Source organism: Streptomyces sp. NPDC048192 (assembly GCF_043202415.1).
Lineage (GTDB): Bacteria > Actinomycetota > Actinomycetes > Streptomycetales > Streptomycetaceae > Streptomyces.
The window spans coordinates 21672-75837 of the sequence record NZ_JBIDAL010000013.1 but is presented as its reverse complement, the minus strand read 5'-3'; the positions used below and the strand labels follow the sequence as shown (position 1 = coordinate 75837).

Here is a 54166-nt window from a genome sequence, read left to right as displayed (position 1 = left end):
CTCTACGCCGAGCCGTTCGACGCCGTCGTCCCCGTCGGCCACCGCCTCGCGGACACCGCGGAGGTTCCCCTCGCCGAGCTGGCCAAGGACCCCTGGATCGGCCCGTACCCCGGCAACCCCTGCCACGACGTGGTGGTCCTCGCCTGCGAGACCGCCGGGTTCCAGCCCCGCCTTGAGCACTCCTCCGACGACTTCCGCGCCGTCGTCGCCCTCGCCTCGGCCGACGCGGGCGTGGCCCTCGTACCCCGCTCGGCGCTGAGCGGCATGGACCTCGCCGGCGTCGTCGTACGCCCCGTCGACGGCGTGGCCCCCACCCGCCGCGTCTTCGCCGCCGTACGGCGCGGCGCCGAGGGGCACCCGCTGATCCGCCAAGTCCTGGAGGCGCTGGAACAGGCCGCGCGGGAGGCGTGAGGTCTCCGTAACGCGCTCGTCTCATATCAGGGATACCGTCCCGTAGATGAGAAGCGACGAGGAAGCCCTCGACAGCCGGCTCGGCGCCCGGCTCGCCGAACTGCGCGCCCGGCACGGCTGGTCCCTGGGCGAGCTGGCCGAACGCAGCGGACTGAGCCGGTCGACCCTGTCGCGGGCCGAACGCGCCGAGACCAGCCCCACCGCCGCCCAGCTGAACCGGCTCTGCCAGGTCTACGGGCGCACCATGTCCCAGCTGCTCAGCGAGGTCGAGGCGGCGCCCGCGCCGCTGGTCAGGGCCGCCGACCAGCAGACCTGGCAGGATCCGGGCTCCGGGTTCGTCCGCCGGTCGGTGTCGCCGCCGCACCCCGGACTGCGCGGCGAACTGGTGGAGAGCCGCCTGGCACCGGGCGCCGACATCGCCTACGACCGCCCTCCCGTGGCCGGCCTGGAACAGCACCTGTGGGTGCTCGACGGCGCGCTGGAGGTGACCGACGCCGACCAGGTGCACCACCTGGACACCGGCGACTGCCTGCGGATGCGGGTCTTCGGCCCGACCCGGTTCCGCTGCGCCGGCCCCGTCGAGACCCGCTACGCGCTGGCGGTGGTCCGGCCGTGAGAATCGAACGCTGGAACGGCGCGCGGATACGGCAGCGGGCGGGGGAGCTGGCGGAACTGCTCGCCGACACCGTGGCCGGCGGCGCCTCGGTCGGCTTCCTCGCCCCGCTCGGCCACGAGGAGGCCGCCGCCTGGTGGCGGGAGCGGGCCGAGGCGGCCGCGGCGGGCCGGCTCGCGGTCTGGGCGGCCCTCGACCACACCGAGCGGACGGCCGGCACCGTGAGCCTCGCCCACCCCGGCAAGCCGAACAGCCGCCACCGCGCGGAACTGGTCAAGCTGATGGTGCACCGCTCCGCGCGCGGGCGGGGACTCGGCCGCCGCCTCCTCGCCACCGCCGAGGACGCCGCCGGCATCACCCTGCTCCACCTCGACACCGAGACCGGCAGCCCCGCCGAGCGCCTGTACCGCTCGGCCGGCTGGACCCGGGCCGGTGTCATCCCCGACTACGCGGCGTCCCCCACGGGCGAGCTGCGGCCGACGACGCTGTACTACAAGCGGCTCGGCGGCTGACTGTCAGTGGTGCGGGCTACGGTGCGTGTCATGCCGGACGCAGAAGACGTACGCCGTATCGCCCTGTCCCTGCCGGACACCACGGAGAAGACCGCCTGGAGCATGCCCACGTTCCGGGTGGCCGGGAAGATGTTCGCGACCCTGCCCGAGGACGAGACGTCCATCGCCGTGCGCTGCCCCAAGGAGGAGCGCGACGAACTGGTCCTGGCCGAACCGGAGAAGTTCTGGATCGCCGGCCACGAGGCCCAGTTCGCCTGGGTCAGAGCGAGACTCGCCGCCCTGGACGACGAGGACGAACTACGGGACATCCTCACCGACTCCTGGCGGCAGGCCGCCCCGCCCCGACTCCTGGAGGACCACCCCGAGTTGGGGCTGCCGCCCGGGGAGTGAAAATGCCCCGTGCGCTCGGGCCGGGCGTGGCATGATCCCGCGCGGCGGGGGCCGGGGCACGGCGGCGGGGAGGGAGCATCCGATGACGGGAACGGACGCACGGCACGACATCACCACGCGCGAGGCGCGCGGCGCCGGGTCCGGCGACCGGGCCGTGTGGTCCCGGGACTTCGCCCTGTTCTTCGTCGCCCGTGCCGTCGCCCGCCTCGGCGACACCATGCTGCCCGTGGCCCTCGCCGCAGGCCTGCTGGAACACGGGTACGGCGCGGGCGCGGTCGGCCTCGCCATGGCCTCGACGGCGGCCGCGTTCGCCGGACTCGTCGTCTTCGGCGGGGTCATCGCCGACCGGTTCAGCACCCGCAGGCTGATGATCGGCGCCGATCTCGTCCGGCTCGTCACCCAGTCCCTCGCCGCGGGCCTGTTCTTCGCCGGGCACGTGGTGCTCTGGCAGATCTGCGCGATCGGATTCGTCAACGGCGTGGCGGGCGCGGTGTTCCAGCCGGGCGTGGCCAGTACGGTGCCCCGGCTGGCCGCCGACATCCAGGGCGCGAACGGCGCCATCCGCATCGCCGAGTCCGCCGCCCAGCTGGCCGGCCCGGCCGTCGCCGGTCTGCTCGTCGGTCTCGCCTCGCCCGGCGGGGTGTTCGCCGCGCACGCGGGCACCTACGCGACCAGCGCGCTGTGCCTGCTGCTGCTCCGGCTGCCCCCGCTGCCCGAGGGCGTCCGCGCCGCCACCGGCCGCGGGATGCGGGCCTTCAGGGCCGATCTGGTCCAGGGGTGGCGGGAGTTCCGGGCCCGCACCTGGCTGTGGGGCGTGATCGCCGTCTGGTGTCTCTACATGATCGCCGTCTGGGGTCCGACCGTCCCGCTCGTGGCCACCGAGGTCGTCCAGCGGCACGGCCCCGGCGCCTACGGCCTGGTCAACTCCGCCCTCGGCGCGGGCACCGTCGTCGGCGGCCTGCTGGCCTTGCGGCTGCGGCCCCGCCGCATGCTCCGCGCCGGCGCGCTGTCCCTCTTCGCCTTCTTCGGCTTCCCCGCGGCCGTCGGCGCCGGTCTCGGGGTGCCGGCGATGTCGGCCGGGGCGGCCGTGGCGGGCGCCGGGATGTCGTTCTGGGGCGTGATGTGGGCGACCAGCGTGCAGACCCAGGTCCCGCCCGACGTCCTCAACCGCATCCACGCCTACGACGTGGCCGGCTCCCTCGCCATGATGCCGGCTGGCCAGGCCCTCGCGGGCCCGGCCGCGGGCGCGTTCGGCGCCGGGCACGTGCTGCTGATGTCCGCCGCGGTCAGCGTGGCGGTGGCGGTGGCGCTGCTCGCGGTTCCGGCGATACGGGACCTGGTGCGGGCGGACGCGGGTGCGGGTGCGCCCGCACGGTGAGCGCCGGGTGCGTGTGGGTGCCCTGTGCTGGGTGGGCCCTGCGCTGGTGCCGGCCGGGGGTGGCGTCGCTTGCGCGGCACTGCCCGGGTGCCGCCTGCGCCCACCCGTGCCGCCTGGGGGTCCTCCCAGGCCCTTGAGGCACTGGGGGAGGCACGACTGCCCGCAGGCTGCGGCGCGGAGGCGGATGCGGCGACTGCAACCCCCTAGGGGCGCGGGGCACGGACCCGCAGTCGCGCGCGGCGCTCAATCGGCCCGGTGCGTGGGCGTCGTGAACGCGGCGATCCGCTCGCGCAAGGACTCTGGGTTCAGCCCGTGCGCGGCCACGTGCTCCTCGATCGTGCCGTAGCGGCGCAGCTCGCGGCGGCCCACGCCGAGGCCGAGCACCCGGTGCGGCACATCGGCCAGGGCCTCGCTCACCGCGCGCGTCGACGTGCCCGCGAGATACGGCTCGACCAGGACGACGTCGGTGCCCGCCGCCTCGGTGGCCCGGCGCAGACCGGCCGCGTCGAAGGGCCGTACGGTCGTCGCGTACAGGACGGTCACGTCCAGCCCCTCCGTCGCGGCGAGGACAGCGTCCAGCACCGGGCCCACGGCGACGACGACGCCCCCGCGGCCCTCGCGGACCGCGACCATGTGCTCGCCGTCGACGAGCCGGCCCTGCTGGTTGGCCTGCACGGACAGCCGTACGTAGACCTTGTCGTCGCCCGCGGCGACGGCATGGCGCAGCAGTGTCTCGGCCTCGTCCGGATGCCCCGGCACATGCACGGTCCAGCCGTCCAGCGTGTCGAGGAGCGCCACGTCGCCGGGGGCCATGTGCGTGTAGCCGCCGGCCGGCCAGTCGAAGGAGGCGGCCGCGCTCACCAGCACCGCCCCGGTGCCCTGGTGCCCGAGGTCCAGCTTGACCTGCTCGAACGGCCGCTCCACGAGAAAGCTGGCGAAGGTGTGCACCACGGGCCGCAGCCCGGTCAGCGCCAGCCCCGCCGCCGCGCCGACGAGCAGCTGCTCGCGGATGCCGACGTTGATCACCCGGTCCGGATGCCGGGCCATGGCCTCGTGGAAGGCGTCCTTGCCGATCTCGGCGAGGACCACCGCGACGCGCGGGTCCTCGTCCAGCAGCCGGGAGACGACGGGGGCGAAACGGTCACGCATGGTGTCCATCGGGGTGTGCCTTTCCAGAAGTCGGGATCAGGGAGACGGGACTCAGGCGTTCTTCGGCTCGACGCGGGCCACGACCACGTGCGGGCGCCCGGGATGCGGTGCGGTGAACGCGGCGTACAGCGCCTCGTGATCGCGTCCGTCGACGCTCACCGCCGACCAGCCCGCCGCCTCGAAGCGCGCGGTGATCCCGCCGGGCCGGGCGTGGCTGGCGGAGGAGTTGTCGACCACGACCGTGTGCAGCCGCTCCAGCCCGGCGGGCCCGGCGAAGGCGATCGCCTCGTGGTTGCTGCCCTCGTCCAGCTCGGCGTCCCCGATCAGCACCCAGACCGCCGGCTCGTGCAGTCCCTGTGCCCGCAGCCCCAGCGCGCTGCCCACCGCGATCGGCAGCCCGTGCCCGAGCGAGCCGCTGCCGATCTCGGCGCCGGGCACCAGCACCCGGTCCGGGTGGTGTCCGAGCGGGGAGTCGTACGAGCCGAAGCCGGGCAGCCAGTCCACCGGCACGAAGCCCTTCGCGGCCAGCACCGCGTAGTACGCCATCGGCCCGTGCCCCTTGCTCAGCAGGAACCGGTCCCGGGCCGGATCGTCCTGCCGCTCCGGCGTCACCCGGAGCACCCGGTCGTAGAGCACCCACAGCACGTCGAGGGTGGAGGTGGCCGCCGGCCCGTGCTTCTCGTCGCCGGTCATCAGGCTCATCAGGCCGGGCAGGTCGTCGTAGCCGTAGGCCCGGCTCGTGTTCGCTGCGATCTTCATGTCACGAGCGTGCAACCTCAACCAAACTTGAGGTCAAGCGGGCCGAGCGGGAAAGTGACGCGCGACCACCAAGCCGAGTGCGGTATTGTTTCCCTGCGCGTTTCGACCGGGGAAACCCCAGGTCAAACGGCGCCGGGACGTGGCGCAGCTTGGTAGCGCACTTGACTGGGGGTCAAGGGGTCGCAGGTTCAAATCCTGTCGTCCCGACTTTGCGAAGTCGCAGGTCAGAGGCCATTTCAGAGAGATCTGGAGTGGCCTTTTGATCATTTTCGGGAACCTGTTGGGGACCAGTCCGCTTGAACACGGCCAAAGCCCACCTTGACTCAGTCAGGGTGGGCCATGCAGCCCTGCGCGACAGGGCAAAGGTGCGTGTGTGCTTCCCGCCCTGTCACTGACGCCGGTCGGTCGGCTCGTCGCTATTGGGCGGGCCGCAGGGCGCCCCAGCGCTGGACGCCTGATCGGAGGCTGACGGCTTGGTGGCCGTGGAGTCGATAGACCATTTCGTCGGGACAACGGTCCAGGCGGGCCCGCCGCCAGGCAGCGTCATAGGACAGGGGCGTTGTGCTGCGTCGTTGGACGAATACGGCTCGGACGCTGGTGAGAGGGGCAAGCTCGTCGGACCCGGGTATGTCCAAGTCGCTGTATCCTACGCCCGCACCCTCCGCAGCCGTCGCGTGCTTGTCATGGCAGTAGCCAGGCTGCTCGCAGCGGCCAAGGAGTGTTGCCCACCGCAGGGCACGAGAAGAGCTTGGTCCAACACTCCTCGGCCATCTGAAGACGATGGTCATGGGCGGGGGAATGTCATTGGGCGTCACGCCTGCGGTGACCACGACGAAGTGCGCTCATGTCTGTGGCCGAGCGGGCCGGCCACTTCGTGAGGCTGGTTGGGACTGATCGGCCATGACGCTCGTTTGACGCTCTGGGTTTCGGAGGGCTCGCCCGGTGGGCCGAGAAACGAGGTCTGCCCTGTAGTTTCTCCGCACTGGGCCGACCAGGCATGATTCCTATGACTCATCATGTGGCGTGCGTTGCCACCCCGGCCGGAACGGGGACCGTGCTGCCGGGCTGTGGCTCAGGCGTCGATGATGACGGGGATGATGAGGGGCTTGCGGCGGTGGGTGCGGAACGCCCAGTTCGCCACGGCGCGGGCGAGGAGCTGTTCGAGTTGGCGCGCGTCCCCGACGCCTTCCTCGGCCGCGGTGGCCAGGGTCTTCTCGATGACGGGGATGACCGGCTCGAAGGTGGCGTCGTCGTGCACGAAGCCGCGGGCCAGGAAGTCGGGGGCCTCGGCGAGGGCGCCGGTGTCCGCGTCGACGATCGCCACCACCGTGACCACGCCTTCGGCGGCGAGGGTGAGGCGGTCCTTGAGCGACGCTTCGGTGGCGCCGCCGACTTCCATGCCGTCCACGTAGACGTTGCCGGCGGGGACCTTGCCGGTGATGGACGCGCGCCCGTCGACCAGGTCGATGACGACGCCGTCCTCGGCGATGACGACCCGTTCGGGGTCGACACCGGTACGGATGGCGAGGTCGGCGTTGGCCCTCAGGTGGCGCCATTCGCCGTGCACGGGCATGACGTTGCGAGGTTTGACGATGTTGTAGCAGTAGACGAGTTCGCCGGCGCTGGCGTGCCCGGAGACGTGCACCTTGGCGTTGCCCTTGTGGACCACGTGGGCGCCCCACCGGGTGAGTCCGTTGATCACCCGGTAGATGGCGTTCTCGTTGCCGGGGATGAGGGAGCTGGCGAGCAGGACGGTGTCGTCCTTGCCGATGCGGATCATGTGGTCGCGGTTGGCCATGCGTGACAGCGCGGCCATGGGTTCGCCCTGGGAGCCGGTGCACACCAGAGTGATCTTGTGGTCCGGGAGCTTCTCCAGCTCTTTCGTACTCACGACCAGACCGGAGGGGACCTTCAGATAGCCCAGGTCACGGGCGATGCCCATGTTGCGGACCATCGACCGGCCGACGAAGGCGACCTTGCGGCCGTGCTGGTGGGCGGCGTCCAGGATCTGCTGGATGCGGTGCACGTGGCTGGCGAAGCTGGAGACGATGACCCGGCGCGGCGCGGTGCGCATCACCTGCTCGATCGCCGGGTTCAGCTCTCGCTCGGAGGTGGTGAAGCCGGGTACTTCGGCGTTGGTGGAGTCGGTGAGGAACAGGTCCACGCCCTCCTCGCCGAGGCGGGCGAAGGCGCGCAGATCGGTGATGCGGTCGTCGAGGGGGAACTGGTCCATCTTGAAGTCGCCGGTGTGCAGCACCATTCCGGCCCGGGTGCGGATCGCGACCGCGAGGCTGGCGGGGATGGAGTGGTTGACCGCCACGAACTCGCAGTCGAAGGGCCCGAAGCCGCGCCGGTCGCCCTCCCGCACCCGCACCGTGCGCGGCCGGATGCCGTGTTCCTTGAGCTTGGCCTCCAGGAACGCCAACGTCAGCTTGGAACCGACGACCGGGATGTCGGACCGCTCGCGCAGCAGGTACGGCACGCCGCCGATGTGGTCCTCGTGGCCGTGGGTGAGGACCACGGCCACGACGTCGTCCAGCCGGTCCCGGATCGAGGTGAAGTCCGGCAGGATCACGTCCACCCCGGGCTGAGTTTCCTCGGGAAACAGCACGCCGCAGTCGACGATGAGCAGCTTGCCCGCGTGCTCGAAGACGGTCATGTTGCGGCCGATCTCACCCAGGCCGCCCAGGGCGATGACCCGCAGCCCTCCTTCGGGAAGGGGCGGCGCGGCTTTCAGCTCGGGGTGTGGATGACTCATACCCTGACGGTACCCGGTGAGCGGGACAGGGTGATCCATTGCCTGTGTGATCTCGTCTTTCCGACGGAGCAGGGCACCCGCAGTGGGTGCCTCGGCACCGATCGGAGCATGCCGGCGGCCGGAACAGGGAGTGGTGAAAGCGGCGCCACCTTCCCTGGCCGAACCATTCGGCAGCGCTGGAGACGATCTCGTGCGCCCTGGCGTGTTTTCCGGCGTTCGCTGGCTCCCGGTGGGCCGCGGCACTGGTCCACTCGGAGTAGTCGAGACGCGGGTGCCGTCGGCGCTCAGGAGCAAGTGGGCTGGGAGGGCCCCCGAGGCAGCTTCCTTCGCCGGCAGACAGATGGCGGTGCCCCCGAAGCGCCGCTGCCGGCGGGCGGCCGTTTCGGCGGCAGTGACGTGGCAGATCGGGGCCTGCGACGAGCGGTTCCCGGAAGCGGTGCGGGAACGCCTGCCCGAGCAGCCGACCCGCCGAACGAAGGTACTCCCCAGTGCGAAATACTCTCCCGATGAGTTCACGGACTTCCCCGGTCAGCCAGTCGATCACGATACGGAGGGCCGTCGCGCGGGATGCGAAACGGCTTACGCGGCTCGTGCGTGGTTCAGGCGCCTACGAGGGCAAGTACGCAGCCGCAGTCGCGGGCTACCGGGTCGGTCCTGATTACATCGAAGCCCACCGCGCCTTTGTGGCCGTCGGCGCCGGCGAGCACGGGGGGCGGGTCCTCGGGTTCTACTCGCTCGTCCTCGCTCCACCCGAGCTCGACCTGCTGTTCGTCGCCGACGACGTGCAAGGGCGGGGTATTGGACGGCTACTCGTCGCGCACATGCAGTCCGAGGCCCGTGCCGCCGGGATCGACCGTCTCAAGGTCGTGTCGCACCTTCCCGCCGAGGGCTTCTACCACCGTGTCGGTGCGGTGCGGACCGGAACCGCGTTCGCGAACCCGCCCGCCGTGCCGTGGGACCGTCCCGAATTCGAGTTTCGCATTCCTTCGGGATGACGCGGTGTGCCGGTTGGCGGGGCACCGGCTTCGCCTGCATGGTGGCCGGCTTGCAGAACCGTTCGACGCCGCGCGCTCCGTGTGTGCCGTCTCCTCTGCCCTGGCGTGGCGATCGCCTGCGTCGGCGGCCTGCCCCCTCCCGGTGAATTCCTCACCCCCGGCACTCCCAGAGCCATCGCAATCGGCACGCGTTCCCAGCCCATTTGCCGGGCCATGGTGCTGGTGAACCGTCTTCCGAGCGACTGGAGCCGGTGGGTGAACCTGTGTCTTCAGCGGATACCCCGAAGCTGTCCAAGAGGTGACAGCGTGCTGGGGGAGGTTTGCGGCCATTGGGGAAAACGGGTTGGTCGGCCCCCTGTCGAGCGTTCGTCGGGCAGTCGGCAGGAGCGTCGCCTCAATCGTCGGCGGCGACCGTCAGGCCAACGCCCCCCTGCACCGGATCGTGCTGGCAGGAGATCGTTCTGGGTCCGGCAGATCCGGGGGCGGAGAACCCGGACGTTTGCCGGCCCCGGGTAGCCAGAGAGGGCGGCTGGCGTCCTCGAGCCTCGTCCCCATCTTGGTCGTGGGGACCAGTTGGGGACCACACGGCCTGCGCGATGTCCAACGGCACAGGTCTCAGGGCACGCAAAGTGCCGCCGGGAATTCGTCTTGTAGGCGTAGATAATCCAGGTGCACCACACTTCTGGGAGTCAAGGGGTCGCAGGTTCAAATCCTGTCGTCCAGACCGGCTCCACAGCGGTCGGAGGCCGTCTTCTCACAAGCGAGAAGACGGCCTTTTCGGTATTCGCGGCCGGCTCAGAGGGCGGGCTCGGTGTCCCGCCGCGACATCGCCAGGAACGCCACGAACCCGACGATCGCCACCGTCCAGGACAGGGTCACCGGGCCCAGACCCCAGCCGAGGCCGCCGCGCCCGCCCGGCAGGGCCATCCAGTCGGCCAGGGACGCGCCGAGCGGACGCGTGACGACGTACGCCGTCCAGAACGCGGTCACCGCGCCCAGCAGGCCGGCGCGGTGCGTGACGGCCGGGACGCAGATCGCCACGGCGAACAGGACGACCGAGCCCAGGTAGCCGAGGCCGATCGTCGCGGTGAGGTCGCCCGCGGCGGTGCCCAGCGCGAACGTGGCGAGGACGGCCGCCCAGTAGAAGCACTCCCGGCGCCGGGTGCGGATGGAGTGGATGGACAGGGTGCGCTCGGTGGCGTACCAGAGGGCGAAGACGGCGGCCAGGGCGATCAGGAACAGCGGGGTGGACAGGGTGTACGGGACGCCGAGGCCCACGTGCAGCACGTCAGCGGCCATCGTGCCGAAGACGCTGACCATGACGATCGCCGTCCAGTAGATCCAGGCCACGTACCGGCGTACCGCGAACTGGAGCACGAGCGACGCCGCGAACGCGAGGCCGCCGAGGCCGACCGCGGGGATCGGGCCCAGCAGATGGGCGAGGAAGTCGGAGGCGGTCTCGCCCATGCCGGTGGTGAGGACCTTGATGATCCAGAAGTAGACGGTGACCTCCGGCACCTTGTTCGCGCTCTCGCGTATGCGCGCGCGTGCGCGGCCGCTCGGCCGGTGATCGAGGACGTGCTCTGTGCTCATGGCCCGCACCCTCGCACGCCCGACTGCCCTTTCCCCAGCCCCCTTTGCCAGAGTTTTTGGGGCTTCTGGTGCTGCTGTTGCCATGATCGGCGAGTCGGGCGCCGCTCGCGTCAGTACGCCAGACCCACGTGCGCCAGCGCCTGCTTCAGCAGGACCCCGTGCCCGCCCGGCATCTCGCTCTGGACGGCCGGGGAGGCCGCCTCCTGCGGGCTGAACCAGACGAGGTCCAGCGCGTCCTGCCGGGGGCGGCAGTCGCCGGTGACCGGGACGATGTAGGCGAGGGACACCGCGTGCTGGCGCGGGTCGTGGTACGGCGTGATGCCCGCCGTGGGGAAGTACTCCGCGACGGTGAAGGGCTGCAGCGAGGCGGGGATGCGGGGCAGCGCGACCGGGCCGAGGTCCTTCTCCAGATGGCGCAGCAGGGCGTCGCGGACCCGCTCGTGGTGCAGCACGCGGCCGGAGACCAGGGTCCGGCTGACGGTCCCGTCCGGGCCGATCCGCAGCAGCAGCCCGATGCTGGTGACTTCGCCGCTGTCGTCCACGCGCACGGGCACGGCCTCGACGTACAGGATCGGCATCCGGGCCCTGGCCATCTCCAGCTCGTCCGTGGTCAGCCAGCCGGGCGTCGTCTCGGTCATGTCAGACATTGCTTGATCATACTTTCCGGGTGGGGCGCCCGCTGGGATCGCGGGACGGATCGGATACGGGCGGTCCGTACAGACGCAGCGCGTTGTCGCGGCCGGTCCAGGCCGCGATCCGCAGGGCGTCGGGCAGGCTCAGCTCGTCGGCGTCGACACGGGCCTGGAGCAGACCGGCGAGCCCCTGCCGGAAGCACAGGGCGCCCAGGTGGTGGAACTCGGCCACCCCGTACGCGTCGGAGCTGTACAGCAGCTTCCGGAACGGGGTGATCTCCAGCGCCTCCTCCAGCACCGCGCGGCACCGGGCCGGGCCCGTGTGGTGCAGGGCGAGACCGACGTCCAGGTACACGTGCTCGAACACCGCGGCCAGATAGGCGGCTTGGCGGTGGTACGGCCAGCAGTGCAGCAGCAGCACCGGGACGGTGCCGGAGACCAGGCGCAGCCAGTCGGTCAGCAGGGCCGGGTCGGCGTGGTGCAGCCGCAGGTCGGCGTCCCCGAACCCGGTGTGCAGCTGAAGGGGCAGGCCGAGGCCGACGGCGGTCCACAGCAGGTGCCGCACCAGCACCGGGTCGGCGAGCCGGCCGCCGCCCGCGAGCCAGTGCCGGGCGGCCTCGGTCACCTCGGCGTCCGCCGGGCGCGCCGGGTCCAGGGCGAAGCCGGTGCGGTAGGCGGCCACCGACTTCACCGCCACCACGCCCGGCCGGCGCACGGCCTCCTCGGCGGCCGCGCGGAAGCGGGCGGCGTACTCGCCCGGCTCCACACCCCGCGCGGCCACCGCCTCCGCCACCTGCTCCAGCCGTACGACCTCGTACGCGGCGGCGCCGGCGGCCTCGGCCAGCTCGGCGGGGGAGGTGAGCGGGTGCGGGGCGTAGCCGGTGTCCACGAGGAACGCCCCGGCGTGCGCGGCGCGCAGGAAGCGCCGGTTGACCTCCCGCCAGCCCAGGGCCGCGCGGCGGGCCGCGTAGTCGGCCGGGGGAGCGTGCCGGGGCAGGTCCAGCAGCGGCGCACAGTGCCGGCGTACGGCCACGCCGGCGGGGGTGTCGAAGGGGGACACGCCGGGCCACGCCTCGCCCTCGGTGAGCAGCGCGGCGAACTCCTCGGGCGCGAGGTCGGCCGTCACCGCGCCGTGGCAGTGGTGGTCCACCAACTCCAGCTCGGCGAGGGCCTCGTGGACCGGTCCCGGCGCGGACACGGTCAGTACACCCAGCGGTAGGCCGCCGCCACCCGCGCGTCGTCCAGGTCCTCGACGGCCGCCGCCTCGCCGAGCCGTACGGCGGTCACCGCGTCCGCCAGGACCGGGCCCAGCGCGTCCCGCAGCACCCGGTCCGCCCGGAACTCCTCGACCGCCCCGGTCAGCGACTGCGGCAGCCGCCGCACCCCGAGGGCCGCCGCCTCGTCCGGACCGTACCGGGCGGGGTCGCCGGTGATCTCCTCCGGCAGGGGCAGCGCCGCGCCGATCCCGTCGAGTCCCGCGGCGATGACACAGCCGAGGGCGAGATAGGGGTTGGCGGCCAGGTCGACCGGTTTCACCTCCAGGTTCGCCTCCTGCTCCCGGCGGCCCGCCGAGCCGGTGATCACCCGCAGCGCGGCCTCGCGGGTCTCCCGCCCCCAGGCGGTGAACACCCCCGCCCACCGGGAGGGCCGCAGCCTGAGATAGCTGGCCGGGCTCGGCGCGGTGACCGCCGTCAGCGCCGGCAGGCGGGCCAGGATCCCGGCGGCGAAGGACTCCGCCTCGGCGGTCATGCCGTGGCGGCGCTCGCCGCCCGCGTGCAGGTTCGCGCCGTCGCGCCAGCAGGACAGGTGCAGGTGGCCGCCGTTGCCGACCCCCTCGGCGGACACCGCGGGCGAGAACGACACCCGCAGCCCGTGCCGCTGCGCGACCGCCCGGATCGTCTGCCGCACCAGCACGCTGCGGTCCGCCGCCGCCACCGGGTCCAGCGCGCCCGTGGAGACCTCGAACTGCCCGGCCGCGTACTCGGGATGGAGCTGGTCGACCGGGACGCCCTGGGCGTCGAACGCGGCCAGCAGATCGGCGGTGTAGTCGCTCAGCTCCACCTGCCGGATCGCGCCGTACGCCGGGCCGGTGACCGCGCGCACGAACTCGCCGGGCGGCGCCGAGTCCAGCCCCACCGCCCACTCGACCTCGATCGCCGCCCTGAAGGCGAGGCCGTGCCGCCGGGCCGCGCCGGCGACGGTCCGGCGCAGAAACGTCCGGGCGCAGCCGGGGTGGCTCTCTCCCTCCTGGGTGATCCGGTCCACCGGCGCCCACGCCCAGCCGGGCTGCCCGGCCAGCGCCACCAGCTGGTCCAGGTCGGGGTAGAGCCTGAGGTCGCCGTCCGGGGAGCCGAGGACGTCGGTGGTGACGATCGAGTCGTCGGCGAGGAAGGTGTCGAACACCGGGGACATGCCGACACCCCAGGACACGGCCGCCTCCAGCCGGGCGGTCGGGACCGTCTTCACCCGGCAGACGCCCGCGGTGTCCACATAGGCGAGCACGATCCCGCGCACGCCCCGCGCGGCGAGGTCGGCGGTGATCCCGGCGACCCGGCGCAGATCCTCCGGTCGCCCGCCGGGCACGGGATCGGCAAGGGTGGTCATGCGTCCTCCTTACGCTCACGCCGTCCTCGGGGTCCGCCCGGCGCCGGCGTCAGGGTTTCACGGCCACGGCGCCGTACTGCGGCACCGCGGCGGCGGACTCCGTCCCGGCACGCCACTGGGAGCAGGGCACCAGACCCGGCTCGACCAGCTCCAGGCCGTCGAGGAATCCGGCGATCTCCGCGCGGCTGCGGGCGGTGATCGGCGGGGTCGCGTTGGCGTTCCAGAACTCCATCGCGGCCCGGTTGCCCTCGCCGCCCACCTCCGGGTCGTGGGTCGGGTGGGTGAGCACCAGGTGACTGCCCGGCGGCAGGGGCGCCAGCAGCCGCCGCACGATGTCCCGGGCCTCGTCGGTGTCCAGGACGAAGTTCAGGATGCCGAGCATCATCAGCGCGACCGGCCGGTTCAGGTCCAGGGTCTCGGCGGCGCGCCGCACGATGCCGTCCGGGTCGTGCACGTCGGCGTCGATGTAGTCGGTGACGCCCTCGGGTGAGCTGGTGAGCAGGGAACGGGCGTGCACCAGCACGATCGGGTCGTTGTCGACGTACACGATCCGCGACTCGGGGGCGATGCGCTGCGCGATCTCGTGGGTGTTCTCCACGGTCGGCAGACCGGTGCCCACGTCCAGGAACTGGCGTATTCCGCGTTCGCCGGCCAGGAACCGCACCGCCCGGGACAGGAACTCCCGGTCCGCGCGGGCCACCGTCCGGATCACCGGGAACATCCCGGCGACGTGCTCACCGACCCGCTGGTCGACCTCGTAGTTGTCCTTGCCGCCGATCCAGTAGTTCCACACCCGGGCGTTGTGCGCCACAGAGGTGTTCAGCTGTGCCGGTCCTGCCGTCGGGGAGTGCCCCTCGGTCACGTCGCCGCCCCTTTTCCGCTCGCGGTTCTCCGCCGTCATTGTGCCGTCCGTTGATCGCGCTGTCCCGGGAACAGCGCAGCGCGGGCGGTTCAGGACCGCTTCGGTACGTTCCGGGACGTTCCGGGACAGGAGGAGCGGCGGACCGGTGCGGCCGGAACGCCGTTCTCGCCATGAGGAACACTGGACCGGTACGCCGTCCCCGACCGGAAACAGGACATGCCCGCGCTCCCCACGCCCCTCGTCGACCCCCGGCCCCTGCCCACGGGCCCCGCCGACATCCGGCTGATCGTCACCGACATGGACGGCACCCTGCTCGACGACGCCAAGCGGATCCCCGGCGAGCTGTGGCCGACGCTCGCCGAACTGCGCCGCAGGGGCGTGCTGTTCAGCCCGGCGAGCGGCCGCCAGTACGCGACGCTGGCCCGGCAGTTCGCCCGGGTCGCCGAGGGCATGGTCTTCATCGCGGAGAACGGCACCTACGTGGTCCGCGACGGTGTGGAACTCAGCTCCGACCCGATGGACGGGTCCGTCGCCGCCGACGTGGTGCGCACGGTACGGCGGCTGGCCGCGGACGGCGTGGACGTCGGCGCCGTGGTGTGCGGCAAGCGGGCGGCGTACGTCGAGCGCACCGACGAGGCGTTCCTGGCCGAGGTGCGCAAGTACTACGTGGAGCACCGGATCGTGCCGGACGTCACCGCCGTCGCCGACGACGTGATCAAGATCGCCCTGTTCGACTTCGGGTCCGCCGAGCGTTCCACCGCCCCGGCCCTCGCCGGCTTCACCCGCACCCACCAGGTCGTGGTCTCCGGCGAGCACTGGGTGGACGTCATGAACAGCACCGCCAACAAGGGCGCCGCGCTGCGCGGCCTGCAGCGGGCGCTCGGCATCACCCCCGCGCAGACCATGGTCTTCGGGGACTACCTCAACGACCTGGAGATGCTCGACGCCGCCGACTGGTCCTTCGCGATGGCCAACGCACACCCGGAGGTCGTCCGCCGGGCCCGCCACCTCGCCCCGTCCAACAACGACAACGGCGTGCTGCGCACCATCTCCCGCGTCCTCGGCCTGTAACCGGGCCCCGCCCCGGCACGGGCGCCGGGGCGGGGCCCGGCTCACGCCGCGCGGCGCAGGCAGTCCTCGGCCACCTCCTTGTCGAGGGCGGCGCGCACCAACGCTGCGGCCAGGACGGCCGGTTCGGCGTTCCCGGCCAGCTTCGTCAGCTTCTCCGGGTCCTTCGGCAGGCCGAGCCGCTCCGCCCCGGACAGCGCCTTGCCGTCCAGATACGGCGCGAGCTCCGGCCACACGCGCTGCGCCTCGCGCAGGAAGATGTCCGCACCGGCCGGTCCGACGCCCGGCTCCTCCTGGAGCAGCCGCCTGAGTTCACCGGTGTCGCCGTGCGCCTCCTCGTGCAGCCGGCGCAGGTCCCCGGCCCAGTGGTCCAGCAACAGCTCCGCGCCGTCCCCGAGCTGGGTGGCGGTCCGCTCGTCGTAGCGCCGGTAGCCGCCGCGGCCGAGGGCGTCCACCCGCTGCTGCCAGTCGGCGCCGGCCATCCGGCGCGGGCTGTCGAGGCGCTCCTTGTGCAGCTCCCGCGCGGCGGCCACCGCGACGGAGGCGCGGATCCGGGCGCTGAGCAGCAGGGCCAGCACGAGCAGCCGGTACAGCGGCTGCGGGGTGTCCTTCAACCGGATGCCCGCTTCCTCGGCGTACGTCTGCCCGTACTCCGACAGCAGGGCGCGCAGGACGCGTTCGTCGCGGTTCATGCCGGCGCTCCCGGCTAGGGCTTGAGCGGGTCGTGGCCCATCGACATCAGCTGGTGCCGGCGGCGGGTGTCCTCGGCCTCCGGCTCCTCCTCCATGTCCACCAGGTCGCCGACGGTGTCCACGACCTCCCGCATCACGCGGACGTCGTCGTCGGTGACGTCCATGCGGCGCTTCTGGAGGATGGCGAGCACGTGCTGTCCGAGCGGCGGGCCCGCCTGGTCGGGCAGCGGCTCGGCCGTCTGGCCGGAGTCCCGGACCCGCAGCCAGTCCGCGAGTTCCGCCGAGGTCATGTTCACCACGCGGTGGAAGTCGTCCCACAGCGCGTCGAGTTCGGGGGAGTGGGCCATGGGTTTCCCCTTCCGTGTACGGTTCCGCCGCCGCTGGTCAGCCGGCGTCCCGTGGCTGGTTCTCGGCCTCGAACATCCAGTGCTGCTTCTCCAGGTCGGCGGTGATGGAGATCAGCAGGTCCTGGGTGACCGGGTCGGCCTCGTCGGTGGCGGCGATCCGCTTCCGCAGCCGTCCGATCGCCTCCCGCAGCGCCGAGACCATCAGGTCGACGACCTCCGTGTCGCGCAGCCATCCTTCCTTGGCGCCGGGCAGCGCGAAGGTCGCGGCGACGGTCTCCGGCCGGCCGTCCGGGGGGACGCCCAGCGCGGCGGCGCGCTCGGCGACGGTGTCCGCGTGGGCCCGCGCCGCCGCGACCACCTCGTCCAGCTGAAGGTGGATCGAGCGGAACCGGGGTCCCACGATGTTCCAGTGCGCCTGCTTGCCGATCAGCGACAGCCCGAGCAGATCCACCAGGGTGTCCTGCAGCGCGGTGCCGGTGACCCCGAGTGCGCTCTCCGGCAGGGTGCTCCTCACGACGGTCAAGACCTCGCCCCTTTCGTGGTCCGTCATCTCTTCCTTCGTGTCTCCGGGCGCGGGTATCCACGGGGGCGGTGCGCAAACGTGCCTGATCAGCGCGGTAGCACCCGGTCCAGGAAGCCGGTCACCTCCGCGAAGACCTCCTTCTTGCACGTCTCGTGGAAGACCTCGTGCCGCGCCCCGGGGAAGATCCGCTCGGTCGCGCGGGAACCCGCGAGCCGCTCGACGCCGGTCCGGCTGCCGGGCAGCGGCACCAGCCGGTCGTCGTCCCCGTGCAGCCACAGCAGCGGCAGGCCGCCCACGTCGCCGCCCTGGGCGACGGTCCGCAGGGTCCGCGCGAACGCCTCCACCGTCGGCCGCTTCATCGGCCCGTGCCACACCAGCGGATCGGCTGCGTAGGCGGCGCCCACGGCCGGGTCCCGGGACAGCGCCGCCGGGCTGACCGGGGTGTCCGGGATCTCCGGCAGGGCCAGCAGCCGCCCGGGCAGCTCCCAGTCGCCGATCACCGGCCCGGACAGGATCAGCGCGCTCAGCCCGGCGCCGTACCGCTGGGCGTAGCGGGCCGCGATCAGCCCGCCCATCGAGTGGCCGACGAGCACCAGCGGCACACCGGGGTGCGCGGTCAAGGCAAGCTCCGCGACGCGGTGCAGGTCGGTGACCACGTCCTCGAAGTCCTCGATCAGCACCCGCTCGCCGGCCGACCGGCCGTGGCCGGCGTGGTCCGGGGCGTACACGGCGGCCCCGTGCGCGGTGAGGACGGCGGCGAGCCCGCCGTACCGGCCCGCGTGCTCGCCGTAGCCGTGCGCCGCCAGCGCCAGGTACCTCGGCGCGGGGTGCGGCCACTCGAGGACGGCGAGCGGGCCGTGGGTGCCGTCGAGGGTGTGCTCGCGGGCGTGGCGCATGTCTCCTCCGGTGAGTCGGTGAAGCTCCGGGGGGATCTTCCCAGCGGGCCGGTCGGCGGTCTATAGTCCAAAACTAGCAGTGCTAATTAAGTCCCGTGTGGTCCGCCGGCCGACAGCGACGTCGGCCGGTCGCAGGTCAGGAGTCGTAGCCGTGCGTCCCGTCCACTTCGCGGCCGCCCGCCGCACCCCCATCGGCAAGCTGCGCGGAGCCCTGTCCGCCGTCCGGCCCGACGATCTGGCGGCGGCCGTCATCCGTCACCTGGTGGCCGACGTGCCCGCCCTGGACCCGGCCCGGATCGACGACGTCTACTGGGGCGCGGCCAACCAGGCCGGCGAGGACAACCGCAACGTGGCCCGCATGGCCGCCCTGCTCGCGGGGCTCCCGGAATCCGTGCCCGGCGCCACCGTCAACCGGCTGTGCGCCTCCGGGCTCGAGGCGGTCACCGCCGCCGCCCGCACCATCGCCGCCGGCGAGGCGGACATCGTGATCGCGGGCGGCTCCGAGTCGATGAGCCGCGCCCCCTTCGTGCTGCCCCGCCCCGACGAGGCCCTGCCGCGGCGCATCGAGACCCACGACACCCGCCTCGGCTGGCGCCTGGTCAACCCGGCCATGAAGGAGCTGCACGGCCTGCTGGCCATGGGCGAGACCGCGGAGGAGGTCGCCGCGCGCTACGGCGTCTCCCGCGAGCGCCAGGACGAGTTCGCCCTGCGCAGCCACCGGCTCGCCGCCACCGCCCGCAAGAACGGGCACTTCGACGACGAACTCCTGGCCGTCGAGCGCCCGGACGGCATCGTCGTCGAGCAGGACGAGTGCGTGCGCGAGGACACCTCGCTGGAGAAACTCGCCCGCCTCAAGCCGGTCTTCCGTCAGGGCGGCTCGGTCACCGCGGGCAACTCCTCGCCGATGAACGACGGCGCGGCCGGACTGCTCCTGGTCAGCGAGGAGGCCCTGAACGAACTGGGCCTGGAGTCCCTGGGCCGCTACGTCGCGGGCGCCTCCGCCGGGGTCCACCCCGACGTGATGGGCATCGGCCCGGTCCCCGCCACCCGCAAGGCGCTGGCGCGGGCCGGCTGGGACATCGCCGACCTCGACGAGGCCGAGTTCAACGAGGCGTTCGCCGCGCAGGCCCTCGCCTGCGTCGACCAGCTGGGCATCGACCCGGACCTGGTCAACCCGACCGGCGGCGCCATCGCCCTCGGCCACCCCCTCGGCTGCTCCGGCGCCCGCATCCTGACGACGCTGCTGCACCGCATGCGGCGCACCGGCGCCGGGCGCGGACTCGCGACCATGTGCGTCGGAGTGGGACAGGGCAGCGCGGTGCTGGTCGAGCGGCACTAGCGCACATCCAACGGGGGGAACCGGTCAGTCGAGCCGCAGCAAGTGAAACGGAGCACCACCGCATGGCATCCCTGTCCGTCGCAGCCATCCTCGCCGAGAACGCCCGGCGCCGCCCCGACAAGACGGCCCTGGTCGAAGGCGATCTGCGGCTCACCTTCGCCGACACGTGGCGCAGGGCCCTGGCCGGGGCGGGCGCGCTGACCGGTCTCGGGATACGGCCGGGCGACCGGGTGGCCCTGATGGCCCCCAACACCGCCCAGTTCCCCGTCGCCTACTACGCCGTCCTCGCGGCGGGCGGAGTCGTCGTCCCCGTGCACCTGCTGCTGTCGGCCGGCGAGGTCGAGCACGTGCTGCGGGACAGCGGCGCCGCCCTCCTGCTCGTCCACCCGGCCCAGGCGGCGACCGGCCGGGCCGCCGCCGAGGCCACCGGCGTCCGCGTCGCCGTCCTCGGCGAGGAGTTCGACAGGCTCGCCGCCGAAGCCGAACCGCTGCGCTCGTACGTCACCCGCGCCGCCGACGACCCGGCGGTCGTCTTCTACACGAGCGGCACGACCGGCGTCCCGAAGGGCGCCGTGCTCAGCCACTTCAACATCGTGATGAACGCGACCGTCAACGCCTTCGACGCCAACGACATCCGCCCCGACGACATCGCCCTCGGCGCGCTGCCGCTGTTCCACGCCTTCGGCCAGACGGTGTCCCTCAACTCCACCTGGCGGGCGGGCGCCACGCTCGTGCTGCTGCCCCGCTTCGACGCGGCCCGCGCCATCGAGCTGATGGCCGAGGAGGGCGTGAACACCTTCCACGGCGTGCCGACCATGTTCGTCGCGCTCGCCGCTGCGGCCCAGGACGCGCGTGCGCTGCCCGCCCTGCGCGTGTGCGTCTCCGGCGGGGCCTCGCTCCCGGTCGCCGTCCTGGAGCGGTTCGAGAAGGCCTTCGGGGCGACGGTCTACGAGGGGTACGGACTGTCGGAGACCTCGCCGACGGCCACCGTCAACCAGCCCGTGTTCGGCACCCGCCCCGGCACCATCGGCCACCCGCTGTGGGGCGTCGACGTGGAGATCGCCCGCGCCGAGGCCGAGGGCATCGAACTGCTGCCGCCGGGCGAGCTGGGCGAGGTCGTCATCCGCGGCCACAACGTCTTCTCCGGCTACCTCGGCCGGCCCGAGGCCACTGCCGAGGCCGTGGTCGACGGCTGGTTCCGCACCGGCGACCTCGGCACCAAGGACGAGGACGGCTTCCTCAGGATCGTCGACCGCAAGAAGGACGTCATCATCCGCGGCGGCTACAACGTCTACCCGAGGGAGGTCGAGGAGGTGCTGATGCGCCACCCCGGCATCGCCCAGGTCGCGGTCATCGGACTGCCCGACGAACTGCACGGCGAGGAGGTGTGCGCCGTCGTCGTACCGGCGCCCGGCGCCGCGCCCGACGCCGCCGCCATCACCGAGTGGTCCAAGGAGCACCTGGGCCGGCACAAGTACCCGCGCCGCGTGGAGTTCACCGACGCGATGCCGCTCGGGCCCAGCATGAAGGTGCTGAAGCGGGAACTGCGGGCGCAGTACGCCGAGCAGCCGTAGCGGCGTCCGCGGCGGGCGGCGGGGACCGGAGCAGGGTCGGGGGCAGGGGCCACCTGGCGAGACGGTGCTTACGCCGGAGGCTTGTCCGGACATAGCATCGGTCCCCGCATGAACACGATGACGCTCTGGCACATATCCGGCTGGGGGTTCGCGGCGCTCGCCTTCGCGGCCCTCCTCGTCGGCTTCTCCAAGACCGCCGTGAGCGGGGCCAACACCGTGAGCCTCGCGGTCTTCGCGGCGGTCCTCCCGGCCCGCGCCTCCACCGGCATCCTGCTGCCCGTCCTGATCGCCGGCGACGTGCTCGCCGTCCTGACCTACCGGCGGCACGCCCACTGGCCCACCCTGTGGCGGCTGTTCCCGGCCGTCGCGGCCGGGGTGGTGGCCGGCACCCTGTTCCTGGTGTGGGCCGACGACGGGATCGTCCGGACCTCCATCGGCGCGATCCTGCTGCTGATGGCCGGGGTGACCCTGTGGCGGCGGCGTACGGCGGACGCGGCGCGGGAGCCCGAGGCGGTGACGACGCGCGCCGGCCGCGCCAAGGCCCGCTCGTACGGCATGCTCGGCGGGTTCACCACGATGGTCGCCAACGCGGGCGGCCCGGTGATGTCGCTGTACCTGCTGTCGGCCGGCTTCCGGAAGCTGGGCTTCCTCGGCACCTCGGCGTTCTTCTTCCTGATCGTGAACGTCTCCAAGGTGCCGTTCAGCGCCGGCCTCGGCCTGATCGACGGGCGCTCGCTGCTGCTCGACGCGGCGCTCGCGGTGTTCGTCGTGCCGGGCGCGTTGTTCGGCAAGTGGGCGGTGACCAGGATCAACCAGCGGCTGTTCGAACGACTCGTGATCGCGGCGACCGTCGTGGGCGGGGTGCAGCTCCTACTGCGCTAGCCCCAGCAGCGCCGGAAGGTCCGCGAAGGAGTCCAGCACATGGTGCGGGGCGCCGCTCGCCCGCTCCAGGGTCTCCGGCAGGAACTTGCCCGTGCGCACCAGCACCCCGGTGATGCCCAGGCGCTGTGCCGCCAGCACGTCGTGCTCGACATCGTCCCCGACCATCAACGCCTCGTGCGCGCCCACCCCGAGACGCCCGAGGGCCGCCTCGAAGAAGGCCCGCGCCGGCTTGCCCGTGACCTCCGCCTCGACCCCGGCGGCCGCCTCCAGGCCCGCGAGAAAGGCCCCCGCGTCGAGCTGGAGCCCGTCGTCCGTCCGCCAGTACAGGTTCCGGTGCATGGCGACCAGCCGTGCGCCGCGCTGGAGCCGCCCGAAGGCGCGGTTGAGCGCCTCGTAACCGAACTCCGGCCCGGCGCCGCCCAGCAGGACGACGTCCGGTGTCTCCGCGCCGTCGTCGCCGACCAGGGTGACCCCCTCCAGGTCCTCCGCTACGTTCCCGCTGTTCAGCAGCGCCACACGGGCGCCGGCCAGATGGGCGGCGGTGGCCGCGGGAGCCGTCAGGATGTCCTCGGCGCCCACCGGGAACCCCGCGTCCGCCAGCGATCCCGCGATGGACGCCCGGGACCGGGAGGTGGTGTTGGTCACCAGGACCACCCCCAGCCCCGCGTCCCGGACGGCCCGCAGCGCCTCCACCGCACCCGGCAGCGGCTTCCAGGACACGGTGAGCACACCGTCGACGTCGACCAGCACGGCACGCACGGATGCCACGGTTCCCATGGCTCCGACCGTACCGACCCGGGACCCCGACCGGACCGAACCACCTCGTACGCTCACCCCTATGCCCGCGCACGTCCTCGTCCTCGGCGGCACCACCGAGGCCCGCCGCCTCGCCGCCGACCTCGCCGCCCGGCCCGGCGTCCGGGTCACCACGTCCCTGGCCGGCCGGGTCGCACGGCCGGCAGCGGTGGCGGGCGAGGTACGGACCGGCGGCTTCGGCGGCGCGGAGGGCCTGGCCGGCTGGCTGCGCACGCACCACGTCGACGCCCTGGTCGACGCCACCCACCCCTTCGCCGAGACCATCACGGCGGGCGCGGCCCGCGCGGCGGCGGCCACGGGCGTGCCCCTCGTCGTCCTGCGCCGCCCCGGCTGGCGCCCCGGCCCGGGCGACCGCTGGTACGACGTCCCTTCCCTGGCCGGGGCCGCCGAGGCCCTCCCCGGTCTCGGCCGCCGGGTGTTCCTCAGCACCGGACGGCTGGGCCTCGCCGCCTTCGCCCACCTGACGGACCTGCACTTCGTCGTACGGTCGGTGGAGCCGCCGGAGCCGCCCATGCCGCCGCACACCGAAGTGGTCCTCGCCCGCGGCCCGTTCACGGTGGCCGACGAGACCGGACTGCTGTGCACCCGCCGCATCGAGGTGCTGGTCACCAAGGACAGCGGCGGCGAGGCGACGGCGGCGAAACTGACGGCCGCGCGCGAACTCGCCCTGCCCGTGGTCGTCGTACGCCGCCCGCCGCTGCCGCAGGGCGTGACGGCGGTGCCCGACGTGGCGGGCGTACTGGCGCGGCTGGGGCTCAGCCCGGGCTGAGGACCGACGCGCGGATCCGGTCGGCGGCACGCGGCACCCGGAGGCCCACCCCTCCTGCCCTCCTACTGCTCCCCGGGGTTTCTGCGCAGCAGGTACGTGTCCATGATCCACCCCTTGCGCTCGCGCGCCTCGGCCCGCACCCGCTCGATGCGCGGAGCGGCCTCGGCGATCGGACCGGAGACCAGGATCTCGTCCGCAGTGCCTATGTAGGCCCCCCAGTAGATGTCGATGTCGTCGCCGGCGTACCGCCGGAAGGCCTGATGGGCGTCCAGCATCACCACCACGTCGTCCACGCCTTCGGGGAAACCCTCGGCCAGCCGGCGCCCGGTGGTGATCTGCACCGGGCGGGCCACCCGGTTCAGGCCCGTGCGGTGGCGGGCGACCAGCGCGGAGACGCTGCTGATGCCGGGGATGACGTCGTACTCGAACGCGACCGTGCCGCGCGCCAGCACCTCCTGGAGAATCCCCAGCGTGCTGTCGTACAACGCGGGATCGCCCCACACCAGGAACGCGCCCGTGCCGTCCTCGCCCAGCTCCCCGGCGATCAGCCGCTCGTAGATCCCGGCGCGGGCGCTGCGCCAGTCCTCCACCGCCGGCGAGTACGCCGCCCCGCCCGCCCTGCGGTCCCGCTCCGGGTCACGGGCCTGGACCACCCGGTACGAACCCTCGGGCAGATGCGCGTCCAGCATGTCCCGGCGGAGCTGGGTGAGATCGCTCTTCACCTCGCCCTTGTCGAGCAGGAAGAACACGTCCGTGCTCCGCAGCGCCTTGACCGCCTGCAGGGTCAGCTGGTCGGGGTCGCCCGCGCCGATACCGATGACATGAATCTTTCGCACGCCCCGAGTCTGCCGTACGCCACCGACAGCGGGCGCACCGCCCGCACCACCCGACCGCGGCGGACGGGTCAGGACCGCAGCCGGGGCGCCTCCTCGGCCGCGTCCACGGGCAGTTCCCCGCCCTCCACCCGGTCCGCCAGTTCCCGCGCCCACCGGGCGAGCCCGGCGAGGTCGATGCCGTACGGCCGGTCCTCGCCCTCACCGGTCTCCCACTGCGCGAGCGCCCCCGCGCCGCGCCGCAGCAGCCGGGCGCCGCCGACGGCGTTCCCGCGCGCCGCGTGCGTCAGCCCCACCGCCAGCTGGGCCAGCCCCCGCCACAGCGTGCGCTCGTCCTCGGGCCCCGACTTCCAGGCGTCCTCGAACACCTCGTGCGCGTGGAACGGCTTCCCGGCGTCCAGCAGCGCCTGCGCCTCGGCGACCGTCTCCGCCGGCGCCCGCACGACACCCTCCGGCTGCCGGGGGACGCCCTCCGCGCCGTAGGGCAGCGGCCGGCCGAGCCCGTCCCGCGGCCGCGCACTGCGCGCCCGCCCCTGAGCGTCCCGGTCCCTGGCATCCGATGCGTCCGCGTTCGTCATACGGCCGATTGTCCCCGGCTCGCCCCCGGGCCCCCTTCGGCCCACCCCGGCAGGTGGGGTAAAGTGCTGTTCGCGCGATCACACGGGTCACCGTGGGTGAGTGCATCGGGACGTGGCGCAGCTTGGTAGCGCACTTGACTGGGGGTCAAGGGGTCGCAGGTTCAAATCCTGTCGTCCCGACGTGCGGAAACGCAGATCAGGGGTGGTGCCGGAACAATCCGGCACCACCCCTTGGTCATTTCCGGTCCCTGCTCTCTTTCGCGTGCGGGCCTCTCAGCCCTTGTTGGAGCCCAGCGTCAGGCCGCTGACGAACTGGCGTTGCAGGGCGAAGTACACGATCAGCGTGGGGATGGCGGTCAGCAGGGAGCCGGCGGCGACCAGGTTGGGGTCGGTGAAGTACTGGCCGGAGAGGTTGTTCAGCGCCGAGGTGATCGGCATGTTCTGCCCGGTCGAGATCAGTACCAGCGCCCAGAAGAAGTCGTTGTAGATCCAGATCGACAGCAGGGTCGCCAGGGCCGCCATCGCCGGCTTGCACAGCGGCAGCGTGATCTGCCAGTACAGCCGCCACACCGAGGCGCCGTCGACCAGCGCGGCCTCCGTCAGCTCGTGCGGGAGCGAGCGCATGTAGTTGCTGAGCACGAACGCGCAGAACCCCGACTGGAACGCCACGTGGATGAGGACCAGGCCGAGCGCGGAGTCGTACAGCTTGCCGCTCTGGGTGATGCCCGGCAGGTTCGTCAGCAGGTACAGCCGGTACAGCGGGGTGATGATGACCTGCTGCGGGAGCAGGTTGCCGGCCGTGAAGACCAGCAGGAGGGCGAGGTTGACGCGGAAGTCGAACCGGGCGACGTAGAACGCCACACAGGAGGACAGGAACAGGGTCAGCAGCACCGCCGGCACCGCGATGACCAGCGTGTTGCCGAAGTAGTGCAGCATGTCGGACTGTTTGAAGGCGTTCGTGAAGTTCTCGAACGTCAGCTTGTCCGGCCAGGAGACGTACCCCTTGGCGCTGGTCTCGCTGTACGGCCGCAGGGCCGAGAAGACCGCCCACAGCAGCGGCGCCAGCCACGCCAGCGCCGTACCGGCGAGGAAGACGTGCAGCAGGACGCGGGCCGGGCGGATCGGGGCGCGCCGCTTCAGCGGCGCCGCGACGGTGGTGCTGCTCATGCGCGCCGCTCCTTCCGGAAGGTGGCGATCAGGTACGGGATGATCACCGCGAGGGAGATCACCAGCAGGACGACGGCGATGGCGGAGCCGTACCCGATGCGGCTGGACTCGCCGATGATGTTGTTGGTGACCAGGATCGACAGCAACTCGGTGCCCTGGGCGCCCTTGTTGAAGACGAAGACCAGGTCGAAGGCGCGCAGCGCCTCGATGATGGTGACGACCAGCACGACGGTGTTGGTCGGGCGCAGGGTGGGGAAGATGACGCTCTTGAACGTCTGCCACTCGTTCGCGCCGTCGAGCGCGGCGGCCTCCCTCAGGGAGGGGTCGACGCTCTTCAGGCCGGCCAGGTACAGGATCATCATGTAGCCGGTGTGCCGCCAGGACGCGGCGATCAGGACCGCCCACAGGTTGAGGTGCGGGTCGCCGATCCAGTCGATGTAGTGGCCGGGCTTGTTGGCCCCGATGATGCTGTTGATCAGACCGGTGTCGGGGTTGTAGACCAGCTGCCAGACGAAGCCGATGCAGGCCATCGAGATGACGACCGGCAGGAAGAACGCCGTCTGGTAGACCCGGCTGAACCGGATCCGCTTGTCCAGCTGCACGGCCAGGAACAGGCCGAACGGCGTCGGGATCAGGATCAGCACGACGAACCAGATCACGTTGTGCTGGACGGCGGGCCAGAACTGCGGGTTGTCGCTGAAGAGTTGCTTGAAGTTGTCCAGGCCCACCCACTTGATCGAGTCGAACCCGATGCCGTCCCAGGTGGTGAAGGCAAGGAAGATCGAGGCGATCGCGGTGACCCACACCAGGAGCACGTGCAGGATCGTCGGCACGCCCGCCATCAGGGCGAGCGTGACGCGGTCGCGGCGGGTCAGCAGACGGCGGTGGCCGTGTGCGGCCCGCGTGCGCGCGGGCGAGGCGCCCGGAGGCGGCACGGCGGCCGCCTCCGGGGGCGTCGTGGTCGTATCGGTCGTCATCGGGCCGCTCACTGGGACGCGAAGATCGTCTTCTTCTGGCGCTCGATGGACGACAGCAGGCTGTCCACGCCCTTGGGGTTCTGGAGGAACTTCTGCAGGCCCGGCTGCATCACCGTGGAGGTGAAGTCGGGGCGGGAGTCGCGGTCCATGAACTGGGTGAGGCTCTTGGCGCCGCTGATCATCGTGTACGCCTTCTTCTGCAGCGCGGTGTACGAGGAGGTGTCCGCCTTGCTGGAGGCGGCCACCACGCTGTTGTCGGCCTTGAGGTAGGTCGCCTCGGCCTCGGGGGTGCCCAGGAACTCCATGAGCTTGACGACGCCGTCGTGGTTCTTCGGCGACTTGCTGACCATGAACCCGTCGGTGGGCGCCTCGACCGTGTCCTGGCCGTAGGCGGGGTTGATCTCCGGGAAGGCGAAGAAGTCGAGGTCGTCCAGGTCGGCCTTGTTGGTGAACTGCTGGCCCACGAAGGAGCCGAGGAGGTACATGCCGGCCTTCTTGGACACGAGGGTCTGCGCCGCGTCCTGCCAGGTGCGGCCCATGAAGCCGTCCTGGTGGTAGGGCAGCAGCTCCGCCCAGTGGTCGAAGACGGCCTTCACCTTGGGGTCCGTCCACGACTCCTTGCCCGCCATCAGGGACTTGTGGAAGTCGTAGCCGTTCAGGCGGAAGTTGATCTGGTCGAAGGTGCCCATCGCCGGCCAGGCGTCCTTGTCGCCGAAGGCGATCGGGACCAGGCCGTCCTTCTTCATCTGCTTGCACAGCGCGACGAGTTGGTCCCAAGTGGTGGGGATCTTGTAGCCGTGCTGCTGGAAGACGCTCTTGCGGTAGAACAGCGCCCACGGGTACGTGTACAGCGGCACGAAGTAGTACTTGCCGTCCTCGCCCTTGCTGAGCTGCTTCATCGCGTCGGGGAAGTTGTCCCCGATCTTCGCCCACACGTCGTCGATGGGCGAGGCCAGGTTCTTCGCCGCGAAGAACTGCATGCGGTAGCCGGCGAACCAGGTGAACACGTCGTCCGGCGTGCCCTGGAGATAGGAGTTGATCTGCTCCTGGAAGGTGTTGTGGTCCTTTGTGTTGACGTCGACCTTGATGCCGGACTGCTTCGTGAAGGCCGCGTAGATCTGGGCGAACGCCTTCTTCGGCACCGCGTCCGAGGCGTTGGAGCCGAGGGTGACGGTCTTCGGGTCCGAGGAGGAACCGCTGCCTCCGCAGGCGGACAGCAGGGGTATGCCGGCACCGGCCAGCAGGGCGGCGCTGCCTGCGCCACGCAGGACCGAACGGCGGCTGGGACCCGGCACGGAGAGACCGGAGGGAGAGAGGCGCATGGCGGCTCCTGAGGAATGCAGGGCTCGGTCAAGGGGATGAGTCGATCACCCGAAAGGTTGTCGAAACCGCTCAGAAATCAACTCGACCGAACATCGTGGGCGTAATAACAGCCCCATGTCCGCTCATGAGTCAATAGGCCGGGTCGCGCTGGGGTGTCTCTTGCCCGAAACGTAATCGTCACCGTCACCTGCAACTTTGTTGAAGGCGAGGGGGGTGGTTCCGTTTCAGCTCCTGACCAGCAACTGGAAGTCGAAGGCGTAGCGCGACGCCCGGTACACGTGGCTGCCGTACTCCACCGGCCGGCCCGTGACGTCGTACGCGGTGCGCCGCATGGTGAGCAGGGCGGCGCCCTCCCGCTCGTCCAGCAGGGCGCCCTCCTCGGCCGTCGCGCCGCGCGCGCCGATGGACTGGCGGGCGCTGTGCAGGACGATCCCGGCGGAGCGCATCAGGCGGTACAGACCCGTCGACTCCAGCCGGTCGGTGGGCGGTTCGAGCAGGGTGGCCGGGAGGAAGTTGCGGAGGAAGGCCACCGGCCGGTCGTGGGTGCCGCGCAGCCGTTCCAGCACGACGACCTCGGCGCCCTCCGCGATCCCGAGGGCGGCGGCCACCTCGGTGCTCGCGGGGATCCGCTCGTTGCGCAGCACCCGGGTGGTCGGGGCCTGGCCGGCCGTCTCCAGGTCGTCGTAGAGGCTGCTGAGTTCCAGCGGCCGCCGGACCTGGCTGTGCACGACCTGGGTGCCCACCCCCCGCCGGCGCACCAGCAGGCCCTTGTCGACCAGCGACTGGATCGCCTGGCGCACGGTGGGCCGGGACAGGCCGAGGCGTACGGAGAGGTCGACCTCGTTGCCGAGGAGGTTGCCCGGGGCCAGCGTGCCGTGTTCGATGGCGGCCTCGAGCTGCTGCGCGAGCTGGTAGTACAGCGGTACCGGGCTGGAGCGGTCCAGGGTGAGGTTCAGGGAGTCGGCCGCGCGCTCGCCCGGTGCCGTTCGCTGCGGGGTGCGGTGTACTGGGCTCATGCCTGACAGGTGTAGGCCGCGGAGGCAAGGGTGTCAATGGTTTGTACTTACATTCGGACCTGCTTGTGAAATGATGTCTTAACAAAGTATTGACAGCGGGCTCGCCAGGGACTTGGATCCCGTGCCAACGCAACAGCGTCCCTTCCCCCGTCGCACGCACAGTGAGGTGCAGGAAAGATGGACCGCTCTTCTCCCTCCCGCTCCCGGAGGCTGGCCCCGGTGGTCGCGGTGGCCGCCGCGGCGGCCCTGACCCTCGCCGGCTGCGCCAGCAGCCACGGCGGCAAGAAGGCCGAGGAGGCGGCGCAGAACGCCTCGGCGGGCAGGGCAAACACCCCGCGCATGACCGTCGCCCTGGTCACGCACCAGGCGCCCGGCGACACCTTCTGGGACACCGTCCGCAAGGGCGCCGAGGCCGCCGCCGCCAAGGACAACATCAAGCTCGTCTACTCCGCCGACCCCAACGCCGGCAACCAGGCGAACCTGGTGCAGAACGCGGTCGACCAGAAGGTCGACGGCATCGCGGTCACCCTGGCCAAGCCCGACGCGATGAGGGGCGTCATCGGCAAGGCACGGCAGGCCGGCATACCGGTGGTCGGCCTGAACTCGGGCCTGAGCGACTGGAAGAAGCTCGGCCTGCTGGAGTTCTTCGGGCAGGACGAGAGCGTCGCGGGCGAGGCGTTCGGCGACAAGCTGAACACCACCGGCGCCAAGAAGGTCGTCTGTGTGATCCAGGAACAGGGCAACGTGGGTCTCACCCAGCGCTGCGACGGCGTGAAGAAGACGTTCAAGGGCACGACTGAGACGCTGTACGTGAACGGCACGGACATGCCGTCCGTGAAGTCGACCATCACGGCCAAGCTGAAGCAGGACTCCTCCATCGACACGGTCGTCACCCTCGGCGCGCCGTTCGCGCTGACCGCCGTGCAGTCGGTGTCCGACGCGGGCAGCAAGGCCAAGGTCGCGACCTTCGATCTGAACAAGGACCTGGTCAAGGGCGTACAGAACGGCTCGATCGAGTTCGCGGTCGACCAGCAGCCCTATCTGCAGGGCTACCTCGCCGTGGACTCCCTGTGGCTCTACAAGTACAACGGCAACTACAGCGGCGGCGGGGTCCAGCCGGTGCTGACCGGCCCGGCCTTCGTCGACAAGTCCAACGTCGGCAAGGTCGCCCAGTTCGCCGCGAAGGGCACCCGGTGATGAGCATGGCGCAGCAGGCAGAGCCGGCGGTGGGCACCCCGCCGGGCTCACAAGACAAGGACGGCCGTACCGCACGGCGTCCGCTCGCCCTGCGGATGCTCGCCCGCCCCGAGGTGGGCGTCTTCCTCGGCGCCGCCGCCGTGCTGGTCTTCTTCCTGATCGTCGCGCCCACGGTCCGCCAGGGCAGCTCGATGGCGACCATCCTGTACCAGTCCTCGACCATCGGGATCATGGCCCTGCCGGTCGCGCTGCTGATGATCGGCGGCGAGTTCGACCTCTCCTCCGGCGTCGCCGTGATCTCCTCGGCGCTGACCGCCGCGATGCTCAGCTACCAGCTCACCCTGAACGTGTGGACCGGCGTGATCGTCGCGCTGCTGGTGTCCCTGGCGATCGGGTTCTTCAACGGCTGGATGGTGGTGAAGACGGGCCTGCCCAGCTTCCTGATCACCCTGGGCACCTTCCTGATCCTGCAGGGCGTGAACCTGGCGGTGACCAAGCTGGTCACCGGCAACGTCGCCACCGACGACATCAGCGACATGGACGGCTTCGACCAGGCGAGGAAGGTCTTCGCGTCGAGCTTCGACGTCGGCGGGGTCGAGGTGAAGATCACCGTGGTGTGGTGGCTGGTCTTCGCGGCAGTGGCCACCTGGGTGCTGCTGCGCACCAAGTACGGCAACTGGATCTTCGCCGTCGGCGGCAACAAGGAGTCCGCCCGCGCCGTGGGCGTGCCGGTGACGTTCACGAAGATCTCGCTGTTCATGCTGGTCGGCTTCGGCGCCTGGTTCGTCGGCATGCACCAGCTGTTCTCCTTCAACACCGTGCAGTCCGGCGAGGGCGTCGGCCAGGAGCTGATCTACATCGCCGCCGCGGTCATCGGCGGGTGCCTGCTCACCGGCGGCGCCGGCTCGGCGATCGGCCCGGTCTTCGGGGCGTTCATGTTCGGCATGGTCAACCAGGGCATCGTCTACGCCGGCTGGAACCCGGACTGGTTCAAGGCCTTCCTGGGCGTGATGCTGCTCGGCGCCGTCCTGATCAATCTGTGGGTCCAGCGCACGGCGACCCGGAGGTAAGCGATGACATCCAACGGAACGGGCCCCCACGGCGCGATCGTCGAGGACACCGGCCCCCGGAAGGACGGCCTGCTGGTCGAGCTGCGCGGGGCGGGCAAGTCGTACGGCAACATCCGCGCGCTGCACGGCGTCGACCTGGAGGTGCGGGCCGGCCGGGTGACGTGTGTGCTGGGTGACAACGGCGCCGGCAAGTCCACCCTCATCAAGATCATCTCCGGCCTGCACCAGCACACCGAGGGCGAGTTCCTCGTGGACGGCGAGCCGGTGCGCTTCTCCACCCCGCGCGAGGCCCTGGACCGGGGCATCGCCGCCGTCTACCAGGACCTGGCGACCGTGCCGCTGATGCCGGTGTGGCGCAACTTCTTCCTCGGCTCGGAGATGACCAAGGGGCCGTGGCCGCTGCGCCGCCTGGACATCGAGCGGATGAAGAGGACCGCCGACGAGGAACTGCGCAACATGGGCATCGTCCTGGACGACCTGGAGCAGCCCATCGGCACCCTCTCCGGCGGCCAGCGCCAGTGCGTGGCCATCGCCCGCGCCGTCCACTTCGGCGCCCGCGTGCTGATCCTGGACGAGCCCACCGCCGCCCTGGGCGTGAAGCAGTCGGGGGTCGTGCTGAAGTACATCGCCGCCGCCCGCGACCGCGGCCTGGGCGTCATCTTCATCACCCACAATCCCCACCACGCCTACATGGTCGGCGACCACTTCAGCGTCCTGCGCCTGGGCACCCTGGAGCTGTCCGCCTCGCGCAGCGCGATCACCCTGGAGGAGCTGACCAACCACATGGCCGGCGGCGCCGAACTCGCCGCCCTCAAGCACGAACTGGCCCAGGTACGCGGCGTCGACACCGAGGGGCTCCCCGAAGCGGAGGACCTCACCGCACCCGTCGCGCCCTCCGCGGAAGGAACACCCTGACCATGGCCACCCCCACCCCCCTCGACCGCATCCGGGTCGGCTCGGCCCCCGACTCCTGGGGTGTCTGGTTCCCCGACGACCCCCGGCAGGTGCCCTGGGAACGCTTCCTCGACGAGGTGTCCGAGGCCGGCTACGAGTGGATCGAACTCGGCCCCTACGGCTACCTGCCCACCGATCCCGCGCGGCTCGGGGACGAGGTGGCCCGCCGGAACCTGAAGGTCTCGGCGGGCACGGTGTTCACCGGCATGCACCGCGGCCCGTCCGTCTGGGAGGAGACCTGGGCCCATGTCGGCCAGGTCGCCGCGCTCACCCAGGCGATGGGCGCCCGGCACCTCGTGGTCATCCCCTCCTTCTGGCGGGACGACAAGACCGCCGAGATCCTGGAGCCGCCGGAGCTGACCGCCGAGCAGTGGGCGCACCTGACCAAGGGCATGGAGCGGCTCGGCCACGAGGTCAAGGAGACGTACGGCCTCGACATCGTCGTCCACCCGCACGCCGACACCCACATCGACACCGAGGACCATGTCGAGCGCTTCCTGGACTCCACCGACGGCGAACTGGTCAACCTGTGCCTGGACACCGGGCACTACGCCTACTGCGGCGGGGACAGCGTCAAGCTGATCGAGACCTACGGCGAGCGCATCGGCTATCTGCACCTCAAGCAGGTCGACCCGGACATCCTCGCCGAGGTGATCGCGGACGAGGTGCCGTTCGGGCCGGCCGTGCAGCGCGGGGTGATGTGCGAACCGCCGTCCGGAGTGCCCGAGCTGGGGCCCGTCCTGGAGGCGGCCCAGCGGCTCGGCGTGGAGCTGTTCGCGATCGTCGAGCAGGACATGTATCCGTGCGAGCCGGACAGGCCCCTGCCGATCGCCGTGCGGACGCGGCGGTTCCTGCGGTCCTGCGGGGCCTGAGCGCCCCCACCGGAGCCGGGCCCCCATCGCGGGGCCCGGTTCCTTCGCGTCCGCCGCCCGGTTCCTCTGCGACTGCTGCGGATTCGGCCGCGGCACGGCCGGGAACCACCGAGGGCACGCGGGCGTTGAGCCGATGACGGGGGAAGCCCGCGCAGACGGGAGGACGAGATGACGCAGCACACCGAAGCCGGGGGCGGCACCGAGGACCCGAACGAGGCGGCCGAGCGCCGCCGTGGCCGCTTCGGCACCCTGCCCGAGCGGATACGCCCGCAGGACATGGTCGAGACCAGCCCGGCGACCCTTCCCGACCCGGCGCGCAGCGCCTACAACCCGGACGAGTGGCTGATCCGGTACTGCGGCTGAGGAAAGCCGGGGAAAAGGGTGCGGCGCCGGGCTGGTCCGCCCGGCACCGCACCCGTGCCTCAGGCCTGCCGCACCTCGGCGAGCGTCACCGGCCGGTGCTCGTGGAGGGACAGGGTGCAGGCCTCGGCGATCCAGCCGGCCTCCAGGGCGTCCTCGATGCTGCAGGGGGAGGGGCGGGCGCCGGCCACGACCTCGGTGAACGCGCCGAGTTCGGCGCGGTAGGCGTCCGTGAAGCGGTCCATGAAGAAGTCGTGCGGGGTGCCGGACGGGAAGGTCACGCCGGGTTCGACCGACCGCAGCGGGAGCTTGTCGTCCAGGCCCACCGCGATCGAGTCCCGGAAGCCGTGCAGTTCCATGCGCACGTCGTAACCCCGCGCGTTGTGGCGCGAGTTGGACACCACCGCGATGGTGCCGTCGTCCAGGGTGAGGACGGCGCCGGTGGTGTCGGCGTCGCCCGCCTCCCGGATGTAGTCCGCGCCCCGGTTGCCGCCGACCGCGTACACCTCGGTGACCTCGCGGCCCGTCACCCAGCGGATGACGTCGAAGTCGTGCACGGAGCAGTCGCGGAAGATGCCGCCGGACGCGGCGATGTACGCGGCGGGCGGCGGCGCCGGGTCCAGGGTCGTGGAGCGGACGGTGTGCAGCGTGCCCAGCTCGCCGGCCCGTACGGCGGCCCGCGCCGCGGCGAAGCCCGCGTCGAAGCGGCGGTTGTAGCCGATCTGGACCGGCACCCCGCTGTCCCGTACGGCCTTCAGCACCTCGACGCCCTCGGCCATGGTGCGGGCGACCGGCTTCTCGCAGAAGACGGGGACGCCGGCCTCGACGCCGGCCCGGATCAGCGCCGGATGGGCGTCGGTGGCCGCGGCGACGACCAGGCCGTCCACCCCGGCCGCCAGCAGCGCCTCCGGCGAGTCCGCGACCTCGGCGCCGAACCGCTCGGCGGCGGCCTTCGCGGCGTCCGCGAGCGGATCGGCGACGACGAGCGACTCGACGGCGTCCAGTCCATGGAGGGTCTCGGCGTGGAAGGCGCCGATGCGGCCGAGGCCGAGGATTCCGATGCGCATGAGGATGAGGCTCCTTGCAGTTCTTACGGGGACGAGAGGAGGGGAGGTTCAGTCGAGTCCGCCGAGGACGTTCTGATCCCAGTCGATCACCGATCCCGTGACCACCCCGGACCGGTCGGACAGCAGGAACACCACGAAGTCGGCGATCTCCTCCGGCCGGCCCAGCCTGCCCATCGGCAGCCTCGCCGCGGCCTGCTCCCGCCAGTCGTCGCCGGCGCCGTGGAAGGCGCGCTGGGTCGCGTCCTCGCCCTCGGTCGCCGTCCAGCCGATGTTCAGGCCGTTGATCCGGATCCGGTCCCAGCGGTGGGCGTGCGCCGCGTTGCGCGTGAGACCCGCGAGCCCCGCCTTCGCGGCCACGTACGGCGCGAGGAAGCGCTGCCCGCCGTGCGCCGACGAGGTGATGATGTTGACGATCGTGCCGGGCGCCTTGCGGGCCGTCATGTCGGCGACCGCCGCCTGCATCGCGAAGAACGGCCCCTTGAGGTTGACCGCGATGTGCGCGTCGAACAGCTCCGGCGTAGTGTCCAGCAGCGTGCCCCGGGAGGTGAGCCCCGCCGAGTTCACCAGGCAGTCGATCCGCCCGTGGGCGTCCACCACCTCGGCGACCGCCGCCTTGGCCTGGCCGGCGTCCGCCAGGTCGGCGCGCACGAACCTCGCCTTTCCCCCGGCCGCGGCCAGCCCGTCGACCAGCGCCTCACCCTGCTGCGGACGACGGCCGGTGACCGTCACGACCGCGCCCTCCCGGACCGCCGCCCGCGCGACCGCGGCGCCGACCCCCTGGGTTCCGCCGTTCACCAGCAGGACCTTGTCGTCGAGAAGTCCCATGACCGTTGCGTGTCCCTTCCTCAGCTCTCCCGGCGTTCCGCGCCGGCCCGCAGCTCAGCCCGCAGCAGTTCGGGGGCCCACGCCTCGCGCACCGCCCGTCGCAGCACGTCCGCCTGGGAAGGCGGGGCCAGCCCGTCGACCGGCGGGTCGCTGTCGAGGTTGGTCGGGAAGGGGTAGCCCTCGGCGCTCGCCGCGATCACGTTCTCCAGCCACCGTTCGTCCGCCCCGTCGGCCGCGCGCCGCAGCAGCACCGGGAACACCGCGTTCGCCACCGCCTCGCGGTCCACCGTCTCCATCGCGCGCCCGAAGGCGGAGGACACCTGGAGCAGGTTGGCCGTGCGCCGCACGTCCGCCGTGCGGTTGGTGCCGGCGGCGTGGAAGAGCGCCGGGTTGAAGAAGGCCGCGTCGCCCTTGGCGAGCGGGAGCTGGACGTGGTGCCGCTCGAAGTACGCCCGGAACTCCGGGAGCCGCCAGGCCAGATAGCCCGGCTCGTACAGCTGCGAGTACGGCAGGTACAGGGTCGGGCCGGACTCCACGGGCATGTCGCAGTGGGCGACCGCGCCCTGGAGGGTGAGCACCGGGGAGAGGCGGTGCACATGGGCCGGGTAGGCGGCCGCGGCCGCGTTGCCCAGGAAGCCCAGGTGGTAGTCCCGGTGCGGACTCTGCCCGGCGCCGCCCGGGTTGACCACGTTGACCTGCGAGGTCACCTGGTAGCCGGGGCCCAGCCAGGCAGTGGAGACCAGGGCGAGGACGTCGTTGGCGTAGTAGTCGGCGAACGCCTCGGCGTCGTACAGGGCCGCCTTCTCCAGCGCGTTCCACACCCGGTCGTTGGCGCCCGGCCTGGCGAAGTGGTCGCCGGCCGTGGCCCCGGACGCCCGCTGTTCGGCGATCAGCGCCTCGAACACGGCCGTCAGCCGGTCCACGGCCGCCAGGTCGGGCCAGGCGCCCTTGACCACGACGATCCCGGGGCCCTCGGCGAACGCCCGCACCAGCTCGGCCCGCAGGGCGTCGGGGTCCTCGGGGGCGCGCAGCCGCTCACCCTCGTACACCAGGACGTTCCCGGTCACGGAGGCGGCGTGCGGATAGTCCGCGAGGCGGGTCGTGCGGTCGATCAGGGCGCGGAAGGCGTCCAGGTCGCAGTCCTGCTCGGACAGCCAGGCACGGCCCGGCACGGAGACGACGGACATCGGTGTCCTTTCGGCCGGCTACGGCATTCGGCCACGGCGACGACGCGGCCCTGTCATTCTTGTCAGTACAAACCCCTCGAACAACCAGCAGCAGGCCATCAAAAACCCCTCAAGGAGCAGGCCCATGGGCCATCCGTTCCCGATCCGGGAGATCGCACGTCAGGCGGGTCTCAGCGAGGCCACCGTGGACCGCGTCCTCAACGGCAGGGGAGGGGTGCGCGAGAGCACCGCGCGGGAGGTGCACCGGGCCATCGCCGACCTCGACCGGCAGCGCACCCAGGTGCGGCTGGTCGGCCGCACGTTCATGGTCGACATCGTGGTGCAGGCACCCGAGCGGTTCAGCACCGCCGTACGCGCCGCGCTGGAGGCCGAACTGCCCTCCCTGCACCCGGCCGTGGTCCGCTCCCGCTTCCACTTCCGCGAGACCGGCCCGGCCGCCGAGCAGGTCGGGACGCTGGACCGGATCGCCCGGCGCGGGTCGCAGGGCGTGATCCTCAAGGCGCCGGACGTCCCCGAGGTGACCGCCGCCGTGGGCCGGCTCACCGCGGCCGGCATCCCGGTCGTCACCCTGGTCACCGACCTGCCCGCGAGCGGCCGCGTCGGCTACGTCGGCAGCGACAACCGGGCCGCCGGCGCCACCGCCGCCTATCTGACGGGCCAGTGGCTCGGTGACCGGCCCGGCAACGTCCTCACCAGCCTCAGCAGCGGCTTCTTCCGCAACGAGGAGGAGCGCGAGATGGGCTTCCGCAGCGTGATGCGGGCCCGGCATCCGCAGCGCGCCCTGGTGGAGATCGCCGAGGGCCAGGGGCTGGACGCCACCCAGTACGACCTGGTCCGCGCCGCCCTGGAACGGGACCCGGAGATCCGCGCCGTGTACTCGATCGGCGGCGGCAACAACGCCACGCTGCGCGCCTTCGCCGACGCCGGCCGGGAGTGCGCGGTGTTCATCGCCCACGATCTCGACCACGACAACACGCGGCTGCTGCGCGAGCACAGGCTGTCCGCCGTGCTCCACCACGACCTGCGCCAGGACATGCGGGAGGCGTGCCACCTCGTCATGCGGGCGCACGGCGCGCTGCCCCCGGCCGGGCCGGCGCTGCCGTCCGCGATCCAGGTGGTCACGCCGTACAACATGCCGGCGCCGACGGAGGGTTGAGGGAACCGATGGCACGGAGCGAACCGGCGGAGGAGCAGGTGGTGATCGAGGGCGTCCCCATGGTCGCGGCCCTCGTGCCCGGCGACGGGATCGGGCTGCTGGCGCTGCACGGCAGCAACGAGGGCGGCACCGCCGAACTCGCCCGGACCGTGGCGCGCCGCTGCGGCGCCACCAGCCTCGTCTTCACCCAGCCGGGAGCACGCCGGCCCGTGCACGTCACCTCGCCGCGGATGGCCGCCGACCGCTGTGCGCTGCTGCGGGAGTTCCTCGACCGGGTTTCCCTCACGGTCTCCCTGCACGGCCACATGCGGCCCGGCGCGCCGCGCACGGTCTTCCTCGGCGGCGGCAACCGGGCGGCGGCCCGCGTCCTCGCCGAGGCACTCGCCGCCCACGTCCCGCACTTCCCGGCGGTCACCGACCTGGCCGCGATCCCGAGCGCCCTGCGGGGCGTGCACCCGCGCAACCCCGTCAACCTGACCCGCCTGGGCGGGGTCCAGGTGGAACTGCCGCTCCTGGCCCGGACGGGCGGGGCCGCGGACCTGCCGCCGGGGGAGGTGGTCGAGGCGCTGGCCGCGGGGGTGACGGAGCTGGGCAGGGCGGCGCACCGCGGCCCCGGCCTCACAGGGTGATCGCGTAGGCCTTGCGCAGCGTCTCGTGCACGGTCCACGTCGTACGGTCGCCCGCGCGCAGCACCGCCATGTCGCCGGGCCCCACCTCCAGCGTCGGCCCGTCCGCGACCTCGATCGTCGCCGAGCCGCTGATCACCACGAACAGCTCGTCCGCCTCGGTGTCGGTGACCACGCCCGGGGTGATCTGCCAGATGCCGCGGATCTGCCGGCCGTCCGGTGACGTCCAGACCACCTTCCCGGTGACCTCCGGGTTCCCGGAGACGATCTGCTGCGGGTCGAGGGGCTCCGGTTCGAGGCGGGCGTCGGGGATGCGGAGCGCGAAGCTGTGCGTCATGCGGCGACCCTAGCCAGCGCCGGGACCGTGCCACGGCCGACAGTGTGTGCGGCATCGGGGCTGGTGGGAGGACACTTCGTCGGGCCGGCTGGAATGGCGGGGCGGCGCGGTGCGGGTGATCGTGGGGGTATGGCTGACTCTCCGGCGGTCGGCACGGCACCGCCCCGGCGGCACGACACCCGCGAGGCCGTCCTGTTCGGCGGGGTGTACGGCGCCGTCCTCGCCAGCTCGATGGTGGCGGCGCTCAGCCAGTACGGCCGTACGACCGCCGCCGGCCGCCGCTACGACGCCGTGTGGCTCCTGGTGACCGCCCTCGCCTCCGCGCTCGCGCACGGCTACGCCCACTACATCGCCGAACGCACCCCGCACCGCCGGTGGGACGTAGTGCGCGCGCTGCGGGACGAGTGGCCGCTGGTCGTGGCCTCGCTGCCCACGGTGTTCCTGCTCGCGGGCGCCGGGTGGGGCTGGTGGCCGCCGAACGGCGTCCAGTATCCGGTGTTCGCCCTCAACATCGTCATCCTCTTCGCCCTGGGGCTGATCACCGCCCGCTGGTCGGCCCGGAGTTGGCCGATGGCGGTCTTCATGGGCGCCGGGGACGCGCTGCTCGGGGTGTTCGTGGTGGTGGCGAACGCGCTCATCAAGTAGGCGCGCGCCCGTCAAGCGCGCCCGTCAAGCAGGAACGCGGCAGCGGCCCGGCTCTCAGCGGCCGGTGCGCACCCCGTCCAGGGCGATCGCCAGGACCCGGTCGCGCTGGGCGTCGTCGTCGAAGGCCGTGGCGGTGATGCCGGCGATCATCCGCAGCAGGTCGGTGAAGTCCATGTCCGTACGGGCGACGCCCGCCCGCTGGGCGCGCTCCAGCAGCGGGCCCCCGGCGGCGTACATGGAGTCGCGGCAGGTCTGGAAGATCTCCGACTCGTCGTTCAGCGCCTCGCGCACCGCGCGCTTGGTGACCATGTAGCCGGAGAACCGGTCCAGCCAGGCGGTCAGCGCCTCCCACGGCTCCAGGTCCGCGACCTCCTCGGCGGCCCGGCACAGGGCGGCGACCTCGTCGGCGTAGACGCTCTCGAAGAGGTCGCGGCGGGTGGGGAAGTTCCGGTAGAGCGTGCCGATGCCGACCCCGGCGCGGCGGGCGATGTCCTCGAGCGAGGCGTCGGAGCCGTGCTCCGCGAACGCCTCGCGGGCGGCGGCGAGCAGGGCGTCGTAGTTGCGGGCGGCGTCCTTGCGGCGCGGCCGGCGGGCCGCCACGAGCTCGCCGACGGGGAACGGCGTGGCCGTCACTGCTGCCTCCCAGAGGGAATCGATGAACCGGAGCCATGCATCCGCTTCGGTTGAACCGGAGGCTCACCTCCGCTAGAGTGGAGGGGTACCTCCACTTTAGCAGTGGGAGGGCGGCGCCGCCCTGGCCGGACGTGCCCGGCGGCCCTCGCACCCCTCGCACCCCTCGGTCATCCCCAGCACTCCCTTCCGGAGAGGCTCCCTCATGCCCCGCAAGTCCACCCGCCTCACCTTCGCCGTCCTCGCGACCGGCGCGGGCGTGTTCTCCATGCTGCAGTCGCTGATCGCGCCGGCCCTGCCGACCGTCCAGCACGCCCTGCACACCTCCCAGTCCAACGCGACCTGGGTGATGACGGCGTATCTGCTGTCCGCCTCGGTCTTCACCCCGATCCTCGGCCGGGTCGGCGACCTCGCCGGCCGCAAACGCACGCTCGTCGGCGTCCTGCTCGCCGTCCTCGCCGGCTGCCTCGTCGCCGCGCTCGCCCCGAACATCGGCGTCCTCGTCGTCGCCCGCGTCGTCCAGGGCGTCGGCGGCGCCCTGTTCCCGCTGTCCTTCGGCATCATCCGCGACGAGTTCGCGCCCTCCCAGGTCAGCGGCAGCATCAGCAACCTCTCCGCGGTGATCGCCGCGGGCGGCGGCGTCGGCATGGTGGCCGCTGGGCCGATCGTCTCCGCGCTCGACTACCGCTGGCTGTTCTGGATCCCCGTGGCGATCGTCGCCGCGACGGTCCTGATCGCCGTGGCCTGTGTCCCCGAGTCCCCCAGGCGGGCCGAGGGGAAGGTGGGCTGGCTGGGCGCCGGGCTGCTCTCCGCCTGGCTGGTGGCCCTGCTGCTGCCGCTGAGCCAGGCCGGGCAGTGGGGCTGGGGCTCGCCGAAAGTGCTCGGCCTGTTCGCCGCCGCCGTGGTGCTGTTCGCCGCGTGGCTCACGGCCGAGGCCCGCTCCCGCACCCCGCTGATCGACCTGCGTGTGATGCGGCTGCCCGCCGTGTGGACCACCAACGCCGCCGCCCTGCTCTTCGGCGCGGGCATGTACGCCATCTGGTCCTTCCTGCCGGGCTTCGTCCAGACGCCGTCCGCGGCCGGTTACGGCTTCGGCGCGAGCATCACCGCCTCCGGCCTGCTCATGCTGCCGATGCTGCTGGCGATGTTCCTCTCCGGGGTCCTGTCGGGCCGGCTCGAGCCCCGCGTCGGCGCCAAGGCGCTGCTCACCGCCGGCGCCGCACTCGGCGCGCTGGCCTGCGGGTTCCTCACCCTCTGGCACGACGCCCAGTGGCAGATCGCCGTCGTCGCCGGCCTGTTCGGCCTGGGCATCGGACTGGCCTTCGCCTCCATGGCCAACCTCGTCGTCGGCAGCGTCCCGCCCGAGCAGACCGGCGCCGCGACCGGCATGAACGCCAACATCCGCACCATCGGCGGCTCCATCGGCGCCGCGGTCACCAGCGTCCTGGTCACCGGCCGCCTCCAGCCCTCCGGCCTGCCCTACGCCTCCGGCTACACCCACGGCTGGGCCCTGCTCGCCCTGCTCTGCCTGGCCGCGGCCGGCGCCGCCCTCCTCGTCCCGGCCCGCCGCCCCGCGCGCACGACGCACTCCGCCACCCCGGGGGCGGCACGGGAACCCGCACGGGTGCGATAAGGTTGACCTGCGTGATCACGCGGGACGCCCCGCGTGGGAGCGCGACGGGACGTGGCGCAGCTTGGTAGCGCACTTGACTGGGGGTCAAGGGGTCGCAGGTTCAAATCCTGTCGTCCCGACGTGACGCGGGCGGGCGCCGTGCCGGAGTGATCCGGCACGGCCGCCCGCCCGCGTGTGGCGGGTGTTCACCCGGCCGTGCCCGCCGGGGCCGTGGTCGTGGTGAAGCCCTCCTTCTTGTTGGCCTTGAGGGCGAAGTCGTTGGTGAACGTGGTGCCCAGGTCGACCTTCGAGGTCGCGTGGCCCACCAGCTCCTCCGTGGCCAGGACGTTCTTCGGGCCGCCGGCCGGCATGATGCCGTCGGGGAGGAACTGCCCCTTGTCCTGGGTCAGCGCCGAGATGTAGTCGGCCTTGGTCACCAGCTGGTTCTGCACGAACGACTGCGGCAGCTTGCCGGCGATGTCGGCCGCGCTGTGCTTGTCGATCCAGTGCATGGTCGCCACCAGCGCGTCGACGACCCTCTGCACCGCGTCCTTGTGCGCGTTCACCCAGTCGGTACGGGCGATGACACCCGCGGCCGGCCACGCGCCGCCCGTCGCCGCCTTGGCCCCGGCGGTGGTGGCGACGTCGACCGCCGAGTAGCCGACGCCCTTCTTCTCGATCGCGGCGACCGTCGGCTGCGTCGTCATCACGCAGGCCACCTTGCCGTTCTGCAGCGCGGCGATGGCGGTGGAGCCCGCGCCGACCCCGATCCGGTGGAAGTCGCTGGTCTTGACGCCCTTCTTGGCGGCCAGGAACTGGGTGAGGGTGTCGGTACCCGAGCCGAGGTCGGTGACGCCCAGCGTCTTGCCCTTGAAGTCCGCGGCCGAGTGCACCCCGCTCTTGGTGCCGCACATCTCCCGCTCGCCCGGCGCGCCGGACAGCTGGACGACGTCCTCCACCGCCTTGCCCTTCACCTGGAAGTCGATCGTGTGGTTGTACCAGGCGCCCGCCATGTCCACCTGCCCCGAGGCCATGGCGTCCTCGGCGCCGGTGCCGCCGTCCTGCTCGGTGCTCAGGACGACGTCGACGCCGTACTTCTTGTAGAAGCCGAGGTTCTGGGCGAGCTGGTACGGCAGGTAGATCTGCTTGTCGATGCCGCCGACCATCAGCCGGACGGTCGGCGTGCCGCCGGAGCCGCCCGAGGCGGAGCCGGCGGAACCGCTGCCGGAGCAGGCGGTGGCCGCACCGAGGACGAGCACGGTGACGACGGACGCGGTGAGGGTTCTCTTGGACATGGCGGCTCGATTCATCTCGTAGGACTCAAGATCTCGTAGGACTCGGGTGAGGGGGGATCAGAGGGAGTTGGCCTCGGTGGGGGCCGGCGGGCGCCAGGAGAGCAGCCGGTGTTCGAGCTTGCCGATCAGCCACTCGGCGCCGAGCACGATCACCGCGATGACGAGCATCGTGGCGAACACCCCGTTGGGGTCGAAGTTGTTCTGCGCGGTCTTGATGACCAGGCCGAGGCCGCTCTGCGCGCCGAGCACCTCGCCGACGAGCGCGCCGACGATGGCGAAGCCGAACGCGCTGTGCAGGCTGGCGATGATCCAGGTCAGCGCGGACGGCACGATGACGTGCCGGATGATCTGCAGCTGCGAGGCGCCGAGCACCCGGGCGTTGGCGAGGATGTTGCGGTCGACCTCGCGCACGCCCTGGAAGGCGTTGAAGAAGACGATGAAGAACACCAGCACGGCGGCGAGCAGGATCTTCGGGGTGACGCCGATGCCGAAGGCGACGATGAAGATCGAGCCGAGCACGATGCGCGGGATCGCGTTCACCATCTTGATGTAGGGGCCGAGGACGTCGGACAGATACCGGCTCTGCCCGAGCGCGACGCCGAACACGACCCCGGTGACGGCGCCGACGGCGAAGCCGGCCAGGGCCTCCTGGATGGTGGTCCAGATGTTGGCGTAGAAGGACCCGAACTCGGTGCCGTTCCGGAAGAGGTCGACCAGCCGCCGGGCGATTCCGGACGGCTGCCCGAAGAAGAAGGGGTCGACGAGGCCCCAGGCGGTGAAGGCCTGCCAGCCGCCGACGACGAAGGCGGCGAGGCCGATGCGGCCCGCCCACACCAGCGTCACGCGGCGCCGTGCGGCCCGTCGGGCGGCGGCCGCGGCCGAGGCCTGGCCGCCGTCGGCGACCGGGACGGCGGAAGCGGTGGACGTCGTGCTCATGCCTTTCCTCCTGCGGTGCGTGCGTAGGCGCGCTCCACCTCTTCGCGCAGCGTGTCCCAGATCTGGTGCTGCAGTTCGATGAAGCGGGGCTGGTAGCGGATCTCCTGCACCGAGCCGCGCGGCCGTGGCAGGTCGATGTCGAAGACGGCCTTGACCGAGCCGGGGCTGGAGGTCATGACCACCACCCGGTCGGCGAGCGCCACGGCCTCGTCCAGGTCGTGGGTGATGAAGATGACGGAGGGCCGGATCTGCTCCCACAGGTCCAGCAGCTCGGTGGACATGATCGCCTTGGTCTGCACGTCCAGGGCGCCGAACGGCTCGTCCATGATCAGGATCTTGGGTTCGTTGATCAGCGCGGCGGCCATCGCCACGCGCTTGCGCATGCCGCCGGACAGCTGGTGCGGATAGCGGTCCTCGAAGCCGGCCAGGCCCACCCGGCGCAGCCAGTCCCGCGCCGAGGCCTGCGCCTGCTGCTTGGGCACGCCGCGGAAGACCGGGCCCATCAGCACATTGCCGAGGACCGTCTTCCAGGGCAGCAGCGCGTCCGCCTGGAACATGAAGCTGACGCCGTCGGTGATGCCGTCCACCGCACGGCCGCCGACCGTCACCGAGCCCTCGCTGGGCCGGTCGAGCCCGGAGACCATGCTCAGCGTGGTCGACTTGCCGCAGCCGGTCGGGCCGACCACGGCGCAGAACTGGCCCGGCTCGACGGTGAACGAGACGCCTTGGAGCGCCGTGAACACCTCACCGGCAGGGGTCAGGAATCGCTTGGTGAGCCCGGAGATCTCGATGCGCGCGTCCCCGCGCTCCGCTGCACCGGCGATCGGGCTCTTCGCGACGTCGTTGCGCGAAGCCATGTGAGGCCGTCTCCTTCCACACCTCGGGGGTCGAGGAAGGCAGACGCTAGAGGTCACACGGTGTGACGTCGCTGTTTCCCAGGTATCCCGCGAAAGCCGCGTTGACCGGGGTTCTGCTCGTTCTGCTCAGTGGAACGGGGCTGGGCAGGGTTTCGGCCATCAGGCACAATCACGCCACCACGGGTCCGGCTCAGGGCCGGCCCGGCACCCTGCGGGACAGAGACGAAGAGGCACCTGTGACACCCATCCGTCAGTGGACCGGGCGCGGCGGGAGGAGGAGACTCTCCGCGCGGATCCTCGCCAGCCAGCTCGCCATCCTGGCGCTCACGGGCGCCATCGGATTCGTCCTGTTCGCCTTCGCGCAGCGCTCCGCGCTCGACCGCACCTACGAGGAGCGGGCCGTGGGCATCGCCCAGACCGCCGCCGCAGACCCGCAGATCCGGCGGGCCATGGAGAACGGCGACGAGGGCGGCACGGTGCAGCGGGCCGCGGAGCGGATCCGCCGGGCGTCCGGCGCGTCGTACGTGGTGGTGATCGACCTGCACGGCGTCCGCCACTCGCACCCCATGCCCCAGCTGGTCGGCTCGCCCGTGGCCGAGCCGCTCGTGGCACTGGACGGCCGGCCGCACGTCGGCACCGACCAGGGCGCGACCGGACGTTCCGCCAACGGCAAGGCCCCGCTGTACGGTCCGACGCACAAGCTGGTCGGCGAGGTGTCGGTGGGCATCCCGGAACGGCATGTGCTCAGCGAGCTGTGGCGCGAGCTGCCCACCTTCGGGCTCTACGCCGCGATCGCCACCACACTGGGCGCCGCGGCCGCGTACCTGCTGGCCAGGCGGCTGAAGCGGACCACGTTCGGGCTCGAGCTGGAGGAGATCGCCGGACTGCTGCAGGACCGCGAGGCGATGCTGCACGGCATCCGCGAGGGCGTCGTCGCCTTCGACCCCGAAGGACGGATCACCGTCGTGAACGACGAGGCCCGCCGGCTGCTCGGCCTCGGCACCGCGCTCGGCCGCACCGTCGAGGAGGTGCTGCCCGACGGCCGGCTGCGCCGCGCCCTGGACGGCACCCTCACCGGCGCGGACGTCAGCGTCCTGACCGACGAGCACTGCCTCGTCGTCAACCGCATGCCGGTGACCCTGCACGGCCGGGAACTCGGCGCCGTCGTCACCGTGCGGGACCGCACCGAGCTGGTCGGGCTGCTGCGCGAGCTGGACTCCGTGCGGGGCCTGACCGACGCGCTGCGCGCCCAGCAGCACGAGTTCACCAACCGCATGCACACCCTGGCCGGCCTGCTCGACATCGGGGAGTACGACGACGCCTACGAGTTCGCCGTCGGCACGGCCGGCGCCGGACAGGCCCTGTCCGAGTCCGTGCGCAAGCGGATCGGCAACTCCCTGATGGTCGGACTGATCGTCGCCAAGACCACGGTCGCCGCCGAACGCGGGATCCGCATCGAGCTGACCGGCGACTCGGCCCTCGGCCAGGACCCGCCGCACCTGCATCGGCTGCTGACCATCGTCGGCAACCTGCTGGACAACGCGGTCGACGCGGCCGGCGAGGGGCCGCGCCCGGCGGCCGGCCGCGAGGTGCGGCTCACGCTGACCGAGACCCCCGGCGAGGTACGGGTCCGGGTTGCGGACACCGGCCCCGGCATCCCGCCGGACGCGGTCGAGTCGATCTTCGAGGACGGCTGGTCCACCCGGCCGGAACGGGGCACGGCCCGGCGCGGTCTGGGACTGGCCCTGGTGCACCGGCTGGTGCAGCGGCACGGCGGCACCATCACGGTCAGCGAGGGACCCGGCGCGGTCTTCACCGTCGTACTGCCCCTGCCCGAGGCGGCCACCGCGCCGCGGGGCGCACTGTTCACCACGGCGTTGCCGGTGGGAGGCGAGCGCTGATGATCCGGACCCTGGTCGTGGACGACGACTTCCGGGTGAGCCACATCCACAGCGAGTACGTGAGCCGTGTCGCCGGCTTCCGCGTGGTCGGCGAGGCGGCGACCGTCGCCGAGGCACTGGAGGCGGTCCGGACCCTGCGCCCCGACCTGCTGCTGCTCGACGTCTTCCTGCCGGACGGCAACGGGCTCGACGTGCTGCGCCGGCTGTCGGGGGACGAGGGCGGGGCCCGCCCCGACGTCCTGATGATCACGGCGGACCGGGACATCGAGTCGGTGCGCGGCGCCATGAAGCTCGGCGCCGTGGGCTACCTGGTCAAGCCGTTCGGCTCGCCCGACCTGTGCGAGCGGCTCACCGCCTACCGCGAGCTGCAGCACCGCGTGGAGGTGCTCGGCCCGGCCGCCGAGACCCAGCAGGCCGACGTGGACGCGCTGTTCAGCGCCGCCAGGCCGCCCGCCGTCCCAAGGGTGCCGGCCAAGGGGCACTCTGCGCCCACCCTGAGCCTGGTCCACCAGGCGCTGCGGGCCGCGACGGGACCGGTCTCGGCGGCCGAGGCGGCCGAACTCACCGGAGTCTCCCGCGCCACGGCCCAGCGCTACCTGTCCTACCTCGTCAAGGAGGGCATGGTCCGCCTGGAGCTGCGCTACGGCGCGACCGGGCGCCCGGAACACCTGTACCGGACCGTCTCGTGAACCGGCGCCGGGGCCCGGCCGCGGGCCGGGCGGACCCGTGGCCGGAGGTTCACGGCGTGTCCGTCTCCGCGGGCCCGCGCTGCCGGCGTGCGGCCATCACCGCGTAGACCAGGATGCCGGCGAACAGGAACAGCACCCCCTGGTACACCGCCGCATAACCGGCGCCCGCCATCAGCCAGACGGAGAACACGGCCGCGATCACGGTGATCACCGAGTCGCGCACCAGCCGCCCGCGGTCCACCGACCTGCCGGAGACCAGGTGGAAGAGCTGCGCCGCCGTCGCCAGCAGGTACGGCACGGTCGCGGTGAACGTGGTGACGAGGACCAGGACGTCGAAGACCTTCGCCGAACCCGACAGGTAGTTGTAGACCGTGAGCAGGGACGACAGCACGACGGTGACGGCGACGCCCACCGTCGGCACGCCCCGGCGGCGCCGCGCGAACGCGGCCGGGAACAGACCGTCCCGGGCGGCCGCGTACGGGGTCTGGGCGCTCAGCAGGGTCCAGCCGTTGAGGCACCCGGTCATGGACACCAGCGCCGCCAGCGCCACCGCCGTACCGCCCCAGCTGCCGCCGAACATGGTGTTCACCGCGTCGGAGAAGGGTGCCGTGGACGTCACCAGCCGGTCGTGCGCGACCGTGCCGAAGACGGACAGCGTGCCCAGCAGGTAGACCAGCGCGGCGCCCGCGGTGCCGATCACGGTGGCCCGCCCCACGTTGCGGCGGGCGTCCCTGACCTCGCCCGCGCTCACGGCGGCGGACTCCACCCCGAGGTAGGAGAAGAGGAGCAGGGCGGCGGAGGCGGAGATCGCGCCGACCGCGCTGTGCCCGCCGGCGTTGAACGGCCCGAGCCGGGACGGGTCGAAGAAGAACAGCCCGCCGACCGCGACGAGCAGCAGCGGCACGAACTTCAGCACCGTCGAGACCAGCTGCACCGCGCCCACGTACCGGGTGCCGGCGAAGTTGGCGAGGGCCGGCAGCCACTGCAGGAGCAGGGCGGCCAGGCACGCGGACCACTTGTGGTGGCCGACCGGGATCAGCACGTCCAGGTAGCCGACGGCGGCGACGGCGAGCGCCGCGTTCGACACCCAGGTGGTGATCCAGTACGCCCAGGCGGCCAGGAACCCGGCGAAGTCGCCGAAGGCCTCGCGGGCGTAGACGTAGGGGCCGCCGGTACGGGGGTCGCGCGCGGCGAGCCGGCCGAAGACCAGGGCGAGCGCGATGGCGCCCACGGTCAGTACCCCGAAGGCGACCAGGCTGACCGTGCCGTACGGGGCGATGGAGGCGGGGAGCAGGAAGATGCCGCCGCCGATGATGTTGCCCATGACCAGCGCGGTCGCGACCGGCAGGCCGAAGCGGCGGGCATGCTTTCCGGGGTCGGTGGGGTGCGGGTCCTCGACGACGGCCCTGCGGGTCTCGGAGGTGGCCGGAGCCGGCTGCGGGGCGGTTCCGGTGACGTGCATGGGTGGTGCGCCTCTCATCGAACAGATGTCCCAGGATCGCCGGGACGCTGCCATGGTCCGGGACACCCCGGCCCACCGCAAAATCGCCGCCTCTTGTGCCGTCCGGGGCGGCCGATCGCGGAAAAAGTGCGCTGCTGCGGCCTTTGCGCCGTGAGATGTCCGGCGCGCCGGTCCTAGTCCTCGCCGTCCGCCCACAGGCTGCGCACATGGCCCAGATGCCGGGTCATGATCGCGTGGACGGCCCTGTCGTCCCGCTCCAGCAGGGCGTCGAGCAGCTCGAGGTGCTCCTCGGCCGAGGCGAGCAGCCGGCCGGCCTCCACCAGGGCCGTCAGGCCGTAGAGACGGGAGCGCTTGCGCAGGTCGGCGACCACCTCGACCAGGTGGGCGTTGCCCGCGAGGGCGAGCAGACCGAGGTGGAAGCGGGTGTCGGCCTCCACGTAGGCGATCAGGTCGCCGGCCGCGGCCGCGGTGACGATCTCGCGGGCCGCCGGGCGCAGCGCCTCCAGCGAGACCCGGTCGGCGGTGCGGGCCAGGGCGGCCACCGTCGGAATCTCGATCAGGCCGCGGATGTGCGTGTACTCGTCCAGCTGCCTGTCGGAGACGACGGTGACCCGGAAGCCCTTGTTGGGCACGGTGTCGACGAGACCCTCCTTGGCCAGGTCCAGCATCGCCTCCCGCACCGGTGTCGCCGAGACGCCGAAGCGGGCGGCGAGCGAGGGCGCGGAGTAGACCTCGCCCGGCCGCAGCTCGCCCGCGATCAGCGCGGCGCGCAGCGCGTCGGCGACCCGCTCGCGGTAGCTGCTGCGCCGGCCGCCCAGCCGGGGGAGGGCGGGGACCCGGGCGCCTCCCGTGTCCGGTGCCATGTCACGCATCACCCCGGGAGTCTAGAGGACGGCCTAGAGGACGAAGCCCTCCGGGAAGGGGTCGGTGGGGTCGAGCAGGTACTGCGCGGTGCCGGTGATCCACGCGCGGCCCGTGAAGCTGGGCAGGACCGCCGGGAGCCCCGCGACCCGCGTCGTGCCGAGGAGCCGTCCGGTGAAGCGCGTGCCGATGAACGACTCGTTGACGAACTCGGTGTGCAGCGGCAGTTCGCCGCGTGCGTGCAGCTGGGCCATGCGCGCGCTGGTGCCCGTGCCGCACGGCGAGCGGTCGAACCAGCCCGGATGGATGACCATCGCATGCCGCGAGCGGCGGGCGGTGGCGCCGGGCGCGTAGAGGTGGACGTGGTGGCAGCCGCGGATGGACGGGTCCTCCGGGTGCACCGGTTCCGCCTCCGAGTTGATCGCCGCCATCAGCGACAGACCGGCCGCCAGGATGTCGTCCTTGCGGGCCCGGTCGAAGGGCAGCCCGAACGCCTCCAGCGGCAGGATCGCGTAGAAGTTGCCGCCGTAGGCGAGGTCGTAGGCGACCGTACGGCCGTCGGGCAGGGTGATCTCACGGTCCAGGGCGACGGCGAACGACGGCACGTTCCGCAGGGTGACGTCGCGCGCGGCGCCGTTCTCCACCGCCACCTCGGCGACCACGAGGCCCGCCGGGGTGTCCAGCCGGATGGTGGTCACCGGCTCCGTCACCTCCACCATGCCGGTCTCCACCAGCACGGTCGCCACCCCGATGGTGCCGTGCCCGCACATCGGCAGATATCCGGAGACCTCGATGTAGATCACGCCCCAGTCGCAGTCGGGGCGGGCCGGCGGCTGGAGGATCGCGCCGCTCATCGCGGAGTGGCCGCGCGGCTCGTTCATCAGCAGCCGCTTGATGTGGTCCCGGTGTTCACGGAAGTACAGCCGCCGCTCGTTCATCGTCGCGCCCGGCACCGTGCCGATCCCGCCGGTGATCACCCGGGTCGGCATGCCCTCGGTGTGCGAGTCGACGGCGTGCAGGACGAGCTTGCTGCGCATGTTCCGGCTCCCTCGTGCGAGCGCGGGCCTATGCGAGGCCCGCGGCGACGGCCTTCTCGGTGGCGGCCCGGACCTGGGCCTCCTGCTCGGGCAGCAGCGGCATGCGCGGCGGGCGCACCGGGCCGCCGTACCGGCCGACGACGTCCATGGACAACTTGATCGCCTGCACGAACTCCACCCGGGAGTCCCAGCGCAGCAGCGGGTGGAGCCGCCGGTACAGCGGAAGCGTGGTGGCGAGGTCCCCGTTGCTCGCGGCGCGGTACAGCTCGGCCGAGGCCCGCGGCAGGGCGTTCGGGTAACCCGCCACCCAGCCCTGGGCGCCGGCCACCGCCAGCTCCAGCAGGACGTCGTCCGCACCGGCCAGCAGGTCCAGTCCGGGGGCGAGTTCGGCGATCCGGTAGGCGCGGCGGACGTCGCCGGAGAACTCCTTGACGCCGTGGATGTGGCCCTCCCCGTGCAGCCGGGCGAGGAGTTCGGGCACCAGGTCGACCTTGGTGTCGACGGGGTTGTTGTACGCCACCACGGGCAGGCCCGCGCGGGCGACCTCGGCGTAGTGGGCGAGGACGGAACGCTCGTCGGCGCGGTACGCGTTGGGCGGCAGCAGCATCACCGACGCGCAGCCTGCCTCGCCCGCCTGCTCGGCCCAGCGCCGCGCCTCGGCCGCGCCGTACGCGGCGACGCCCGGCATCACCCGCTCCCCGCCGACCGCCGCGACGGCCGTCTCCACCACCCGGGCGCGCTCCACGGGCGTCAGCACCTGGTACTCGCCGAGCGAGCCGTTCGGCACGACGCCGTCACAGCCTTCCGCCACCAGCCACGCGCAGTGCTCGGCATAGCGGTCGTAGTCGATCGAGAGGTCCTCGCGCAGGGGGAGGGCGGTGGCGACGAGAACGCCGCGCCATGGGCGGTGCTGCGGGTGGGTCATCTGCGGTCCCCAATCCGGTGATGTGTGACATGGTACTGAGGCGGGTGATCGGTGGACAGAGTTCGGGCCGGGGGAGTGAGTGTGGCCGGGGGAGTGGCGGGCCCTGTCGGGTGCGTCAGTCGTCCGGGAGGCCGGCGAGGACGCCCAGCGGTACCGGGCGGGCGAACGGGCGGCGGCCGGGGCTCGGTGGGCAGCCGGTCAGGCCGGCCACCGCGGGGGCGCACATCCGGCCCTGGCACCAGCCCATCCCGGCCCGCGTGAGCAGCTTCACCGTACGCAGATCACCCGCGCCGAGCGTGCCGGAGGCCGTGCGGACCTGGCCGGCGGTGACCTCCTCGCAGCGGCACACCACCGTGTCGTCCGTGATCCGCTCGGGCCAGCCCGGCGCAGGGGCGTACACCGTCTCCAGGGCCGCGGAGAACGCCCGCCCGCGGTCCCTGGCGCGCGCGGCGGCGGCCCAGGAGCGGGGATCGGGGGCGGTGCCGTGCAGCCGGGCGGCGATCGAGCGGCCCGCGATGTGGCCCTCGGCGAGTGCGAGGGCCGCGCCGCCGATGCCGGTGGCCTCCCCGGCGGCCCAGACGCCGGGCACGTCGGTGCGCTGCTCGTCGTCGACGCGTACGGCCGTGCCGGCCAGGGTGCAGCCCAGGGTCTCGGCGAGGTCGGTGTGCGGCAGCAGGCCGTGGCCGACGGCGAGGGCGTCGCAGGGGATGCGGCGCGCGCTGCCGGGCCGTACCCGGCCGTCCCGCTCCAGCGCGGCGACGGTCACCGCCTCCAGCCGGCCGGCGCCGTGCGCCTCCAGCACGGTGTGCCGGGTCAGCGTGCGCACCCGGTACCGCAGCAACCGCCCCGCGTACCAGGCGGCTTCGGCGAGCTTGGCGGGCTCGGCGGCAAGGGCCGGCGACCGGCGCGCCACGGCTCCGGGTCCGGCGGACTCGACCAGCGCCGCCACCCGCGCGCCCGCCTCCGCGAGCCCCGTGGCCACCGGCAGCAGCAGCGGCCCGGTGCCGGCCACCACGACCGTGCGGCCGGGCAGCACCAGCCCGCCCTTGAGCATGGCCTGCGCCCCGCCCGCCGTGACCACGCCGGGCAGCGTCCAGCCGGGGAAGGGCAGCACGCGTTCGTAGCCGCCGGTGGCGAGCAGCACGGCGCCGGCGCGGACGGTGACGCCCTCCTCCTGCGCCGGGCCGCGCAGGGCATGGACCGCGAAGGAGTCCGGCTCTCGCTCTGAGAAGCCCGGCTTCCGTTCGACGCACCAGACGTGGTGATCGCTCAGGTGGGTGATCCGCCCGGCGGCGAGGTGCGCTTCCAGGCCGTCCCGGAGCCGTTCCCAGGTGCGCCACTGGTGGTGGAGGGCCTGGGGGCGGCGGGCGCCGAAGGCCCGGGCGGGCTGCCGGTAGAACTGGCCGCCCGCCTGCCCGTCCGCGTCGACGAGGGTGACCCGCACGCCCCGGGCGGCCGCCGCCAGCGCTGCCGCGAGCCCCGCCGGGCCCGCCCCGACGACGCAGAGATGCGCCGGCTCCGTCATCGTCCCGTCCCCTCCTGCGTGCGGATCACATCGCCGGGCCGTACGGGCGCCAGGCAAGCCCGCTGGTTCGCCCGGCCGTTGACCGTCACCAGGCAGTCGAAGCACACCCCGATCCCGCAGAAGACCCCGCGCGGCCGGCCGCCGCCGCGGGTGCTGCGCCAGGACGTCACCCCCGCCGCCCACAGCGCCGCCGCGACCGTCTGGCCGGGGAGGGCGGCCAGGACGCGGCCGTCGAAGGTGACGTTGAAGGCCGCGCCCGGCCGGGCCTGGGCCAACTCCAGGGGATCGGCCGCACGTTGCCGCCACCCGGCACGGGCAGCGTCGGAGGAGTCGGTGGCGCGGTGGGGTTGAGGGGCGGGGGCCGGGTGGGGTGGTGAGTGGGTGGCGTGCTGTGGTTCAGGGGCGGGGGTCGGCTCCGGGGAGTCGGCCGGCCGGTGTGGCCGACGGGATCGGGCCGGCTCGGGGGAGTCGGCGGCGTGGTGTTGCTCAGGGGCGCGGGTCGGGTCGGCGGAGTCGGCGCCGTGGTGTGGCCGAGGGGCGGGGGTCCGCTCGGGGGAGTCGGCCGGCCGGTGCGGCCGACGGGATCGGTCCGGCTCGGGGGAGTCGGCGGCGTGGTGTTGCTCAGGGGCGCGGGTCGGGTCGGCGGAGTCGGCGCCGTGGTGTGGCCGAGGGGCGGGGGTCCGC

The 54166-nt window shown here is 72.5% G+C and carries 55 protein-coding genes and 3 tRNA genes (1 of these 58 running past the window's edge); 25 read left to right on the top strand and 33 right to left on the bottom strand.

Annotated features, from left to right (window positions below; all coding sequences use genetic code 11):
* The 5 genes from ACGFZN_RS27125 to ACGFZN_RS27105 form a co-directional block, all read left to right on the top strand.
* Positions 1-411: the 3' portion of a LysR family transcriptional regulator gene (locus tag ACGFZN_RS27125; RefSeq protein WP_393861100.1), read on the top strand. 495 nt of this gene lie to the left of the window's left edge; the window shows 411 of its 906 coding nt (coding positions 496-906); its start codon lies beyond the left edge, outside the window; the stop codon is at positions 409-411.
* 46 nt (positions 412-457) lie between these two features.
* A complete protein-coding gene (locus ACGFZN_RS27120; protein WP_393861099.1) occupies positions 458-1027 on the top strand; it encodes a helix-turn-helix domain-containing protein in 570 nt (189 codons plus the stop codon).
* A gap of 2 nt (positions 1028-1029) precedes the next feature.
* Positions 1030-1536: a GNAT family N-acetyltransferase gene (locus ACGFZN_RS27115; protein WP_393861252.1), complete on the top strand. Its 507-nt coding sequence runs from the start codon at positions 1030-1032 to the stop codon at positions 1534-1536.
* 30 nt (positions 1537-1566) lie between these two features.
* Positions 1567-1926, top strand: coding sequence for an MmcQ/YjbR family DNA-binding protein (locus ACGFZN_RS27110; protein WP_393861098.1), 360 nt, complete (start codon positions 1567-1569; stop codon positions 1924-1926).
* An 82-nt stretch (positions 1927-2008) separates the two neighbouring features.
* Positions 2009-3304, top strand: a complete 1296-nt coding sequence (locus tag ACGFZN_RS27105) for an MFS transporter (RefSeq protein WP_393861097.1) — start codon at positions 2009-2011, stop codon at positions 3302-3304.
* A gap of 243 nt (positions 3305-3547) precedes the next feature.
* Here ACGFZN_RS27105 and ACGFZN_RS27100 read toward each other — a convergent pair whose 3' ends face one another.
* Positions 3548-4462 (bottom strand): transketolase family protein, encoded by a 915-nt coding sequence (locus tag ACGFZN_RS27100; protein WP_393861096.1) that lies wholly within the window; start codon positions 4460-4462, stop codon positions 3548-3550.
* Between the two features lie 42 nt (positions 4463-4504).
* Positions 4505-5212: a transketolase gene (locus tag ACGFZN_RS27095; RefSeq protein ID WP_393861095.1), complete on the bottom strand. Its 708-nt coding sequence runs from the start codon at positions 5210-5212 to the stop codon at positions 4505-4507.
* Between the two features lie 133 nt (positions 5213-5345).
* Between ACGFZN_RS27095 and ACGFZN_RS27090 the strand changes: the two genes are divergently transcribed.
* Positions 5346-5419: transfer RNA gene (locus ACGFZN_RS27090), tRNA-Pro, on the top strand.
* A gap of 865 nt (positions 5420-6284) precedes the next feature.
* Here the strand turns inward: ACGFZN_RS27090 and ACGFZN_RS27085 are convergent.
* Positions 6285-7970, bottom strand: coding sequence for a ribonuclease J (locus tag ACGFZN_RS27085; protein ID WP_393861094.1), 1686 nt, complete (start codon positions 7968-7970; stop codon positions 6285-6287).
* Positions 7971-8476: 506 nt separating this feature from the next.
* Here ACGFZN_RS27085 and ACGFZN_RS27080 point away from each other — a divergent pair.
* Positions 8477-8965 carry a GNAT family N-acetyltransferase gene (locus ACGFZN_RS27080; RefSeq protein WP_393861093.1) on the top strand — a complete coding sequence of 163 codons (489 nt, stop codon included), beginning with the start codon at positions 8477-8479 and terminating at the stop codon, positions 8963-8965.
* Positions 8966-9760: 795 nt separating this feature from the next.
* On the opposite strand, the gene ACGFZN_RS27075 is transcribed toward ACGFZN_RS27080, so the two are convergent.
* The 5 genes from ACGFZN_RS27075 to ACGFZN_RS27055 all read right to left on the bottom strand — a co-directional run bounded on the left by ACGFZN_RS27075 (position 9761) and on the right by ACGFZN_RS27055 (position 14656).
* A complete protein-coding gene (locus ACGFZN_RS27075; protein WP_393861092.1) occupies positions 9761-10558 on the bottom strand; it encodes a hypothetical protein in 798 nt (265 codons plus the stop codon).
* A gap of 110 nt (positions 10559-10668) precedes the next feature.
* Positions 10669-11196, bottom strand: a complete 528-nt coding sequence (locus ACGFZN_RS27070; RefSeq protein ID WP_393861251.1) for an NUDIX hydrolase family protein — start codon at positions 11194-11196, stop codon at positions 10669-10671.
* 16 nt (positions 11197-11212) lie between these two features.
* Positions 11213-12388, bottom strand: coding sequence for an amidohydrolase family protein (locus ACGFZN_RS27065; protein ID WP_393861091.1), 1176 nt, complete (start codon positions 12386-12388; stop codon positions 11213-11215).
* 2 nt (positions 12389-12390) lie between these two features.
* On the bottom strand, positions 12391-13794 hold the full coding sequence (locus ACGFZN_RS27060) for a glutamine synthetase (RefSeq protein ID WP_393861090.1): 1404 nt from the start codon (positions 13792-13794) through the stop codon (positions 12391-12393).
* A gap of 49 nt (positions 13795-13843) precedes the next feature.
* Positions 13844-14656, bottom strand: coding sequence for an SAM-dependent methyltransferase (locus tag ACGFZN_RS27055; protein ID WP_393861250.1), 813 nt, complete (start codon positions 14654-14656; stop codon positions 13844-13846).
* Between the two features lie 216 nt (positions 14657-14872).
* Between ACGFZN_RS27055 and ACGFZN_RS27050 the strand changes: the two genes are divergently transcribed.
* The gene (locus ACGFZN_RS27050; RefSeq protein ID WP_393861089.1) at positions 14873-15727 is read left to right on the top strand and encodes a Cof-type HAD-IIB family hydrolase; all 855 of its coding nucleotides are present in this window, start codon (positions 14873-14875) and stop codon (positions 15725-15727) included.
* Between the two features lie 41 nt (positions 15728-15768).
* Here ACGFZN_RS27050 and ACGFZN_RS27045 read toward each other — a convergent pair whose 3' ends face one another.
* From ACGFZN_RS27045 to ACGFZN_RS27030, 4 genes are all read right to left on the bottom strand, one after another.
* A complete protein-coding gene (locus tag ACGFZN_RS27045) occupies positions 15769-16416 on the bottom strand; it encodes an endonuclease (protein WP_393861088.1) in 648 nt (215 codons plus the stop codon).
* Between the two features lie 14 nt (positions 16417-16430).
* The gene (locus tag ACGFZN_RS27040) at positions 16431-16763 is read right to left on the bottom strand and encodes a DUF3140 domain-containing protein (RefSeq protein WP_393861087.1); all 333 of its coding nucleotides are present in this window, start codon (positions 16761-16763) and stop codon (positions 16431-16433) included.
* A 37-nt stretch (positions 16764-16800) separates the two neighbouring features.
* Positions 16801-17286 (bottom strand): Dps family protein, encoded by a 486-nt coding sequence (locus ACGFZN_RS27035; protein ID WP_393861086.1) that lies wholly within the window; start codon positions 17284-17286, stop codon positions 16801-16803.
* A gap of 86 nt (positions 17287-17372) precedes the next feature.
* Complete coding sequence (locus tag ACGFZN_RS27030; RefSeq protein ID WP_393861085.1) at positions 17373-18182, bottom strand: alpha/beta hydrolase; 810 nt, start codon at positions 18180-18182, stop codon at positions 17373-17375.
* 151 nt (positions 18183-18333) lie between these two features.
* Between ACGFZN_RS27030 and ACGFZN_RS27025 the strand changes: the two genes are divergently transcribed.
* The 3 genes from ACGFZN_RS27025 to ACGFZN_RS27015 all read left to right on the top strand — a co-directional run bounded on the left by ACGFZN_RS27025 (position 18334) and on the right by ACGFZN_RS27015 (position 21977).
* On the top strand, positions 18334-19521 hold the full coding sequence (locus tag ACGFZN_RS27025) for a thiolase family protein (protein ID WP_393861084.1): 1188 nt from the start codon (positions 18334-18336) through the stop codon (positions 19519-19521).
* Between the two features lie 62 nt (positions 19522-19583).
* A complete protein-coding gene (locus ACGFZN_RS27020) occupies positions 19584-21095 on the top strand; it encodes a long-chain fatty acid--CoA ligase (protein WP_393861083.1) in 1512 nt (503 codons plus the stop codon).
* Between the two features lie 108 nt (positions 21096-21203).
* Positions 21204-21977 (top strand): sulfite exporter TauE/SafE family protein, encoded by a 774-nt coding sequence (locus ACGFZN_RS27015; RefSeq protein ID WP_393861082.1) that lies wholly within the window; start codon positions 21204-21206, stop codon positions 21975-21977.
* On the opposite strand, the gene ACGFZN_RS27010 is transcribed toward ACGFZN_RS27015, so the two are convergent.
* Complete coding sequence (locus tag ACGFZN_RS27010; protein ID WP_393861249.1) at positions 21966-22745, bottom strand: HAD-IIA family hydrolase; 780 nt, start codon at positions 22743-22745, stop codon at positions 21966-21968. The two genes, ACGFZN_RS27015 and ACGFZN_RS27010, sit on opposite strands and share 12 nt — an antisense overlap.
* 70 nt (positions 22746-22815) lie before the next feature.
* Between ACGFZN_RS27010 and ACGFZN_RS27005 the strand changes: the two genes are divergently transcribed.
* The gene (locus ACGFZN_RS27005; protein ID WP_393861081.1) at positions 22816-23562 is read left to right on the top strand and encodes a cobalt-precorrin-6A reductase; all 747 of its coding nucleotides are present in this window, start codon (positions 22816-22818) and stop codon (positions 23560-23562) included.
* A gap of 62 nt (positions 23563-23624) precedes the next feature.
* Here ACGFZN_RS27005 and cobF read toward each other — a convergent pair whose 3' ends face one another.
* Positions 23625-24398, bottom strand: a complete 774-nt coding sequence (gene cobF, locus ACGFZN_RS27000) for a precorrin-6A synthase (deacetylating) (protein WP_393861080.1) — start codon at positions 24396-24398, stop codon at positions 23625-23627.
* Positions 24399-24466: 68 nt separating this feature from the next.
* Positions 24467-24973 (bottom strand): DUF309 domain-containing protein, encoded by a 507-nt coding sequence (locus ACGFZN_RS26995; RefSeq protein WP_393861079.1) that lies wholly within the window; start codon positions 24971-24973, stop codon positions 24467-24469.
* Positions 24974-25079: 106 nt separating this feature from the next.
* On the opposite strand from ACGFZN_RS26995, the gene ACGFZN_RS26990 reads away from it, so the two are divergent.
* Positions 25080-25153: transfer RNA gene (locus tag ACGFZN_RS26990), tRNA-Pro, on the top strand.
* 93 nt (positions 25154-25246) lie between these two features.
* Here the strand turns inward: ACGFZN_RS26990 and ACGFZN_RS26985 are convergent.
* From ACGFZN_RS26985 to ACGFZN_RS26970, 4 genes are all read right to left on the bottom strand, one after another.
* Positions 25247-26140 (bottom strand): carbohydrate ABC transporter permease, encoded by an 894-nt coding sequence (locus tag ACGFZN_RS26985; RefSeq protein WP_393861078.1) that lies wholly within the window; start codon positions 26138-26140, stop codon positions 25247-25249.
* Positions 26137-27117: a carbohydrate ABC transporter permease gene (locus ACGFZN_RS26980; RefSeq protein ID WP_393861077.1), complete on the bottom strand. Its 981-nt coding sequence runs from the start codon at positions 27115-27117 to the stop codon at positions 26137-26139. The genes ACGFZN_RS26985 and ACGFZN_RS26980 overlap by 4 nt, the downstream gene beginning before the upstream one ends.
* An 8-nt stretch (positions 27118-27125) precedes the next feature.
* Entirely contained in the window at positions 27126-28439 is a 1314-nt protein-coding gene (locus ACGFZN_RS26975; RefSeq protein WP_393861076.1) for an ABC transporter substrate-binding protein, read from the bottom strand.
* 225 nt (positions 28440-28664) lie between these two features.
* Positions 28665-29456 carry a GntR family transcriptional regulator gene (locus tag ACGFZN_RS26970; RefSeq protein WP_393861075.1) on the bottom strand — a complete coding sequence of 264 codons (792 nt, stop codon included), beginning with the start codon at positions 29454-29456 and terminating at the stop codon, positions 28665-28667.
* A 177-nt stretch (positions 29457-29633) separates the two neighbouring features.
* Between ACGFZN_RS26970 and ACGFZN_RS26965 the strand changes: the two genes are divergently transcribed.
* From ACGFZN_RS26965 to ACGFZN_RS26945, 5 genes are all read left to right on the top strand, one after another.
* On the top strand, positions 29634-30653 hold the full coding sequence (locus ACGFZN_RS26965; RefSeq protein ID WP_393861074.1) for a sugar ABC transporter substrate-binding protein: 1020 nt from the start codon (positions 29634-29636) through the stop codon (positions 30651-30653).
* A complete protein-coding gene (locus ACGFZN_RS26960; protein ID WP_393861073.1) occupies positions 30653-31723 on the top strand; it encodes an ABC transporter permease in 1071 nt (356 codons plus the stop codon). Before ACGFZN_RS26965 ends, ACGFZN_RS26960 begins: the two co-directional genes overlap by 1 nt.
* 3 nt (positions 31724-31726) lie before the next feature.
* Entirely contained in the window at positions 31727-32638 is a 912-nt protein-coding gene (locus tag ACGFZN_RS26955) for an ATP-binding cassette domain-containing protein (RefSeq protein ID WP_393861072.1), read from the top strand.
* 2 nt (positions 32639-32640) lie between these two features.
* Positions 32641-33549 carry a sugar phosphate isomerase/epimerase family protein gene (locus ACGFZN_RS26950; RefSeq protein ID WP_393861071.1) on the top strand — a complete coding sequence of 303 codons (909 nt, stop codon included), beginning with the start codon at positions 32641-32643 and terminating at the stop codon, positions 33547-33549.
* 168 nt (positions 33550-33717) lie between these two features.
* Positions 33718-33912 carry a hypothetical protein gene (locus ACGFZN_RS26945; RefSeq protein ID WP_393861070.1) on the top strand — a complete coding sequence of 65 codons (195 nt, stop codon included), beginning with the start codon at positions 33718-33720 and terminating at the stop codon, positions 33910-33912.
* A 59-nt stretch (positions 33913-33971) separates the two neighbouring features.
* On the opposite strand, the gene ACGFZN_RS26940 is transcribed toward ACGFZN_RS26945, so the two are convergent.
* Genes ACGFZN_RS26940 through ACGFZN_RS26930 form a run of 3 tightly spaced genes read right to left on the bottom strand, consistent with a single transcriptional unit; the run spans position 33972 to position 36988 of the window.
* Positions 33972-34976, bottom strand: coding sequence for a Gfo/Idh/MocA family oxidoreductase (locus tag ACGFZN_RS26940; RefSeq protein WP_393861069.1), 1005 nt, complete (start codon positions 34974-34976; stop codon positions 33972-33974).
* A gap of 48 nt (positions 34977-35024) precedes the next feature.
* Positions 35025-35801: an SDR family oxidoreductase gene (locus ACGFZN_RS26935; protein ID WP_393861068.1), complete on the bottom strand. Its 777-nt coding sequence runs from the start codon at positions 35799-35801 to the stop codon at positions 35025-35027.
* Between the two features lie 20 nt (positions 35802-35821).
* Positions 35822-36988 carry a phytanoyl-CoA dioxygenase family protein gene (locus ACGFZN_RS26930; protein WP_393861067.1) on the bottom strand — a complete coding sequence of 389 codons (1167 nt, stop codon included), beginning with the start codon at positions 36986-36988 and terminating at the stop codon, positions 35822-35824.
* A 124-nt stretch (positions 36989-37112) separates the two neighbouring features.
* On the opposite strand from ACGFZN_RS26930, the gene ACGFZN_RS26925 reads away from it, so the two are divergent.
* Positions 37113-38144 (top strand): LacI family DNA-binding transcriptional regulator, encoded by a 1032-nt coding sequence (locus ACGFZN_RS26925; protein ID WP_393861066.1) that lies wholly within the window; start codon positions 37113-37115, stop codon positions 38142-38144.
* A gap of 8 nt (positions 38145-38152) precedes the next feature.
* Complete coding sequence (locus ACGFZN_RS26920; RefSeq protein ID WP_393861065.1) at positions 38153-38773, top strand: poly-gamma-glutamate hydrolase family protein; 621 nt, start codon at positions 38153-38155, stop codon at positions 38771-38773.
* Here the strand turns inward: ACGFZN_RS26920 and ACGFZN_RS26915 are convergent.
* Positions 38763-39107 (bottom strand): cupin domain-containing protein, encoded by a 345-nt coding sequence (locus ACGFZN_RS26915; protein WP_393861064.1) that lies wholly within the window; start codon positions 39105-39107, stop codon positions 38763-38765. The two genes, ACGFZN_RS26920 and ACGFZN_RS26915, sit on opposite strands and share 11 nt — an antisense overlap.
* A gap of 129 nt (positions 39108-39236) precedes the next feature.
* On the opposite strand from ACGFZN_RS26915, the gene ACGFZN_RS26910 reads away from it, so the two are divergent.
* Complete coding sequence (locus ACGFZN_RS26910; RefSeq protein ID WP_393861063.1) at positions 39237-39752, top strand: hypothetical protein; 516 nt, start codon at positions 39237-39239, stop codon at positions 39750-39752.
* A 54-nt stretch (positions 39753-39806) separates the two neighbouring features.
* Here the strand turns inward: ACGFZN_RS26910 and ACGFZN_RS26905 are convergent, their stop codons facing one another.
* Positions 39807-40385 (bottom strand): TetR/AcrR family transcriptional regulator, encoded by a 579-nt coding sequence (locus tag ACGFZN_RS26905; protein WP_393861062.1) that lies wholly within the window; start codon positions 40383-40385, stop codon positions 39807-39809.
* Positions 40386-40587: 202 nt separating this feature from the next.
* Here ACGFZN_RS26905 and ACGFZN_RS26900 point away from each other — a divergent pair, with 202 nt between their 5' ends.
* A complete protein-coding gene (locus tag ACGFZN_RS26900) occupies positions 40588-42015 on the top strand; it encodes an MFS transporter (RefSeq protein ID WP_393861061.1) in 1428 nt (475 codons plus the stop codon).
* A 45-nt stretch (positions 42016-42060) separates the two neighbouring features.
* Positions 42061-42134, top strand: a tRNA-Pro gene (locus tag ACGFZN_RS26895).
* A gap of 66 nt (positions 42135-42200) precedes the next feature.
* Here ACGFZN_RS26895 and ACGFZN_RS26890 read toward each other — a convergent pair.
* The 3 genes from ACGFZN_RS26890 to ACGFZN_RS26880 are packed head-to-tail and all read right to left on the bottom strand — an operon-like array spanning position 42201 to position 45082.
* A complete protein-coding gene (locus ACGFZN_RS26890; RefSeq protein ID WP_393861060.1) occupies positions 42201-43289 on the bottom strand; it encodes an ABC transporter substrate-binding protein in 1089 nt (362 codons plus the stop codon).
* Positions 43290-43346: 57 nt separating this feature from the next.
* Positions 43347-44225: an ABC transporter permease gene (locus tag ACGFZN_RS26885; protein WP_393861059.1), complete on the bottom strand. Its 879-nt coding sequence runs from the start codon at positions 44223-44225 to the stop codon at positions 43347-43349.
* Positions 44222-45082, bottom strand: coding sequence for an ABC transporter ATP-binding protein (locus tag ACGFZN_RS26880; protein WP_393861058.1), 861 nt, complete (start codon positions 45080-45082; stop codon positions 44222-44224). The genes ACGFZN_RS26885 and ACGFZN_RS26880 overlap by 4 nt, the downstream gene beginning before the upstream one ends.
* A gap of 236 nt (positions 45083-45318) precedes the next feature.
* Between ACGFZN_RS26880 and ACGFZN_RS26875 the strand changes: the two genes are divergently transcribed.
* Positions 45319-46983: an ATP-binding protein gene (locus ACGFZN_RS26875; RefSeq protein WP_393861057.1), complete on the top strand. Its 1665-nt coding sequence runs from the start codon at positions 45319-45321 to the stop codon at positions 46981-46983.
* The gene (locus tag ACGFZN_RS26870) at positions 46983-47672 is read left to right on the top strand and encodes a response regulator (RefSeq protein WP_393861056.1); all 690 of its coding nucleotides are present in this window, start codon (positions 46983-46985) and stop codon (positions 47670-47672) included. Before ACGFZN_RS26875 ends, ACGFZN_RS26870 begins: the two co-directional genes overlap by 1 nt.
* A gap of 49 nt (positions 47673-47721) precedes the next feature.
* Here the strand turns inward: ACGFZN_RS26870 and ACGFZN_RS26865 are convergent, their stop codons facing one another.
* The 6 genes from ACGFZN_RS26865 to ACGFZN_RS26840 all read right to left on the bottom strand — a co-directional run bounded on the left by ACGFZN_RS26865 (position 47722) and on the right by ACGFZN_RS26840 (position 53763).
* On the bottom strand, positions 47722-49134 hold the full coding sequence (locus ACGFZN_RS26865) for an amino acid permease (protein WP_393861055.1): 1413 nt from the start codon (positions 49132-49134) through the stop codon (positions 47722-47724).
* A gap of 173 nt (positions 49135-49307) precedes the next feature.
* Positions 49308-50006 (bottom strand): GntR family transcriptional regulator, encoded by a 699-nt coding sequence (locus ACGFZN_RS26860; RefSeq protein WP_393861054.1) that lies wholly within the window; start codon positions 50004-50006, stop codon positions 49308-49310.
* A 24-nt stretch (positions 50007-50030) separates the two neighbouring features.
* Positions 50031-51032: a proline racemase family protein gene (locus ACGFZN_RS26855; RefSeq protein WP_393861053.1), complete on the bottom strand. Its 1002-nt coding sequence runs from the start codon at positions 51030-51032 to the stop codon at positions 50031-50033.
* Between the two features lie 28 nt (positions 51033-51060).
* On the bottom strand, positions 51061-51957 hold the full coding sequence (locus ACGFZN_RS26850) for a dihydrodipicolinate synthase family protein (protein ID WP_393861052.1): 897 nt from the start codon (positions 51955-51957) through the stop codon (positions 51061-51063).
* Positions 51958-52072: 115 nt separating this feature from the next.
* Positions 52073-53482 (bottom strand): FAD-dependent oxidoreductase, encoded by a 1410-nt coding sequence (locus ACGFZN_RS26845; protein WP_393861051.1) that lies wholly within the window; start codon positions 53480-53482, stop codon positions 52073-52075.
* On the bottom strand, positions 53479-53763 hold the full coding sequence (locus ACGFZN_RS26840) for a (2Fe-2S)-binding protein (RefSeq protein ID WP_393861248.1): 285 nt from the start codon (positions 53761-53763) through the stop codon (positions 53479-53481). Before ACGFZN_RS26840 ends, ACGFZN_RS26845 begins: the two co-directional genes overlap by 4 nt.
* Positions 53764-54166 lie beyond the last annotated feature (403 nt).

Excerpts from the sequence above, each read along its gene's own strand:
- ACGFZN_RS27120 (WP_393861099.1), top strand. The coding sequence starts at position 458 with ATGAGAAGCGACGAGGAAGCCCTCGACAGCCGGCTCGGCGCCCGGCTC.
- ACGFZN_RS27110 (WP_393861098.1), top strand. The coding sequence starts at position 1,567 with ATGCCGGACGCAGAAGACGTACGCCGTATCGCCCTGTCCCTGCCGGAC.
- ACGFZN_RS27105 (WP_393861097.1), top strand. The coding sequence starts at position 2,009 with ATGACGGGAACGGACGCACGGCACGACATCACCACGCGCGAGGCGCGC.
- ACGFZN_RS27100 (WP_393861096.1), bottom strand. The coding sequence starts at position 4,462 with ATGGACACCATGCGTGACCGTTTCGCCCCCGTCGTCTCCCGGCTGCTG.
- ACGFZN_RS27095 (WP_393861095.1), bottom strand. The coding sequence starts at position 5,212 with ATGAAGATCGCAGCGAACACGAGCCGGGCCTACGGCTACGACGACCTG.
- ACGFZN_RS27085 (WP_393861094.1), bottom strand. The coding sequence starts at position 7,970 with ATGAGTCATCCACACCCCGAGCTGAAAGCCGCGCCGCCCCTTCCCGAA.
- ACGFZN_RS27080 (WP_393861093.1), top strand. The coding sequence starts at position 8,477 with ATGAGTTCACGGACTTCCCCGGTCAGCCAGTCGATCACGATACGGAGG.
- ACGFZN_RS27075 (WP_393861092.1), bottom strand. The coding sequence starts at position 10,558 with ATGAGCACAGAGCACGTCCTCGATCACCGGCCGAGCGGCCGCGCACGC.
- ACGFZN_RS27070 (WP_393861251.1), bottom strand. The coding sequence starts at position 11,196 with ATGACCGAGACGACGCCCGGCTGGCTGACCACGGACGAGCTGGAGATG.
- ACGFZN_RS27060 (WP_393861090.1), bottom strand. The coding sequence starts at position 13,794 with ATGACCACCCTTGCCGATCCCGTGCCCGGCGGGCGACCGGAGGATCTG.
- ACGFZN_RS27050 (WP_393861089.1), top strand. The coding sequence starts at position 14,873 with ATGCCCGCGCTCCCCACGCCCCTCGTCGACCCCCGGCCCCTGCCCACG.
- ACGFZN_RS27045 (WP_393861088.1), bottom strand. The coding sequence starts at position 16,416 with ATGAACCGCGACGAACGCGTCCTGCGCGCCCTGCTGTCGGAGTACGGG.
- ACGFZN_RS27040 (WP_393861087.1), bottom strand. The coding sequence starts at position 16,763 with ATGGCCCACTCCCCCGAACTCGACGCGCTGTGGGACGACTTCCACCGC.
- ACGFZN_RS27030 (WP_393861085.1), bottom strand. The coding sequence starts at position 18,182 with ATGCGCCACGCCCGCGAGCACACCCTCGACGGCACCCACGGCCCGCTC.
- ACGFZN_RS27020 (WP_393861083.1), top strand. The coding sequence starts at position 19,584 with ATGGCATCCCTGTCCGTCGCAGCCATCCTCGCCGAGAACGCCCGGCGC.
- ACGFZN_RS27015 (WP_393861082.1), top strand. The coding sequence starts at position 21,204 with ATGAACACGATGACGCTCTGGCACATATCCGGCTGGGGGTTCGCGGCG.
- ACGFZN_RS27005 (WP_393861081.1), top strand. The coding sequence starts at position 22,816 with ATGCCCGCGCACGTCCTCGTCCTCGGCGGCACCACCGAGGCCCGCCGC.
- ACGFZN_RS26995 (WP_393861079.1), bottom strand. The coding sequence starts at position 24,973 with ATGACGAACGCGGACGCATCGGATGCCAGGGACCGGGACGCTCAGGGG.
- ACGFZN_RS26985 (WP_393861078.1), bottom strand. The coding sequence starts at position 26,140 with ATGAGCAGCACCACCGTCGCGGCGCCGCTGAAGCGGCGCGCCCCGATC.
- ACGFZN_RS26980 (WP_393861077.1), bottom strand. The coding sequence starts at position 27,117 with ATGACGACCGATACGACCACGACGCCCCCGGAGGCGGCCGCCGTGCCG.
- ACGFZN_RS26975 (WP_393861076.1), bottom strand. The coding sequence starts at position 28,439 with ATGCGCCTCTCTCCCTCCGGTCTCTCCGTGCCGGGTCCCAGCCGCCGT.
- ACGFZN_RS26970 (WP_393861075.1), bottom strand. The coding sequence starts at position 29,456 with ATGAGCCCAGTACACCGCACCCCGCAGCGAACGGCACCGGGCGAGCGC.
- ACGFZN_RS26965 (WP_393861074.1), top strand. The coding sequence starts at position 29,634 with ATGGACCGCTCTTCTCCCTCCCGCTCCCGGAGGCTGGCCCCGGTGGTC.
- ACGFZN_RS26960 (WP_393861073.1), top strand. The coding sequence starts at position 30,653 with ATGAGCATGGCGCAGCAGGCAGAGCCGGCGGTGGGCACCCCGCCGGGC.
- ACGFZN_RS26955 (WP_393861072.1), top strand. The coding sequence starts at position 31,727 with ATGACATCCAACGGAACGGGCCCCCACGGCGCGATCGTCGAGGACACC.
- ACGFZN_RS26950 (WP_393861071.1), top strand. The coding sequence starts at position 32,641 with ATGGCCACCCCCACCCCCCTCGACCGCATCCGGGTCGGCTCGGCCCCC.
- ACGFZN_RS26945 (WP_393861070.1), top strand. The coding sequence starts at position 33,718 with ATGACGCAGCACACCGAAGCCGGGGGCGGCACCGAGGACCCGAACGAG.
- ACGFZN_RS26940 (WP_393861069.1), bottom strand. The coding sequence starts at position 34,976 with ATGCGCATCGGAATCCTCGGCCTCGGCCGCATCGGCGCCTTCCACGCC.
- ACGFZN_RS26935 (WP_393861068.1), bottom strand. The coding sequence starts at position 35,801 with ATGGGACTTCTCGACGACAAGGTCCTGCTGGTGAACGGCGGAACCCAG.
- ACGFZN_RS26930 (WP_393861067.1), bottom strand. The coding sequence starts at position 36,988 with ATGTCCGTCGTCTCCGTGCCGGGCCGTGCCTGGCTGTCCGAGCAGGAC.
- ACGFZN_RS26925 (WP_393861066.1), top strand. The coding sequence starts at position 37,113 with ATGGGCCATCCGTTCCCGATCCGGGAGATCGCACGTCAGGCGGGTCTC.
- ACGFZN_RS26920 (WP_393861065.1), top strand. The coding sequence starts at position 38,153 with ATGGCACGGAGCGAACCGGCGGAGGAGCAGGTGGTGATCGAGGGCGTC.
- ACGFZN_RS26915 (WP_393861064.1), bottom strand. The coding sequence starts at position 39,107 with ATGACGCACAGCTTCGCGCTCCGCATCCCCGACGCCCGCCTCGAACCG.
- ACGFZN_RS26910 (WP_393861063.1), top strand. The coding sequence starts at position 39,237 with ATGGCTGACTCTCCGGCGGTCGGCACGGCACCGCCCCGGCGGCACGAC.
- ACGFZN_RS26900 (WP_393861061.1), top strand. The coding sequence starts at position 40,588 with ATGCCCCGCAAGTCCACCCGCCTCACCTTCGCCGTCCTCGCGACCGGC.
- ACGFZN_RS26890 (WP_393861060.1), bottom strand. The coding sequence starts at position 43,289 with ATGTCCAAGAGAACCCTCACCGCGTCCGTCGTCACCGTGCTCGTCCTC.
- ACGFZN_RS26885 (WP_393861059.1), bottom strand. The coding sequence starts at position 44,225 with ATGAGCACGACGTCCACCGCTTCCGCCGTCCCGGTCGCCGACGGCGGC.
- ACGFZN_RS26880 (WP_393861058.1), bottom strand. The coding sequence starts at position 45,082 with ATGGCTTCGCGCAACGACGTCGCGAAGAGCCCGATCGCCGGTGCAGCG.
- ACGFZN_RS26870 (WP_393861056.1), top strand. The coding sequence starts at position 46,983 with ATGATCCGGACCCTGGTCGTGGACGACGACTTCCGGGTGAGCCACATC.
- ACGFZN_RS26865 (WP_393861055.1), bottom strand. The coding sequence starts at position 49,134 with ATGCACGTCACCGGAACCGCCCCGCAGCCGGCTCCGGCCACCTCCGAG.
- ACGFZN_RS26860 (WP_393861054.1), bottom strand. The coding sequence starts at position 50,006 with ATGCGTGACATGGCACCGGACACGGGAGGCGCCCGGGTCCCCGCCCTC.
- ACGFZN_RS26855 (WP_393861053.1), bottom strand. The coding sequence starts at position 51,032 with ATGCGCAGCAAGCTCGTCCTGCACGCCGTCGACTCGCACACCGAGGGC.
- ACGFZN_RS26850 (WP_393861052.1), bottom strand. The coding sequence starts at position 51,957 with ATGACCCACCCGCAGCACCGCCCATGGCGCGGCGTTCTCGTCGCCACC.
- ACGFZN_RS26845 (WP_393861051.1), bottom strand. The coding sequence starts at position 53,482 with ATGACGGAGCCGGCGCATCTCTGCGTCGTCGGGGCGGGCCCGGCGGGG.